The sequence below is a fragment of the Paenibacillus lautus NBRC 15380 genome, from assembly GCF_004000945.1.
Lineage (GTDB): Bacteria > Bacillota > Bacilli > Paenibacillales > Paenibacillaceae > Paenibacillus_AQ > Paenibacillus_AQ lautus.
The window spans coordinates 1-41311 of record NZ_BIMF01000033.1 but is presented as its reverse complement, the minus strand read 5'-3'; the positions used below and the strand labels follow the sequence as shown (position 1 = coordinate 41311).

Below are 41311 nucleotides of genomic sequence, written 5' to 3'. Positions count from 1 at the left end.
GAAAAACCACTGTCGATGTAATCGATGGTGGTTTTTATTTGTTTTTATTGAAGTTTTGATGAAATGCAGATTTAGAGATTGTCCGACTAATGATATTTGCTGCAGCGTGTTGTCAGTAGCTTCTCTGTTATATAACATGATCATAAAATTGACGTAAACAGATGAAGATTTTGTTACCGATACGATGCCAAAAATCAGTATAATAGAATTAGGCATAATCGGGTAAGTGATTACCGATTTGCGCAGGCTGTAGGAAATAAGGCCTGATTGGAAGGTTCTCCATTAACCAACCAACTATGAATACTCATCTGGAGACCGGTTATTGTGGGGGAAGGAGGACAATTACATGTTGTGTAAAAGTGGTCTGCATGTGGCAGGGATGATCTGTGCGGTTTCGATACTGTTGATCGGATCCGGATGTGGGGCATCCACAGAACCAAGCTGGAAAACCTTTGACGGCGCGGCGAATGTGAAGTCATTCCCGGTTCCGAAGGAAGCGAATAAAACGGAGCAAACCACAGGCAATAGTGACTTGGATTATGTACGGTATGCGCTTCCTGGCTTGAAGGAAGACGACAGCATTCCTGAAGCTTACCTGGAAGAGATTGAGTCCTGGGGATGGAAGCAGAAGGAAGTTGAAGATAACGGTGCTTCGTTAGTATTTGAAAAAGGCAAAAGTATCGTCCACCTATCGGTGCATGACGATTTCCTTATAATCACGGTTCCGACTCAGCTTAAAAAACAAGTCATACAAGGATTGGAAAGCAATAAAGCAAATGAATAAAGACCTCTTTCCGACTTCGGAATGAGGTCTTTATTCATTTATGAAACGGAAAAAGAATTTATAACGCTATGTAGTGATGGACGCAGAGTTCTAATATTATTGCAGGTAGTAGGAGATGTCCTGTTCATTCATTTTCAACATGCCATCTTTACGCTGGCCGCTCAAACGCAGCATCGTATAGCCGCGAGGGAGAAGGAACCACAGATGCCAGAACAGAAGTGCGATCGCAAAAGGCAGCGGTGACCAGAAGGCCATGATAGCGCTTAAGACAATCCCTACCCAACAGGTATAGAACTGCACCAAATTAAATACGCGACGGCTGACGTGTTGATCCGGTATATAACCAAGCCAAGGCAACCTCAGACGGAAGCGCCAACGTTTCCGGTAGCTTGTTCCCAATAGGATGAGCACGGTATGCCCAACGACATACTGGATCCATAACATAAGCGGAAAGGCGATTAGCAGATAAAGCAGGAAATACGGTGATACCCAAAATGTCCCTGCAGCCGCAGCAAGCCAAGGCAGGCTTAAGTAGAGGATGAGCAAGCTTTTGGAAATTTGGATTTTCTTAATTAATCGATAGTGATAAAAGGTGGCTTGACCATGTGGATCTGCCATTGGGCTATGCCGTCCCCCTTTAAGTAGAAGTAAATTTCGATAGACGAGAAGTTTAAGTCTTTTATGTTTTTATCGGACAAAATCATATTTTTATTAAGCTGAAAAAAAAGGTACAGACACAAGGCCACCAAGGGGTACATATAAATAAAGCGTAGACCGATATCCTATGAAAAGGTTTAAAATAATAGAAACTGTGTCATACTAATAGGAAAAGGATCAAGGTGGGATGGTTATGGAAGAATTGACCGAACACGTGTGTATCATATGCAATCAGACGAAGACAGAGGGGATTACCATTGTATCGCAATTCGTATGCGAGGAATGTGAATCCGAAATCGTTCATACCAGCGCGGAAGATGCCAAATATCATTTTTTCATCCGTCAATTAAAACAGATTGCCATGCCAAAAAATGCATAGATGCCGGTACACGCGTCAAATGGGCCTGAATGAGAGGCCTTTTTTTGTTTAGAGGGGATTTTCCGTTCATGGAGACGTAGGCGTAGGTTTCAAATTGCGTTAAAATAGGTTAGAGAATGTAATCCGAAGGGATATGTCGATGACTACACATAGAGAGCGTGCCCCACTTGCAGAGGCTTTAATGGGGTATCGGGAACGTGGGGCTTCATCTTTTCACGTACCTGGTCATAAAAATGGCAGGGCATATGTGGGAGAAGGTAATGCTACGGAGATGCTGCGAGAGGCCATGCGCATTGATGTGACGGAAATTACCGGGACCGATGATTTATTTCATCCTGAAGGCGTTATTCAGGAAGCACAGGAGCTGGCGGCCGATTGTTTTGGCGCAGAGGAAAGCTTCTTCCTGGTGGGCGGGAGTACGGCTGGCAATCTGGCGCTGATCCTGACAGTATGCCGCGAACCGGGGGATATCCTGCTCGTTCAGCGGAACGTACATAAGTCCGTCTTGAGCGGATTGATGCTGGCCGGTGCACAGGCGGTATTTCTTCAGCCGGAGATGGACAAGCAGAGCGGTTTAGCCGTTGCTCCATCCGCAGCTACACTAGCAGCGGCTCTTGAGGCCTTCCCTGAGGCCCGGGGCGCAATCATCACGATGCCGAACTACTACGGGATGGGGAGCGACTTAAGACCGCTCGCGGATGCTTGCCATGAGCGAGGCATTCCACTGCTCGTGGATGAAGCGCATGGAGCTCATTACGGACAGCATCCCCAGCTGCCGATGAATGCTTTGTCATGCGGCGCGGATGGTGTGGTTCAATCCACACACAAGATGTTAGCCGCTATGACGATGGGAGCCATGCTGCATGTACAGGGCGGGCTGCTCGACCGCAGCCTGCTGCGCCAGCGGCTGGCCATGGTGCAGAGCTCCAGCCCCTCGTACCCGCTCATGGCTTCGCTGGATCTGGCACGGCGCCTGCTGCACACGCAGGGCGCAGGCGCCTTCACGGCTGGCCTGGCCGCCGTGGAGGCCTTCCGGCGCGGCCTCGCGAAGCTACCGCGCTTCGGGCTGCTGCAGCCGCCGCAGCCCGGGGGCCACGCCGCGGGCACAGCCGCTGCGGCATATACCCGCCAGGACCCGTTCAAGGCGGTCATCTATGACCGCACCGGGTCCCTGAGCGGGTATGCACTCCAGCGCGCACTAGAGGCGCGCGGCTGTGTGCCGGAGATGAGCGACGAGCTGCGCGTCGTCTTATTGTTTACGCTGGGATCGACTCGGGAAGATGCGAATCACGTCTTATGGGCTCTTGTGCATATTGTAGAGCAGGGGGAGAAGACAGAAGGGAGCGTAACCAAACCAGGCACTACGGCAGAGAGCACGGAATTCCTGATCCGGACATTGCGGGATCAGGGGGATTTCACGAGTTATGAGCCGCCAATGGCCCACGGGAATATGGATTCCAATGATTCGGATGTCGGTGCTAACTTGTTAACTGAAACAAAACGGATTTTCGATGTTTCCACGTGGAACAATTTGTCCTCGGAGATTCCTTATTCGGCCCCAATTCCTTTCTCACTTAGGCCGATTGAGAGGGAGAGGTTGGAATCGGTGCCCTTAGAGAAGAGTGCTGGTCGAAAGGCAGCAGAGATGGTTATTCCCTATCCACCAGGTATACCGATCTTATACCCTGGTGAAGACATCTCAGCGGGAATGGAACAGAGGCTTATGGGATTAAGGAATGCGGGGGCAAAATGCCAGGGGATATCCGATCCGACGCTGCAAACCATTGTCGTTTATAAGGAAACGTGAAGGAAGTGACTCCACTATACGTTGGTATATCTACCGGAGCGTATAACTTCGAGCTCCATGATCAACAAATGATGAAAGCAGGATACGCTATGAATAATCGCAGACCACTATTTATTACCATCGAAGGAGGAGACGGATCCGGTAAAACGACCATGATGGGCAGACTCGCTGCCTTTATGCAGAATCATTCGATCCCGTATCTGATTACACGCGAACCCGGCGGTATTGAGATTGCGGAGAAAATCCGCTCCATTATTCTCGATCCGGAGCATACCGCGATGGATGCACGGACAGAAGCATTGTTGTATGCGGCAGCCCGCCGCCAGCATCTTGTGGAGAAGGTGGAGCCGGCTTTGAGTCAGGGCTTGACTGTTCTGTGTGACCGATTCGTGGACAGTAGTCTGGTTTACCAGGGATATGCACGCGGACTGGGCATGGAGGAGGTATGGGACATCAATCAATTTGCGATCGATACCCGCATGCCGGATCTAACGCTGTTGTTTGATGTGGAGCCGAAGATTGGCATGTCACGGATCACGGCGAATGCAGACCGGGAAATGAATCGGCTGGATATGGAGACCATGGCATTTCATGAGAAAGTTAGGGAAGGCTATCTATTGGTAGCAGAGCGTAATCCGGATCGAATTCGCATCGTGGATGCTTCCAAGACGCCGGCTCAGGTGGAAAGAGAAATGATTCGTCACTTGGAAGACGCGATATTAAAGGATTTTTGAGGTTGTTTGTCAAATAAGTAGTGTTAAGGACATACGATGTCCAAATAAACAAGGAGGGTTTACCATGAAATTGATTGTTGCGATTGTCCAGGATAAAGATAGCAACCGTCTCTCCGCCGCATTGGTCAAAGCTAATTTTCGGGCAACAAAGCTTGCAAGTACAGGCGGCTTCCTGAAGGCGGGGAACACCACCTTTATGATCGGGGTAGACGATTCACAGGTTGAAAGTGTGCTCAGCGTCATTCGCACAAGCTGTAAGGTTCGTGAACAGCTGGTCACTCCGGTAACCCCTATGAGTGGTACAACCGATTCCTACTTGCCGCTTCCTGTCGAAGTTCAGGTTGGTGGCGCAACGGTGTTTGTTCTCCCTGTAGAACGATTCGAGCATTTCTAAATTCATTTTCTGGATCTGCGATAGATACGTAACGGATGTTTTTATTGGGATATTTGACGGCTGTGTTCTCCTGTAACCAAAGTCTTCTGAACCACTTCTGTATCATAATAAAAATAGTTACCGTAGATCGCCGCACTCGGGAGATGATCTTAATAGATGGATGAATTGGATGGATTCCGGATAATCGCCCCATTTATTGATAATTGTCAGTGAATCGCTTGACAAGTAATCCATTTCAAGGTACGTTCACGTGAGGCACAGGTTTGTTCGATATGAACGTACCGGATGCCTCCGTTTTATTAGATGCAAAGAATAACGCAATAGGCGGTGGATTCAGGTGAAGATCAATCCGGGCTTTCGGCCCATGAAAAGTGAACTCACGGTGCCGGATGGTAACGCCAGACCGATTCAGAAGCGATCGTTCTCGGATATGATGCAGCAGCAGGGAGATCGTGCAACCCATGAAGAGCTGAGTCGTCAAATGCGTGAAATTGCAATGCAAGGGGATCGTTTGGCAAAGGCGATGACCGTTCGCGAGCTAAAAGCGTATAAATTGATGGTTCGCCGATTCCTGGAGGAGACGGTACGCCGTGGTGTGAAAATGAAGGAAACGCGCGGCTGGGACCGCCGGGGACGCGGCAAGCGTTATAATGTAATCGATGAAGTCGATTCTGCGCTGCTCGCGATGGCGGATGAACTGCTGGATACGGAGCAGGGGAGAATTGATCTGCTGAACCGAGTTGGTGAAATTCGCGGCATGCTGATCAATCTTGTATTCTAGCCGCAAAAAGCAAGGAATCGTATCGTGATTCATGATTGCTCCGTAATGGAGGGTCATGAGGGATTGATAGAAAGTGAGGACTTATGTCTTTTAATGATATCGTAGGTCAAGAGACTGCGAAGCAACTGCTGCAAAATGCCTTGCGCCGTAATGCGGTCAGTCATGCCTATCTGTTTAGCGGCCCGAGTGGTGCCGGACAGATGCAGACGGCGCTTACGTTTGCCAAGGCTTTGTTTTGTACGGAACTTGAGGACGATGCCTGCGGTCAGTGTTTGGAATGCCGCAAGGTAGATCATGGCAACCATCCCGACCTTACGTTGATTGAGCCTGATGGAGCCAGCATTAAGATCGATCAGATTCGCGATCTTCAGCGTATATTCTCCTATCGATCGGAGAATCGCAATCCTAAGGTTTATATCATTGACCGGGCGGAGAAGATGACCACCCAGGCAGCCAACAGCCTGCTAAAATTTCTGGAGGAACCGCAAGCACCGGCTGTAGCTATTCTGATTGCCGAGAACGGACAAGCCCTTCTGCCCACCATTCAATCGAGATCCCAGCAGGTTCCATTCCGGGCTTTAGATCCCCAGATGATGGAGAAGGTTCTTGTAGGGGAAGGTTATCCTGCCGCACTTGTACGCTGCGCAGTTCATCTTTCGTCAGGACTTGATGAGTGCAGGAAAATATTGAGTGAGAATTGGTTTGCAGAAATTAGAAACGTAGTGTTACAATTAGGGAAGGAGTCTTTGAACCGCAGTGGCTCTGCGATCATCACAGCGAGTCAAAAAGTGTTCAAAACCGAGCTCTCAGATCATCTGGACCTATTGTTCAGTATGTTTCATTTATGGTTTAAGGACATGATCCATGTCCAGTATGGAAGGAAAGAGTCTCTCGTTTTCATAGATCAGGCAGAGTATATCTCTGGTCATGCATCAGCCCGCAGCACAGCACAGTGGGTGTCATACATGGATTTGGCCGCAGAGTGTCAGAAGAAGTTACGCTATAATGTCAATGGACAGCTCAGTTTAGAGCAGTTATTGATGGGTTTGGGCGGTAACACTCCGGCGTGAGCACACCCCCAGGCCCGCAGAATGGCCATTATGTACAGGCACAAGGGGGTTTATTTTTGTACAGTGTAGTAGGTGTCCGCTTTAAGAAAGCGGGCAAAATATATTACTTTGATCCGCTCGACCTGCCCGTGGAGAAGGAACAATCCGTCATTGTGGAAACCGCGAGAGGCATTGAGTATGGTCAAGTTGTGATAGGAAAGAAGGAGGTCGGTGAATCAGACGTTGTCCTTCCGCTTAAGAAGGTCATTCGGATCGCTGGTGATTCTGATGCCCGTGTGGTTGAAGAGAATAAACAAGCGGCAAAGGATGCATTCACCACCTGTTTAAATAAAATTCGGGATCACGAACTGAAAATGAAGCTGGTTGATGTGGAATTTACCTTTGACCGCAACAAAATCATTTTCTACTTCACGGCGGAAGGCCGTGTGGATTTCCGTGAGCTGGTCAAGGATCTGGCCAGTATATTTCGTACAAGAATCGAACTTCGCCAGATTGGAGTTCGCGATGAAGCGAAAATGCTCGGCGGTCTTGGACCTTGCGGACGCGTACTGTGCTGTTCCTCATGGCTTGGTGATTTTGAGCCGGTATCGATCAAGATGGCAAAGGATCAAAGCCTATCGCTCAATCCGACCAAAATTTCCGGGCTATGCGGAAGATTGATGTGCTGCCTGAAGTTTGAGCATGATAATTATGAAAGCGTGAAAGAAGAGCTTCCATCCGCTGGGAAAATGGTCGTCACTTCGCTTGGAGAAGGCAAAGTAGTCGGACTGAATGCGGATAAGCGGACGGTTCATGTTCAGCTGTTTGAAATTGGAAAGGTGAAAGAACTTCCAATGGATGACGTTGTCATCAAATAGTCCAATAGAATGTTTATTTTCGGGGTGTAGACTTGGAGAAGAAAAACATTTTTGTGCTCATTCAAGAGTTGGAAACACAGATGGGACATATACACAGTGAACTGGGTGGACTTAAGCTGGTCATCAAGGAACTGCTGGAAGAGAACCATCGCCTCAGTCTTGAAAATGAACAGCTCCGGAAAATTTTAAAGCGGGAAGTCAATCCGGCAGAATTGGAAAACCCAGTGGCTTTACAACCTCAGCCTCATGTGAAGGATGAGGAACATGAAGATGTGGTCGGCGAGGGGTATGACAACCTGGCTCGGCTGTATCATGAAGGCTTCCACATCTGCAATGTCTATTATGGACATCTGCGGACGGAAGGGGATTGCCTGTTCTGCTTGTCATTTTTGAATAAATAAGAAGCCGTAGGAGAAACTGCCTACGGTTTTTTTCTAGAATGGAAAGGTTATACTGTAAGGATCGCGATTGAAAAATACCATACGGCTGCTTGTCATGCAATGTGAAGAGCAGCCTTTTGTGTATTCATTTTATCGGGTACTATGTAGAGAGCCGATACACCAAAAGCGCGTGTTTGGAATTATGGAGATAAAGGGTTGAAACTATGAATTTGAAAGAAGTGTTATTGCAACCATCCGAGCGGATTGATGATCTGCTTACCCATGAGCTTGGCATCATCCAGAGTGAGGAGGTATTCAGCTTTTCCATGGACGCCGTCCTGCTTGCCAGGTTTGCCAGCATTCCGCGCAGGGGGCGGATTCTGGATATGTGCACGGGGAACGGGGTTGTTCCGATCCTGCTGTCGACTCGTACAGGCGCGCCGATCGAGGGGATTGAGATTCAGCCCAGACTTGCGGACATGGCCAGGCGGAGCGTCGAGATGAATGATCTCCAGGATCAGATCACGATCCATGAGGGCGATCTGCGGGAACTGTACAAGGAAAAAGGTTATGGAGCGTACGACCTGATTACGGTCAACCCGCCTTATATGCCGATGAATGGCAGCGATTTGAAGCTGAATGAGCACCAGGCGATTGCCAGGCATGAAATTCACTGTACGCTTGAGGAAGTGATTGAATCCTGTGCAAGACTGCTTCGCCAAGGCGGGAAGATGAGCATGGTCCACAAGCCTCTGCGGTTGGCGGAGATCATCAGCCTGATGAGCAAATATCGGATTGAGCCCAAAGTCATCCGATTTGTCCATCCGCGCGTGAATATGGAAGCGAACATGGTGCTTATTGAGGGGATTCGGGACGGGAAGCCTGAGGTTCGGCTGAAGCCCCCGCTAATCGTGTATGATGAGCAAGGAAACTACGGACTGGATTTTATGGAAATTTACTACGGAACACATAAGGATGAGACGAAAGAATGAGAACTCTTGTGCAGCAAAGTTATGCCGATCAGGGAGAGGGAAGCCCGGGTTCCCTGTATTTGGTGGCAACGCCGATCGGTAATTTGGAGGATATGACCTATCGCGCCGTGCGCATCCTACAGGAATGCGATATTATCGCGGCAGAGGATACACGGCAGTCACGAAAGCTGCTGACCCATTTCGAAATTCCGGCTAAACCGCTGTTTAGTTATCACGAGCATAATAAGGCGGCCAGCGGACCCGAAATCATACGTTATATAATAGAAGGAAAAAATGTGGCACTCGTCAGCGACGCCGGTCTGCCGGCGATTTCGGACCCTGGCAGTGATCTGGTTTCACTTGCGATTGAAGCAGGAATTTCGGTTATTCCGATCCCGGGGGCCAATGCCGCCCTTTCCGCCTTAATCGTGTCGGGTTTGCCGACCGAACGGTTTACGTTTATCGGCTTTTTGCCGCGGGAGCGTAAAGATATCGTCCAGCAGCTGCAAGCATTGCAATCGGCGCAGGGAACGTTATTATTTTATGAATCTCCGCATCGCGTGAAAAAGACCCTGGAGATCCTTCAGGAGGTACTGGGAAATCGGAAGGTGACCTTGGCTCGTGAACTGACCAAGCGCTATGAGGAATTCTTGCGTGGAAGCATCTCCGAATGTCTGGACTGGCTCACGGAGCATCCGCCATTGGGAGAATATTGTTTGGTGGTTGAAGCCGGCAGTGCAGAAGAGGAGCTCAGAGAGAAAAATGCCTGGTGGCAGGAGCTTTCGCTGGAGGAGCATGTGGAACATTATGAGCGGGAAGGACTAAGCCGCAAGGATGCCATGAAAAAAACCGCGGGTGATCGCGGTGTATCGAAGCGGGATATATATAACGCGCTCCTGACGGAGTCGTAATAAAATAACTTGGCGCAGGGGGATAACAAAATAGCCCCACAAAGTGGAGCCTATGCCTCGATGCGTATTCCAATTACTTTGCGGGGACCCCAAAACATATAAATGCGATTAAAGAATTGCTTACGCTTCGCTGTAAACTTATACATTCTTTAATCTCAAAAAAAAAGACCCTCCTGCGGCCGGGTTCATAGCCGAGGAAGGCACCAAGGAGATATGAAAAAGGTTAGAATTAACAAAATGTAATAATGCTATTATATACTAAAAATCTTAATTTGTCACAGGTGTAGGGATTTCCGAGATACATTCATGGCAAACAATTTTACCTTTGAAGTAAGTGACATTCTCAGCGTTACCACAGAAGATGCAGGCAGGCTCATATTTCTTAAGCATGATGCGTTCGCCGTCTACATAAATCTCCAATGCATCTTTCTCACCAATTCCGAGCGTACGGCGTAACTCGATCGGAATGACGACCCGTCCAAGCTCATCGACTTTCCTTACAATTCCTGTTGATTTCATCATAACTTATAAATGCCCCTCTCGCCATAATTTAAAAAAGTCATAATTCGACATAGTTCTAGTTTTTATGTTATTTATAGTACCAACGATTCCCAAAACAGTCAACCTATATTTTTGAAAAATCGGAACCTATTTACGAAAGTATAGTGAACAGAACCCTTGTATAGCAACGTAATTACCATAATCGAACCAATTTTTGCTGCGATTTTCGATTTGTCGATTTGGAAAGCGTAAATTTACCTTATTCGACATGGTTCGACATTAGATGTCAAAAGAAGTGTTTATCGGTTAATACCCAAATCGAAACGATAAGGAGTTGAGATGGAATGCATTCACCAATTTCGGAAGAAAAAGTGTTTAAGGATCCCGTCCACAATTATATTCATGTGCAAGACGATATCATATGGCGATTAATTGATACCCCGGAATTCCAGCGGCTCCGCCGGGTGAGGCAGCTTGGGACCTCATTTCTGACCTTTCACGGGGCTGAACACAGCCGATTCTCCCATTCACTGGGAGTCTATGAAATTACGAGAAGAATCATCTCTCAATTTGAACGAAGGGGATACTCCGATTGGCCAGTCGAGGAAAGGCAGGTTGCGCTCTGCGCGGCCCTGCTGCATGATGTGGGGCATGGACCTTTTTCCCATTCTATAGAAGAAGCTTTTCATATGAATCACGAGGATTGGACATGCCGAATTCTGCTTGGGGATACTTGCGTCAATCAGGTACTGCGGGAGCTCGGAGCGGATTTCCCCGAGAAAGTGGCTTCGGTTATTAACAAAACCTACGATAAACCGATCGTGATAAACCTGGTCACTAGTCCGCTGGACGCAGACCGGATGGATTATTTGCTAAGGGATGCGTATTATACGGGGGTTAATTATGGAACGATTGATATTGACCGGATCTTGCGGATGCTGCGGCCATACCGGGATCGGGTTGTTGTAAAGGAATCAGGCATGCACGCCGTGGAGGATTACCTGATGTCACGGTATCAGATGTACTGGCAGGTATATTTTCATCCCGTCACGCGAAGCTCCGAGATCATCCTGCGCCAAATCTTTCGCCGGGCAAAGGAACTGCATGACAGCGGGTATGCTTTCCGGTTCATGGTAGAGCCGCTTCCTGCGTTGTTTGCAGGCCATATTGACGTGAATCAATACCTGCGTCTTGATGAAGCCCTGATTCAAACCTCCTTTCTGCAATGGACGGAGGAAGAAGACAAGCTTCTTAGCGAATTATGCGGCCGTTTCATGCACCGAAAGCTCTACAAATATGTAGAAATCGACAATATCGATCTGGAAACCATCGACGGGATACGCCAAGCGTTCCATACCGTGGGATTACATCCGGAATATGACCTGGAGATTGATTTTCCAACCGATCTTCCTTATGATAAAGTTCATTCCGATATGCCGCTTAACGAAAAACAGATTCTGCTTCTGGATCGGCATGATGAGCTAAAGGAAATCTCGGAGGTATCCGATATTGTACGCTCGATCAGCGGCATTCATAAAGGACGGTACCATCTTTATTATCCGGAGGAGAAGGTGGGTCCGCTGCTGGCTCAAATGCCGGAGAAGATAGCCGGTGTTTTCAAACAACAACATTAACCTAGTGGGAATAAACAACGCTTGGTGCATTTGTAATTTACCCAACTAATGGAAGATATACGACACAGAAACGACAGGAAGGAGAGTGTGAATATTATGCTGTTCGACACGCACACTCATATGGACGCTCCCCAATTCGACGAAGACCGGGAAGCGGCTATCCAGCGAGCGCTTGAAGCCGGCGTCACGCGGATGATCAATATCGGATTTAACCGGGAGACGATCCCGACCACGATGAAGCTGGCAGAGACTTATGATTTTATTTACGCGGCGGTGGGCTGGCATCCTGTAGATGCGATTACCATGGAGGATCAGGATCTCGATTGGATCGCTGCTTTATGCAGTCATGAGAAAGTGGTGGCAATCGGCGAGATCGGTTTGGATTATTATTGGGATACATCCCCGAAAGAAGTCCAGCACCGTGTGCTTCGACGTCAGATCGGACTTGCCCGGGAGTTGAACATGCCCATTGTCATTCATAATCGGGATGCGCATGAAGATATCGTTAACATTTTGCGGGAGGAAAAAGCCTCCGAAGTCGGCGGTGTCATGCATTCCTTCTCCGGAAGCTGGGAAACGGCCAAAATGTGCTTGGATATGGGATTCCATATCTCATTTGGCGGGCCGATTACGTTCAAGAATGCGAAGCAGCCCAAAGAGGTTTTGGCAAAGGTTCCGCTTGATCGATTATTGATCGAAACGGACGCGCCTTACCTGACACCCCATCCCTTCCGCGGAAAACGAAATGAGACCGCATATGTAAAATTGGTGGCGGAGGCGGCAGCCGAAATTCGAGGGTTGTCCTATGAGGAATTGGCCCAAATTACCACCAAAAATGCGCTGGAACGATTTGGTATTTAACGAAAACGAGAGCAAAAGCGATGAAAAAGAGAGCAATCACGATTAATTAAAGTTTTTTAATCAGAAAAGGCGTTGATATTACAATATTTTAACCTTTTACATGAGAAAATGTGGTTGAATGTTGCTTTACAACCTGCATGTAAACAGGATATCATCTTTTCAGTGATAAGAAGCTGTGATGTGCAGATCGCAGCCGAATATTTCATGAACCGTCTCGCTTAATCTCCGAAATTCTGGAGAACGGGGGAACCGATACTGCCGTGCATACTGGTCTGAATGCACGAAGCTGTATTTGATTTCTTTTTCGGGTCTTTGGGGTGAATTTGAAGGATCTCGCCATGAGCGGGCATCCGGATATAGGGCGTCTCTCTCACGTCCGAACCCGACAGCTAACTCCGTAAGCGAAATAAGAGGGGAAATCTCGTGCATACCATTTCCATGATTTCATTCATCAGGAAGCCACGTTAGAGCCTCTAGTACTCTTTCAATGGCTTTCTTTTATTTTTGAATAATGGAGAAGGGATCATCATACTCTTGGTAAACAGGAGGTGATGGCAGATGGACGGAAGACGGGAATTGACGCAGGGTGTAGATAGATAGCAGGATGCCCTGTGAGAAAAATTGCTATAGTCACGTCAAATGCATTCATGCGTTTACCTAGACGGCGGGACTATGAAGGAGGATGGAATAGTGGGCATTTTTCAACCTGAAGAAACCCATGAATCACAATCATCCAGCATGTCTTACGCATTGAGATGGAAGCATGACAATTTGCGTCAACTGATGTTGCTCGGCGCCATGGGTGCCGTTACGGTATCACTTCTCATATCGTTGGTTGTACATGATCAGGCAGGCAAGGAGGTTCAGCTTGTCGTCGACGGCCGGGTCACTACGGTGGAAACACGTGGATCGTTGCTGCAGGAATTGCTGGATGAGCAAGCGATCACGTTGAGTCCCCAGGATCAGATCTCGATGCCTCTGAACGGCGCGATCCAGGACGGAGACCGAATTATCATTGAACGGGCAATTCCAGTCAAAGTTACGGTAGGCAGCACAACCAAAACCATATTTACATCCCAGGATACGGTTGATCATGTACTCAAAGAGGCTGGCGTTACGATCCAGGGTGAGGATATAGTACAACCGTCGCAAGACACGAAGCTGACCAGCAATATGAATATCCATGTCGTTCGCGTCACGAAACAAAAAGTCAAGGAGACGGAAGACCGCGAATTCCGCGTGATCAAGACAGCCGACCCATCGCTTGAAAAGGGCGATAACCGCGTCATTCAGCGGGGCGAGCCTGGCCTCATGGTGAACCATTACGAGAAGGTCTACCACAATGGCAAGCTGGTTTCCAAGACGAAGGTCTCCCAAGAGATTGAGCGCAAAACGAAGGATAAAATCATTGCCGTAGGCACGAAAAAAGTGGAGAAGCCTGTTATCGTTCAGGCGGCAGCCACCGATGTAAAAGCAACACCGGCTAAATTGTCGGGCACGAAAAAAGTAACGACCGCCAAGGCTGTGGAGAACAATGTAGTCTCCCGCGCAGGCGTTGATTTTAAATACAAGAAGGTATTGAACAACGTGTCGATGACGGCGTATTCCGCCGAGCAGCAAGGAATCGGTACGCGCACTGCATCCGGCACACGCGTTACAGAAGGGCGCACCATCGCCGTTGACCCTAACATCATCCCAATCGGATGGTGGGTCTATATCGAAGGCATTGGCTTCCGTCGTGCTGAAGATACGGGCGGTGCCATTAAAGGCAACAAAATCGATGTTTATTACGATTCGTTGAAATCGGCCATGAATTTCGGCCGGAAGAGCGGCCGCACCGTTTACGTGATCGGTCCGGTTAAGCCTGAATTGAACTAGACGCATGAATTCCAATTTACATTGCCATTCTAATGCTATACTATTTAGCTTATAATATATGATGATCAAGAAGAGGGAATATTTCCTCTTCTTTTGTTTTGTTAAGAACGGAGTATTTAAGGCTAAGTTGGTTGAACCTTAAAGTTGTACAGGCCTGCTTTGCTTGGGAAGGAAGAGAACGAACGCATGATTAAAGAAGTGATTGTTGTGGAAGGCAGAGACGATACCGTTGCCATTAAACGGGCCGTAGACGCCGATACGATCGAAACGGGCGGTTCAGCGATCAACAAGCAAATCCTGAAACGCATAGCGCTTGCCCAGGAGCGCAGAGGCGTTATTATATTGACAGATCCTGACCATGCAGGGGAGCGGATCCGCAAAATCGTGGATCAGGGGGTGCCTGGCTGCAAGCATGCCTTTATTCCGGAAGCAGATGCTACCCGCAAAGGGGATATCGGCGTGGAGAATGCTTCGCCAGAGGCGATTCGGCGTGCGCTCGAGCGGGTTCATACCTCCTTTGAGGGTAGAGAGAGCCTGATCAGCTTGGAGGACATGCTGGAGGCTGGATTATCAGCTCACCCGGAGGCGGCGGCAAGACGTATGGCGATGGGGAATCTGCTGGGGATCGGATATTGCAACAGCAAGCAATTCCATAAACGATTGGCCATGTTTCAAATATCGCGTGAAGAATTTCTGGCCGCACTTGCACAACTGGAAGAAGGGGGCGTAAGCCAATGAATCGGATCGAGGATATATCAACACCAAGACGGACGAAGGAGATCATCTCACGGCATGGATTCTCCTTCAAGAAGAGTCTGGGTCAAAACTTTCTCATTGATCAGAATATTCTGTATAAAATTGTGGAAGCTGCAGGACTGGATGAAGATAAGGGAGCGCTGGAGATCGGCCCTGGTATCGGTGCATTAACCGAGAAGCTGGCACAGACGGCAGGAACCGTCACCGCGGTCGAAATTGATCAGCGCCTGATTCCCATCCTGAGGGAGGTCCTGGAGCCCTATGAGAATGTGAAGGTGCATCATGGGGATGTACTGAAGGTCGATCTTCATGGGCTGTTCCGTCAGGATTTTGCTGACGTATCGAAGGTAAGTGTGGTTGCCAATCTGCCGTATTATGTAACGACGCCGATTCTCATGAAGCTGCTGGAGGAAAAGCTGCCGCTGGAGAATATCGTGGTGATGATTCAGAAAGAAGTGGCAGAGCGGATGGCAGCGGCACCGGGAAGCAAGGATTACGGCAGCCTTAGTATTGCCGTTCAATATTACAGTGAACCTAAGCTGGTCTGTATTGTGCCGCATACGGTGTTTATCCCGCAGCCGAATGTCGCTTCCGCGGTTATCCGCCTGGCGGTCCGGGAACAGCCTCCTGTCAGCGTAGAAGACGAAGGGTTCTTCTTCGAGGTGGTCCAGGCTTCTTTCGCACAGCGGAGGAAGACGATTGCCAACAATCTGAAGAGCCGGTTTTTTCCGGGAGAAGGCCGTGAACGGCTGGAGCAATTGCTCCAGGAAGCGGGCATCGAGCCCTCACGGCGCGGTGAGACCCTGAGTATTGAAGAGTATGCCCGGCTTAGCAACATATTGTACAATGCGGATATACGTTAATACAGCCATTAGAGAGCCCATAAGACCCGTGAAGGTCTCAACGCGATAAATTGATCTTTCGTAAGAACCAATAGTCACAGTGGCCCATACCATAGGGTAGGGGTGATGTTGTGATGAACTTGGGAGACTTGGTCGTTCGTAAATCCTACGGCGGCGATGTAACGTTCCGGGTAGAAGGCATGCGGCAAAATAATAATATTGTCATCAAAGGGACGGAATTCCGGTTACTGGCCGATGCTCCCGTTGATGATCTGGTCACGGTCCCGCATCCCACCTTAAGCGAACGAACAAAGCAGGCACAGATCAAAGCCAATGAGTCGCTGGACCGCCTGCAGAAGCACAGACAGGAGCAGGGCGAGCGTCAACTGGCCAGCCTGCGCAATATTGAAGGCGGACAGCTTGCGGATAAAGGATATTTTGACGTGCCGGGCAAGGTGCTGCATTTGGATGGAGATCCCCAATACCTGAAAAAGAGTTTGACCTTGTACAATCAGCTTCGGGTCCCAGCGGAAGGCCATTATATCAATGAGTCGGGGATGGCCGATTCATTATATCGTCTTCTTCCGCGGGTAAGACCTGATATCGTTGTAATTACAGGTCATGATGGAGTTTTGAAGAGACGACAGCCATACGATTTATATAGCCTGGACAGCTATAAGAATTCACACAACTTCGTTACGGCCATTCAGGTAGCGCGTCAATATGAGCGCAATCTGGATTCCCTGGTCATTGTAGCCGGGGCGTGCCAATCGCATTTTGAAGCGCTGTTGCAGGCTGGAGCCAATTTTGCCAGCTCACCAGGGCGAATCCTCATCCATGCGCTGGATCCCGTCTACGTCGCCGCCAAGGCAGCCTATACGTCGGTCAGGGATACCGTGAACATCCATGATGTCGTTCATCATACGATCAGCGGCAGCCAGGGCGTGGGCGGAATCGAGACGAGAGGCAGCTACAGGATCGGTCTGCCCAAGCTTCAGGATTTGTCCACGTTGAAGGTTACGCCTTCGGTTAGTTAAGTCCGTACTGTGTTCTGAAGGTGGCGTATCGGCCATTGGAGAAAGACCCGAGAAGAACCCCACAAGCTGGGGTTTTTTATTTTTTGTTTCAATTCTTTAAGAAAGTTGTCAAAAAAAATACATAAAGCTTGTCAATTTAGCGCATATTAAAGCAAATGCACACGAGAAATACAGGGTCAAAAAAAATACGTTGACAATATATTTTTGATGCTGATATAATTAATGTTTTTGAATTGACAAATGACTGAATCTTTTGTATAATGGACAAGGAAAGAGGTGGTCGTCGACAATGGCTAAAAACGCGCTGTTGGAAATCAAACGCAGTCTCGATGCCCATTTAGGGCAAAAAATTACGCTTCGGGCTAACGGTGGCCGTCGGAAGACCGTCGAGCGTACTGGTGTTTTGGAAGAAACGTACCCTTCTGTTTTCATTGTGAAGCTGGATCAAGACCAGCAAACTTTTAAACGTGTGTCCTACAGTTATGCCGATATTCTGACCGAAACCGTGGAAATCATGGTAACCGGTGATGACAACGAGATGCGAATCACCTATATCAAGTCATAACGATATGTCATGAGAGAGCAGTCTCCACTTACAGGGAGGCTGTTTTTTGTTGCCATCGATCCGGGGGGAATGACAAGAGGGGGTTGAACACATACTAATGCTGCGCGAAGGCTTCTTCATCCGTTCCATATGCGGAGGTTAAGCTTGCAGGGTTCATAAAAAGCCACTGCATCGCGCCGGATGCTGTTCATGCCATACTCAATACATTTTCCAAGGAGGCGGGATTGATGAGCAGGAGAAGACGAAGCATCATGTCCGATCAATTGAAGACCGAATTGGCTAAGGAATTGGGATTCTACGATACCGTGGAAAAAGAAGGCTGGGGAGGCATTAAGGCCAAGGATGCCGGCAACATGGTAAAACGGGCGATTGAGCTCGCCGAGCGGGCAGCCCGCAAATCCGATCTGTAACAGAAAGACCATAACGCGGCAGGGGCTTCCGGTTAAGTGGAAGCCCCTGTTTGTTTACCCCCATCAAACGGTCCCATGACTTCAAAGCCTGAGTTTGTTAATATAGAGGCATTAGATGTTTTTCCTCGAATATGTTAAGTTCAAGCATATGGGAAAAGCTAAGGATAGGTGAACGTTCTTGAAAATATACGAAAAAGCACCGGCCAAAATCAATTTGATGCTGGATGTACTTCATAAACGTCCTGACGGCTTCCATGAGGTAGAGATGGTCATGACGATGATCGACCTCGCCGATCGGCTCGAAATGTCCGAACAGAAGCGGGACACCATCATCATCACCTCACAGGCAGGGTACATACCGCTGGATGAGAAGAATTTGGCCTTTCAGGCAGCAAGACTAATCAAAGAGCGCTACGACGTGAAAAAGGGTGTGCATATTCACCTGGACAAAAAAATCCCCGTTGCCGCGGGACTCGCAGGAGGCAGCAGTGATGCAGCGGCAACACTGCGAGGCTTGAACCGCCTCTGGGGACTGGGCATTCCCCAGCAGGAGCTGCTCGCACTCGGCGCAGAGCTTGGCTCGGATGTGCCGTTCTGCGTAACGGGCGGCACCGCACTGGCTACGGGGCGCGGCGAGATACTCACGCCGATCCCGAACCCGCCGCAGTGCTGGGTGATCGTGGCGAAGCCGCCGATCAATGTGTCGACGGCGGAAGTGTACGGCCGTTTGCGAAGCGAGCAAATTCAGCGCCATCCATCGGCAGAGCGCATGGTAGAGGCGCTCACGCAAGGAAGCTTCCAGCAGATGTGCCAATCGCTGGGTAACGTGCTGGAGGAGGTTACCTTGAAGATGCACCCGGAAGTTCAGCAGCTGAAGGAAGGAATGCTGAAATTGGGAGCTGACGGTGCGCTCATGTCCGGAAGCGGCCCTACCGTCTTCGGTCTGGTCTTCAAGGAATCCAAAGTAGCCCGGATTTATAACGGCCTGCGGGGATTCTGCAAGGAAGTATATGCCGTTCGCCTGCTGACTTAGAAACGGTTATGTTTGACAATTCGGGGTCGAATTTCAAACAAAGTTGTATAAATACGTACAAAGGTGTTATATTTAACATATAATATTCGGATTTAGCGAGGAACCCTAGGTGAAAAAATTAAAACGAAGCGAACGATTGGTCGATATGACCCAATATTTACTATCTAAACCGCATAAGCTGATTCCGCTGACAACGTTCGCCGAGCGATATGGAGCAGCCAAGTCATCCATCAGTGAGGATTTGGCGATCATTAAGGACGTGTTCGAGAGCGAGGGACTCGGAGAGCTTCAGACGCTGGCCGGCGCAGCGGGAGGAGTCAGATACATTCCGAAGCTGCGCAAAGATCATGCCTTGCGGTTTGCGGAGGAGCTGTGCCAGCAGCTTCAGCAATCGGATCGGATTCTGCCGGGCGGTTATTTGTATATGTCTGATCTGCTCGGACAACCTTCGCTGATGAACGAGGCGGGCAAGATCATTGCCACGGCATTCTCTGACCGGGATATCGATGTGGTCATGACCGTGGAAACCAAAGGAATTCCGCTGGCCTATGCGACAGCGGCGCAATTGAACCTGCCGGTCGTACTAGTTCGCCGGGACCATCAAGTGACGGAAGGATCGGCCGTAAGCATCAATTATGTATCGGGCTCACACAAGAGCATCCATACCATGTCATTATCCCGCCGGGCGCTCAAGGAGCGCTCCCGCGTGCTGATTGTGGATGATTTCATGAAGGCAGGTGGTACCATTCAAGGAATGGTCGATCTGCTGGGTGAATTTAATGCCGAAGTCGCAGGTGTCGGTGTGCTGGTGGAGTCGGGAGCGGTGGAAACCGAGGAAAGACTTCTGGAGGACTATATTTCACTGGCCATCTTAAGCGATGTGGACTCCAAAACGAAGAGAATTACCGTCAACCCTGGTAATTATTTCGAATAATAGAGTCGCGATATTTGTCGATATAATAGCGTTTTCATTCGAATTAGCCCGAAGTCTGTCGAAAATATCACATTCTAAAAAAAATTCCTGTTTTTAGGACATTTTGTATTAGAAAAAAGAAGGATTTCTGGTTTGCTGTGTGGAATTATACACCAAGTCTCTGATGGAAAAAGGTGGTGAACACATATGCAAATTACGGATGTCAGACTCCGCCGTGTTAACTCTGAGGGGAGAATGAAGGCAATCGCATCCATTACCATCGATAATGAATTTGTCGTTCACGACATTCGCGTCATCGACGGAAACAATGGAATGTTTGTTGCAATGCCGAGCAAACGCACTCCTGATGGAGAATTCCGCGACATTGCCCATCCCATTTCTTCCGGTACTCGCGAGAAAATTCAATCGGCTGTATTGGCCGAGTATGAGCGAGCGGCTACTGAAGAAGAAGTGATTGAAGAAGGCGCTTAAGATTTACAATTGGGGTTCAAGGAAAAGAGAGCCATACCTGTGGCTCTCTTTTCTTTTTTTGTAGAATGATATATATTCAGTAGTGAGTTCAAGAGGAGGAGGCATGGCCCTTGAAAAGATTTGCTATTGTGCTCGCCGCTGGGCAGGGCAAACGTATGAAATCCAAACTATATAAAGTGCTGCATCCTGTTTGTGGCAAGCCGATGGTCGGACATGTATTACAAACCGTACAGCAGGTAAACTGTGAACGGAGTGTTGTGGTCGTAGGCCACGGCGCGGAAGCGGTTCGCACCTATCTGCAAGACGCAGCCGAGTATGTACTGCAGGAGCAGCAGCTCGGAACGGGTCACGCTGTGAAGCAAGCCAAGGAATTACTTGGCGGCGAAGAAGGATCCACGATTGTCATTTGCGGGGATACTCCGCTGGTGACGTCCGAGACACTGGAAAATCTTTTGAAGCTTCATGAAAGCAACAATGCTGCCGCTACGGTGCTTACCGCGCATATGGATAACCCGAAAGGCTACGGCCGGGTCATTCGAGGCGAGGATGGCAGCGCACTTCGGATTGTTGAGCAGAAAGATTGCAGTCCGGAAGAGGACGCAGTCACTGAAATTAATACCGGTACCTATTGTTTTGACAATAAAAAGCTATTCGCTGCACTGGACAATGTAACCAACCAGAATGCGCAGCAGGAATATTACCTGACCGATTGCATCGGTATTCTGAAACAAGCCGGCGAGACCGTGCTTGCTTATCAGACGGATGATTACGCGGAATCGATTGGCGTCAACGACCGCCTGGCGCTGTCCGAAGCCGAAGGCTTCATGAGAGAGCGTATCAACCGCACGCACATGTTGAACGGTGTTACGATCATTGACCCGGCTTCAACCTATATCGGAGCCGATGTTAAGATTGGTTCAGATACGGTGCTCTATCCCGGTACCGTCCTGAAAGGGAACACGGTGATCGGTGAAGATTGCGTGATCGGACCGGATACCGATATCGAGGACTCCGTTATCGCGGATGGTGCCAGCGTCAAACATTCGGTGCTCAGCAGCGCTGAAGTCGGCTCTCGGACCTCGGTAGGACCGTTTGCTTATCTTCGTCCAGGCGCCAAGCTGGGGGATGATGTAAAGGTGGGCGACTTCGTCGAAGTGAAGAACGCCACGATTGATAACGGCTCTAAAGTATCCCATCTCAGTTATGTTGGTGATGCCAAAGTCGGCAAAAACGTTAATATCGGCTGTGGTGCGATTACAGTCAACTATGATGGTTATAATAAGTCCATTACCGAAATTGAAGATGATGCATTTATCGGCAGTAATGTGAATTTGATTGCACCGGTGAAGGTGGGCAAGGGCGCATTCATTGTTGCAGGCTCTACCATTACGCATTCCGTTTCGGACAATGATTTGGCCATCGCCAGACAGCGTCAGGAGAACAAGCCAGGGTATGCAGAGAAGATCCGGGCACGCGCCATCGCCAAGAAGAACAAGAATTCGTAATTATCCCTGCTTCCTTTAACCAAGATATGAAGCGGTGATCGGATACCTAATTCAACGAACCAGCACGGAGGGTTTTTATTCTATGACTTATCTTGATTCTAAATTAAAAATATTCACGTGTAATTCCAATCCTAAACTTGCCCATCAAATTGCCGATTATATCGGCATTCCGATGGGGGAATCGCATACAACCAGCTTTAGCGACGGCGAGATTCAAGTAAAGCTCTCCGAGAGCGTGCGGGGCTGCCATGTTTATATTGTGCAGTCCACTTGTTTGCCGGTGAATGATAACCTGATGGAACTGCTGGTTATGGTGGATGCGCTCAAGCGGGCATCTGCGAAGAGCATCAACGTGGTTATTCCGTATTACGGATATGCTCGTCAAGACCGCAAAGCGCGTTCGCGGGATCCGATCACCGCTAAGCTGGTTGCGAACCTGATCGAAAAAGCAGGAGCTCATCGCGTCATTACGATGGACCTGCATGCGATGCAGATTCAGGGATTTTTCGATATTCCGGTGGATCATCTGCTCGGCGTGCCGATTCTTGCCCAATATTTCCGTTCAAAGCAGATCGAGAACCCAGTCGTTGTATCTCCGGATCACGGCGGTGTGGTTCGCGCGAGAAAGCTTGCTGATTTCCTGAATGCGCCGCTGGCGATTATTGATAAACGCCGCCCGGAGCCGAATGTCAGTGAAGTCATGAACATTATCGGGAATATCGAAGGCAAGACCGCCATTCTGATCGATGACATTATCGATACCGCCGGTACGATTGTGCTGGGTGCCAATGCGTTGATGGAAGGCGGCGTTAAGGAAGTCTACGCATGCTGTACACATCCGGTTCTCTCGGGCCCTGCCCATGAGCGACTGGAAAACTCCCCGCTGAAGGAAGTTGTTGTGACAGACACCATTCCGATCACCAATCCGAACCCTAGCAGCAAGCTGACAGTGTTGTCGGTTGCTCCGTTAATGGGTGAAGCCATCATCCGGGTTCATGAGGAATTGTCGATTAGTAAATTGTTTGAAATAGAATAATAAACCGTGTAAAGGCAGGGTTACATCTCCTCATGAGGAGATGTAACCCTTGTCGGCTATGGCGACTTTGCTGCTTTGGTTTGGCAAGAGCAGGTCCAAGAGCCAGAAAGAAAACGTTTTCATAATTTCAGCCTGTTAATGCGGCACAGGCATGTGTCAATATCCGGGCCTGGAGATGAAAGTGAAGGTATTCCGGTTGTACAGCGTCCCCTCAAGCTCGACAAAATAGGCGTCGACTGCAGTGATCAGACCCACGTCTATGTGACAACCCAGTTCATAGACTTGAACAGGGATGCCATGCTTCATATGGTATTGAAAATGGCTGTGGTGCGTTAACTTCTGTTCGAAAGCTTTCAATGCCGATTCACCTTCTTATGAGGGCATAACGCCGATAGGTTTTGTTCATATTGTACTCAGAAATGCGCAAAGAAGAAAGTATAAATCGTGAAAGGAATCAACCTGTGATGAAATGGATTGTCGGACTGGGCAACCCCGGTTCAAATTATGAGAAGACACGCCATAATGTTGGGTTCATGGCGCTGGATGCTCTGGCAGAGCGACACGGCATGAAGTTCAATCAGAATAAATGCAAATCGGTCATCGCCGAGGGAGTGATTGGCGGCACCAAAACTGTCCTGATCAAACCGATGACGTTCATGAATCTTTCGGGCGAGGCCGTACGTGCTTATATGGATTATTATAAAGTGAGTCTTGAGGACATGATTGTGGTCTATGATGATTTGGATACCGTCGTCGGTAAGATCCGCCTGCGATATCAGGGCAGTGCCGGAGGACATAATGGCATTAAATCCATTATTCAGCATACCGGGACTCAGAGCTTCAACCGCGTCCGTATGGGCATATCGAGGCCAGAGCCGGGTTATGCCATTGTGGATTATGTGCTTGGCACTTTTCCGAAGAAGGAACGCGAACAGCTGCAGAGCATGGTGGAGGAGACCTGTGACGCGCTGGAATTCAGTCTGGATCATACCTTTGAACAGACGATGGCGAAGTTTAACAAATCCTAGAAAATCATCATAGGATGGAAGTATTCGAGAGATGATTCCAAAGGCATAAGAACCGGAAGATCGAAGTCTTAAACGAGGGAAATCCGGGCATACTGAAGGTATATACGACCTTCAGGAGGCATATGATGGCGATAACCTATGTTTGTAGACACTGTCGGGCGTTTCAGGGCCGCATCGATTCCAATCACGTATCCGAAGCCCGCCTTGGATTTGATTCCTTGACCCCTGAGGAACGCAAGGATATAATAGCCTATGATTTTGACGGAGAAGTGATGGTCCGGGTAACCTGCGATCATTGCAGAGAAGCTCTTGAAGCCCATCCGGAACTTAGCCTTTTGGCAAATCCCCTGCAATGAGAGTATAATGGGGTACACGACGTTTTTTGGTAGAAGACATACAGCGGCAGGCTCTGCCGCTGCTCTAGCCTTGGCAGTTTTGCTCAAGGCTTCTTTTCGGTTATAATTTTTTGGCAATCGTCTAAAATTCCATGAGAAATAGAGTCTAGGAAATTCATTTCTTTTGCATAAGAGAGGTGCCCCCTTTTGTTACAAGCACTTATTGATGTATTTTCGAAAGATTCGGACTTCAAATCCATAACGGCTGGCGTCCATGCCGGCATGAGGGAGCAATTGATCTCCGGTCTTTCCGGGTCGTCCAGGCAGATCTTAATGGCTGCATTGCACCAGGACCAGCAGCGCCCGCTGCTCGTTGTCACTCATAATATGTTTTCAGCTCAGAAAATTGCGGATGATTTACAGGAAGCGCTCTCAGCGGATCAAGTATTGTTATACCCGGCGAATGAACTGGTAGCGGCCGAGTCGGCCGTTTCAAGCCCCGAGACTCTGGCGCAGCGGATTGATGTACTCGTCCGTTGTGCAAGAGGCTTCCGGGGTATTGTCGTTGCGCCATTTTCCGGCGTGCGTCGCCTGCTTCCCGCTCCCGAAGTGATGTCCGATGCCCGAATTGTGCTCCATGACGGCGGGACACTCGTGCTGGATTCCTTCCTGAACCAGATGATCGAGATGGGATATGAACGGGTGGAGCGCGTTGAGAGCCGCGGCGAGATGAGTGTCCGCGGCGGTATCATCGATTTTTACCCGATGACAACGACCATGGCGTACCGCGTAGAACTGTTTGATGAGGATATCGACTCCATTCGTACCTTCGATCCGGCGGATCAGCGCTCGATTGACAAGGTTCGGGAAGTCACCATTACACCATGCAAGGAAATTATCGCAGATTCGGAGCGGCTCAGCCGTACGGCAGATACGGTGGTCCGTCTGTTGGAGACCCAGCTAGAACGGATGAGTGATCGTCAGGCCAAGCTCCGTCTGCGGGATGAAATACACCGGGAAGTTGAGATGCTGCGCGAGCGGATATATTTCCCTGAAATCTATAAATATATCTCCCTGTTGTATCCGGAGAAGACCAATCTGTATGATTACATGCCGAAGGATACGATTCTGATTATGGATGAGCCTGCACGTCTGCTGGAAACAGCCAAGCAGCTGGAGCGGGATGAAGCGGAATGGAATTTGCATCTGATGCAGAATGGCAAATCGCTGCCGGATCTGCCGTTGTCGCTGGATACGGAAGAACTGATCTATCAGCATCCATATCAGAGTCTGTTGATCTCCATCTTCCTGCGTCAGGTGCCAAGAATGCAGCCGCAGAATATCGTCAATGTGATTACGCGCGGCATGCAGGACTTCCACGGCCAGATGAACGTGCTCAAGGCAGAGATGGAGCGCTGGAAGAAGTCGGGCGTTCAGGTCATGATGCTGGCAGGCGATGCAGAGCGGATGGATCGCATGCGGCGGGTACTGATGGACTATGGTATCGAAGAACCGGTTATGTTCGAGGGGCATCTGCAGAATGGCTTCGAGATGCCTTCGGTTCATGCTGCCATTATTACAGAGAGCGAGATGTTCTCCTCGAAGCAGCGCAAAACACGCAAAACCACGAAGAATATGGACAACGCCGAGCGCATCAAGAGTTATACAGAGCTCAAGGTCGGCGACTATGTGGTGCATCAAAACCACGGTATCGGGAAATATATGGGGATCGGGACGCTCGAAATCAACGGAATCCATAAGGACTACATGCATATTTTGTATGCCGGGGGCGATAAGCTGTCCGTACCGATTGAGCAGATCGATCTCATCCAGAAATATGTCGGTTCCGAAGATAAGGAGCCGAAGGTTTACAAGCTGGGCGGAAATGAATGGACGAGGGTTAAGAACAAGGTCCGTTCTTCCGTTCAGGATATCGCCGACGATCTGATCAAGCTGTATGCCGAGCGTCAGTCTGCGCCGGGGTACGGGTTTGAGAAAGATACGTCGGAGCAGCAGGAATTCGAGGACATGTTCCCATATGATGAAACACCCGATCAGCTTCGAGCCATTACCGAAATCAAAAAAGACATGGAGCAGAACCGGCCGATGGACCGGCTGCTGTGCGGTGATGTCGGTTACGGGAAAACGGAAGTGGCGGTTCGCGCTGCCTTTAAAGCAGCGATCGAAGGGAAGCAGGTTGCGGTGCTGGTTCCGACAACGATTTTGGCCCAGCAGCATTACGAGACGTTCCGGGAGCGTTTTGCTAATTATCCGATCAACATTCAGGTGCTGAGCCGTTTCCGGAGCCGTAAGGAGCAGAATGAGACGATCAAGAAAGTAAAGCAGGGCTCTGTCGATATTCTGATCGGAACACATCGACTGCTGTCGCAGGATATTGTGTTCAAAGATCTGGGATTGCTGATCGTGGATGAGGAGCAGCGGTTTGGCGTTACGCATAAGGAGAAGTTGAAGAAGCTGAAGACCAATGTCGACGTGCTGACGCTGACGGCAACGCCGATTCCGCGCACGCTGCACATGTCGATGCTCGGCGTTCGGGATTTGTCCGTGATCGAGACACCGCCGGAGAATCGCTTTCCAGTGCAGACCTATGTCGTAGAGCATAGCCAGACCCTGGTGCGGGAGGCGATCGAGCGAGAACTGGCCCGGGGCGGTCAAGTTTACTATCTCTACAATCGGGTTCAGGGCATTCAGGAGATGGCAGCCCAAATATCCATGCTGGTACCGGAGGCCCGAGTGGGTGTTGGACACGGTCAAATGTCGGAAACGGAACTGGAGAAGACCATTCTCGACTTCCTGGACGGCGAATATGACGTATTGGTTAGCACGAGCATTATTGAGACGGGTGTGGATATTCCGAATGTAAATACGCTTATCGTGCATGATGCGGACAAAATGGGTCTCTCCCAGCTGTATCAGCTGCGCGGACGCGTCGGACGTTCCAACCGGATCGCATATGCTTATTTCACGTACCAGCGCGATAAGGTGCTGACGGAAGTGGCCGAGAAGCGGCTGCAGTCCATTAAAGAATTTACGGAGCTGGGCTCCGGATTCAAGATTGCGATGCGAGACCTGTCGATTCGCGGAGCGGGCAACTTGCTCGGAGCGGAGCAGCATGGCTTTATTGCTTCCGTCGGGTTCGACCTGTATTCACAGATGCTGGCCGAGGAGATACAGAAACGCAAAGTCAGCATGCTGGGTGAGCCGCCATTGCCATCGAAGGACTGGAACACCTCCATCGATCTGGGGATTGACGCTTACTTGCCGTCTGATTACATTTATGACAGCATCCAGAAGATCGAAATTTATAAAAAGGTGGCTGTCGTTTCGACTATCGACGAATCGGCTGAGCTTGAGGATGAGCTGCTTGACCGCTTTGGCGAGCTGCCGCTTGCGGTAAGTAACCTGCTTGCCGTCTCCCGCTTGAAGGTATATGGTCGTACGTACGGGATCGACTCCATTATCCAGCGCGGCGATGATGTGCTGCTGCAGTTTTATGAAGGGCAGGATAAGGCGGTGGATACAGCTGGACTTGCGCAAATTGGAAATAAGTTCGAAAGACGTGTACAATTTGAACAAGGGCCGGCTATGGCCATTCGAATCAAAGGCAAGGGACTTTCCGATCAACAACTGTTAGAATTGCTGGAGCAATTCCTGGAGGCCGCAAAAGGGCCATTCAACCTGAAGGGAGAACTACAAAATGCCGTCAAGAAATAACAAGGCATGGAAGACGTTTATTGTATCCATCACAGCTGTTCTATCCATGTCGATGATCGCTGCGTGCGGAAACGACAAGACTAAGGGAACCGAAGATGATAATAGCAAAGTTATCGTCAAATATAAGGGTGGAGAAATTACCGAGAAGGAATTTGACCTGGAACAGCGCATGATTCAGTTCATGTCCCCGGAATACGCCCAATTTTTACAAATGGATGAATTTAAAGAGTATTTGGCGAAACAAGGGGTAGCCTATGAATACCTGTACGCCAAAGCTGATGATAAAGCGAAGGAAGCTGCCGAGAAGCAAGCGGCTGATTTGTTAAAGCAGCAGAAGAGCGGGATGGGCGAGGAGCAGTTTAAGGCTGCTCTTGAATCGCAGAAATTGACGGAGGATGACCTCAAAAATTATATGCTTCGCGTCATGACCGTAATGGAACATGAGAAGAATCAGGTGACTGAAGAGGATATCAAGAAGGAATTCGAGGCGAATAAGAAGGATTACACCAATATCAGTGTTCGTCATGTCCTGATTGGTTTTAAGGATGCGGAAGGCAAGGAAAGAGCGGAAGGCGAGGCACTCAAAATCGCCAAGGAAGTACAGTCCAAGCTGAATAAAGGCGAGGATTTTGCTGCGGTCGCGAAGGAATACTCCGAGGATCCGGGCTCCAAGAACAGTGGAGGCCTGTATGAGAACAAACCGGCAGGCAGTTGGGTACCGCAATTCAAGGAAAAAGCACTGACGCTTGAGCTTAACAAGATCAGCGATCCGGTAGAAACCGATTACGGCTACCATATCATGAAAGTGGAGAAACGCGAGGAAGTGTCTTACGACAAGCTGCCTGCCGATCAGAAGGAAGGCATTCGAAATGAGCTTGCTTCGGCCAAGATCGACAACTTTATGCAGAATGAGCTCAACGACCTGATTGAGAGCATGAATCTTCCGAAAAGCGAGAATGCGGACAAGCCTGCCGAGGGCACGGGAGACCAGAAGACAGACGGTACCACCGACAAACCGGCGGAAGGTGATCAAATACCGGATGCAGGCAAGGACGACACAGGGAAATAAGCCCGCGAACAAGCGATCGGGCGATGATTTTGTGAAGCGCTGCGGCTAATGCCGGATGTATGGCCAGCGCGTTGGAAGAAATGGTGGGATCTTCGAATCCATAACGTGCGAAATAACGCGTTATGGATTTTTTCTCCCCTGACATCAGTCCCTTTCGGATGATATTTATTTTTGGATTTCGCAACCAACAGAGGGTAGATGATGTATAAGGAATTGGGAATGGATGAATACTATGGTCAGACATTAACTCTTATATACCTGGGGACATCCTCTTCCCGAATGGAACAGTAGTTGAAAAATCTTCTTATGAAAGTGGGGCAACAAGTGAAATGAAAGCTACTGGTATCGTCCGCCGTATTGATGACCTCGGGCGCGTGGTCATTCCAAAAGAAATTAGACGCACACTGCGGATTCGCGAAGGCGACCCGCTGGAGATTTTCGTTGACCGGGATGGAGAAGTCATTCTGAAGAAATATTCACCAATCGGTGAATTGGGTGATTTTGCGAAGGAATATGCAGAGTCCCTTTATGAGAGCACAGGTCACATCACGATCATATCGGACCGTGATACATTTATCGCCGTAGCAGGCGGCTCCAAGAAAGAGTATTTGGACAAGCCGATCGGCAACCTTCTGGAAAACTGCATGGAAAATCGCAAGACGGTGCTGGAAAGCAACAGTGGTACGTATGAGATCAGCAAAGACAATCCGGAGGCTTTGTCCGCTTTTGTCGCTGCGCCTATCATTGCTGGAGGAGACCCGATTGGCAGTGTCGTGCTGCTGAACAAGGACGAATCCGTGAACATGGGTGAGATGGAAGTGAAGATGTCTGAAACCGCCGCAGGCTTCCTCGGCAAGCAAATGGAACAGTAAGACGAGGACATCAATCCTTGGATGAAGACTCCCGCTGAACGTTGATCACAGGGTCAATCGGCAGCTGGGAGTTTTTGTTGTCCGGTTCCTTTTTTGTACCACTCTCCCGCCCTTGGTTATAATGGAGGTACACATGGCAGCATCAGCATCAGCATCTGCATGCCTGTGATACGGAACTAGGGGATTGGAAGACGATATGAAACCGGATCAAACAGGGGCGAGGCTGCTGCAGGGAGCTTTTATCCTTAGTGCGGCCGCGCTTCTGTCCAAGCTGATTGGCACACTGCAAAAAATACCGCTGCAAAATATGGGTGGGGATGCCGTCTTTGGCATCTACAATACGGTTTATCCGTTCTATATGATGATCATTACGATAGCGGTGGTTGGCTTTCCCGCGGCGGTCTCCAAATATGTGGCTGAATATGAGGCTGAAGGGCGCACCGAGGACGGTCATCGCCTGCTCCGCCTGTCTTCCGCCTCGTTGGTGCTGTTCGGTCTGATTCTCGGCTTCCTGATGTACGTCTGCGCACCGAGGATCGGGATGTGGATCGGAAGCAGTCAGGTTGTACCGGCCCTCCGCGCAGGTGCGTTGGCGCTGGCATTCGTGCCTTGGATGTCGGTGCTGCGCGGTTATTTTCAAGGGCTGCACAATATGGTGCCGACGGCCATCTCCCAGATTACGGAGCAGATTGTCCGTGTCGGGGTCATGATTGTGCTGCTGCTCTACATGATCCGTGCCGGTTCCGATCCCGACGTGATTGCCGCCGGGGCGCTGCTCGGATCTGCTGCCGGTGGTGCCGCCGGTCTGTTGGTGATGGGACTATACTGGCGCAAGCATATCCGAGCAACTCGGAGTGAAATTCAAGGAGAGGCTTGTCACGGATTCGAAGCAGCGGGTATGAACGAAACGGGGCTGCGTGCCGATGTAACTAGAGAGGGAGCAGGTGTTCTGCTAGGCCGCCTGCTTGCTTATGGAATTCCGGTCTGTCTTAGTCTGCTCGCTGTTCCGCTGATTGGACTGGTGGATACTTTCACGGTGCCCCGTTTATTGACATCCGGCGGACTGGGCGAAGCAATGGCCATGGCGGAGTTTGGGGTCTATAACCGCGGACTGCCGCTCGTCCAGTTGGTTACGATGCTGGCCACCTCGTTGTCGGTTCTGTTCATCCCTGCACTGGCGGAGGCCAAGTTCAAGGGAGAATCCAGCCGGGTTGCAGGCCAAACCCGTATGGCCCTCCGCTGGTTCTGGCTGATCGGAATGACGGCCTCCGTAGGCTTGGCGGTGCTGGCTGAGCCGATTAACATCATGCTGTACGAAGACGCCGCAGGGACGGCGACGATGCAGGTGATTGCTTTTACAGCTGCTGGGGGGACGCTGAGCACGATAACGGCTGCACTGCTTCAAGGGATAGGCATTGTCAAAGCCCCGGCGGTTCATCTGCTGGCTGCGGCTGGGCTCAAGCTGCTGCTCAACCTGCTGCTGGTGCCGCAGTTTGGCATTACCGGCGCAGCCATCGCCGGCGTGGCGGCGCATCTGACAGCCGCCGCGCTCAACCTCGCGCTGCTCTCGCGAAGCGCCGGCGCCCGCCTTGACGCCGGCGGCATGCTTGCGAGGACGCTGCCGGTCCTCGCAGCGGTGGCGCTGGCCGCCTGGGGCGCAGGTGAGGCCTCCGGCGGCATTCTGACGGCGGCCGGCTTCGCCTCAGGCCGTCTCACCCACGCGGCTGCGAGCCTGAGCGGCGTCGCGGCCGGCTGCGGCGCCTTCCTTATCGGCGCAGCGCTCATGAAGCTCCTCACCGAGGAGGAGCTTCGGATGCTGCCGAAGGTCGGAAGACCGCTGGCGGCCTTCTTGCGGGCCCTGCGTGTGCTGCGCTGAACCGGGCCGATTGTGAGATGTTTGATCTTCTGTGATATAGTAGTGTACGATAATGACGTCGACAAGGCGGACGAAGACGAAAGGAAGTAGCGTATGAGTGCATCCATTACGGTGGTCGGCTTGGGTTCTGGCAATCCGGATCGATTGACGATAGGTATCATAAAAACCATGCAGCGGGCATCGAAGGTGTATGTGCGTACATTATCTCATCCCGTCATCACTGCGTTGAATGAGTTCCAGATTCACCCGGAATCGTTTGACCATGTGTATGAGGCGCATGACACCTTTCCCGAGGTGTACGAATCCATTGCATCCGCGCTAATCAACTTGGCCAAAGCTGCCGAGGAGGATCGCGAGCTCGTTTATGCGGTGCCTGGGCATCCGATGGTAGCGGAGGCAACCGTTCGGTTATTACGGGAGCGCTGCCCGGGAGAGAATGTGACGCTTACGGTGCTCGGCGGTGAGAGCTTTCTGGACGAGGCCTTCGTTCGCCTTGGTTTCGATCCCATTGAGGGCTTCCAGCTTCTCGATGCGGCTGAGCTTCGGGCAAGCGCCATCCAGCCGCAGCTGCATACCCTGATCGGCCAGGTGTATGACATGTTTACCGCTTCGGAAGTTAAACTGGCGCTGATGGAACTGTATCCGGACGATTATCCGGTCATCGTCGGCCATGCGCTGGGTGTTGAGGGCGAGGAAATGATCCAGCGCGTGCCGCTCTACGAGCTCGATCGCATTGACGGATATGGGAATCTGTCGCTGGTCTACGTACCTCGAAGTGAAGACAGCATGCTTCGGCAGCGAACGTTTGCCAGACTCCATGAGATCGTTGGCATTCTGCGCAGCCCTGAGGGCTGTCCATGGGACCGTGAGCAGACCCATGAATCCATCCGCAAAAATTTGATCGAAGAAACCTACGAGGTATTAGAGACGATTGATGAGGATGATCCTGAGCATATGCAGGAGGAACTTGGGGATCTGCTGCTGCAGATTATGCTGCATTCTCAGATGGAAGAGGAGCTGGGTACCTTTACGGTGTATGATGTCATTCAAGCGCTGAATGACAAGCTGATCTTCCGTCACCCGCATGTCTTTGGTGAGAGCAGCGCCAAAGACGCAGAATCTGCCCTGCAGAACTGGGAGCAGATGAAAGCGGAAGAGAAGCGCCGCAAGGGGCTCTCACCAGAGAAAGCCTCGGCACTGGATGGCATCCCGCGGGATCTTCCCGCATTGATGAAGGCGTACAAGCTCCAGAAGAAGGCATCCAAGGTTGGTTTCGATTGGGATAACATCGAAGGCGTGTTCCAGAAGATTGAAGAGGAACTCGGTGAACTGAGGCAGGCGGTGACCGAGGGTCAGTCTGATGAGGATACGGCACTCGAGCTCGGTGATCTGCTGTTCGCGGTCTCCAATGCGGCAAGATTTATCGGAGCGGACCCGGAAGAGGCCCTTTCGAGAACGAACCGGAAGTTTGTCAGTCGCTTCAGCTACATAGAGGAGCAGCTTGCCGCCCAGGGGAAAACCTTGCAGGAAAGTACCCTGGACGAGATGGAAGCCCTATGGCAAGCAGCTAAATCGGGATCGGCACAAAACGGCAGTATCGATGGGTGAAAAAGGCATCTTTTCACGTAAAAAATAAAAAAATAGGGATTTGCGGCAGGAATTCCGCAAGGCATCCAGAATAATCATTAATGGTGAAATCTTGCAGATTGCAAGGCGGTTTAACCGAATAACCGTAAAATCTTATATTTTTCTGATAATTGGGAGGATTTAATTCATGAACAAAACAGATCTGATCAACAACATTTCCGGTAAAAGTGGACTGACAAAAAAAGACGTAGAGAACGTCTTGAACGGCTTCCTTGGTGAAATTACTGAAGCTTTGGCTAATGGCGATAAAGTTCAATTGATCGGCTTTGGTACTTTCGAAACTCGTAAGCGCGCTGGACGTACAGGCCGCAACCCGCAAACAGGTAACACGATCGAAATTCCAGAATCCAACGTTCCTGCGTTCAAGGCAGGCAACAAGCTTAAAGAAGCCGTAAAATAATGCGCGTCGATAAATTCCTGAAAGTATCGAGGTTAATCAAGCGGCGTACCGTAGCGAAAGATGTATCGGATCAAGGCCGGGTGCTGATCAATGGCCGCGAGGCCAAGCCGAGCAGCACGGTTAAATTGGGCGATGAGATCACCGTCCAATTTGGCCAGAAGCTGGTGACCGTCCGGGTCGAGCGTCTTACCGAGACAACCCGTAAAGATGAGGCAACCAGCCTCTATACCTTGGTCAAGGAAGAACCGATCGTTAAAGATCGCGGATTGGACTGGTAAGCAGCCCGAGCCGTTCCATCAAACGTCCCTCTCACCCTATGGTGCGGGGGACGTTTTTATGTTTATCTTGATGTATAAACAAGAGGAGTTCCTGCTCTCTTTCATTCACCTGGCAATCCTCGCAGCGTCACGATCATTCCTGAAGCGGTTGTTCTTCTTCCGGTTCTAAAGACAGGTACCTTCCCATAAGCTATTGTTAAAAGGAGGGGTACATGCCATGATCGACCAAGGGAAGGGCAAGTTTCATGACCTGCGGATGCAGAACCGGAAGCTGCTGGACATTACGGGTGTCCAAAATGTGGAGAGCTTTGACAGTGAAGAATTTCTGCTTCAAACCGAGCTTGGGCATCTCACCATTCGGGGACAAAATTTACATATTAAAAATCTCAGCCTGGAAGAGGGGCTTTTGTCGATTGAAGGTCAGGTGCATTCACTGATTTACTTGAATCCCGGTTCGCAGACCAAGAACAAGAGTCTGCTGGGTAAGCTGTTTAAATGAACCCCAGCGTACAATGGATCACGCTGCTCTGGATGCTCTTCTCCGGAGCAGCGATGGGAGTCGCCTTCGACAGCTACCGGGTGCTGGCAGGGCAGCTCCGTTTCCCGCAATGGTCCAAGCATACCCTGGACTTCCTTTACTGGATTGCGGCAGCCTTCTTCATTTTTCGCATGTTGTATGTGACCAATGACGGTCAACTGCGTTTTTATGTGTTTGTGGGCCTGTTTATAGGGGTTTGGATCTATTTTTTATTATGGAGTGTCATAACCCAACGTTTTGTGGTAATGTTAATTCAAGTGACAAAAGGCTTACTGTCCTTTTTGTACAAGCTGTTCCGTATGTTATTGTGGAATCCGATCAAAGGAATCCTGATGCTCATCTTGGGATTGTTAAGGTTTCTATGGAAGTTTCTCCTGTCGCTGTTGCGTTTAGTCCTTAAATGCCTCATGCCTTTTTGGCGACTCTTGAAATGGATGCTGAGACCGATCACATCCAGAGTCAGGCTGCCGGCATGGTGCAAGCAATTCGCGGACAAGGTTATTAAGGCGTGGAAGCGCTGGTTTTAGGAGGTATGGTCATGGGAAGATTTGCTGATCCGTCGAAGCAGGCTCCCCAACAAACCAAGACAAAGAACAAAGGCGCACGCCGGCGTAAAAGAATGTTTGTGGCGATGATGGCGCTGTTTTTGATCTGGGCAGGTTCAACGCTCTGGTCCCAGAATGACCGCATCCGTAATCAAAACGAAGCGCTAGCTCAAAAGCAAGAGGATTATAAGTCCGTTGAACAGTCGCTAATCCAGATTACTCATGAAGTGGAGCGATTGAAGGACCCTGAATATATCGGGCAGATTGCCCGCAAGAAGTTTGGACTGTATCTGCCAAATGAGACGCCGATCATTCAGCCCCAAAATTCGGGCGAAGAGCCGTAATTAGGCAGGACACACGTCTGTTGACCTTGTTTAGGTCATTATCGTATAATCAAATCACCGCAGCGCGATTTCTAAATCGGACTGTATATTTTTAAGGGAGGATCATTTTATTCTATGGCAATTGAAGTGGGCACCAAGTTAGAGGGCAAGGTGACAGGCATAACGCATTTTGGAGCATTTGTGGATCTGTCAGGAGGTGTCACGGGTCTCGTTCACATCTCGGAGATCGCCGACAATTACGTTAAGGATGTCAACGATCATTTGAAGATCAACGATGTCGTTACCGTGAAGGTGATTAATGTCGACAAGGACGGCAAGATCGGTCTTTCGATCAAGCAGGCTGTCGACAAGCCGGCTTCCGAAAGTCGTCCACCCCGCGCACCGAGACCGGAACGCAGTGGAGGCGGCGGCGGAGAACGATTCGGAGGTGGCGGTGGTGGAGGATTCAACCGTGAACGCGGCGGACGCCCGTTTAAGCCTGCGGCCAACAAGCCTTCATTTGAGGATAAAATGTCACGCTTCCTGAAAGACAGTGAAGAACGAATCTCTTCGCTTAAGAAGAATACGGAAGGCAAACGCGGTGGACGCGGAGCCAAACGTATGTAATTCGATAAAATATAAACTGACCGCAGAGGGAAATCGCCTTCTGCGGTTTTTTTGTCGTTGCATCCAAGGGTACGACAGGTTCCTACGCAATTTACGGCGATACCGTGTGGAATGAGCGCGGGATGTCCGCCTCAATTCGGGAAATGATCCGCAAGAATACTATAGGCTTGACTGGTGTAAATACCGCTGGGCGTGGGGGATGAGCGCTCTTTTCCCGAACGTTCGCAAGGCGCGTTGATTTTGTCGGAAATTTCTTTGGGGCTTGTCCGGTGTTCTGACAAACTTTCCTGAACAGGGGTTTTATAATGGGACCAACAAATTCGTGAAGAATGGGGTGCCAGCGTAATGGATAAAAGAAATCTGGTGATGTTTCCGGGTACTGAGGCAGTTAAAGGGGGAGCGGGTTCCATTCGTGCCCGTGTAACAGAACGATTAGGGCAGCTGCCTTTTCTTCAGCGTCCCATCCACTTCCTGGCCGCTAAGAAGTGGATGATCTTGCTAACCTTCATGGGTTTTCTGCTCGGACGAGCTATGATCCTGGGAGAGCTGTCTCCATTTGCCGTAGCTTATTTTGCAGTCATTGCCTTTATGCGTCGCGATTATTTGCTGCCGGTAGGCGCAGCGATCGTTGCAGGAAGTTTATTTGCGTCCTTTCCGGTAGCATGGATGGTACCGGCAGAAATCTTGATCTTTTACTTTATGATGCGGGGATTGGAGACGTATGATCGGGCAGAATTGTCATATGCACCGCTGATGGTATTTGTCTCCACCTTCTTCGTGAATCTGTTCAGTGTTCTCATCGGACCGAGCATTACCTGGTATTCCATGATGATGCTCACCCTGAACGCGGTGCTCAGCTTTGTCCTGACATTGGTCTTTATCCAGGCGATTCCGGTGCTGACGCTTCGTAAAAAAACGCATGTTCTTCGAAATGAAGAAATTCTATGTATCATCATTTTGCTGGCGTCGGTCATGACAGGTGCCGTTGGCTGGACGATCCAATCCCTGTCGGTAGAGCATGTCTTATCCCGTTACTTAATTCTGCTGTTTGCTCTAGTCGGGGGAGCTCCGCTAGGCGCCTCGGTTGGCGTGGTGACAGGTCTCATTCTCAGTCTTGCCAACATTTCGGCCTTCTCCCAGATGAGTCTACTCGCCTTTTCCGGGATGCTCGCCGGTATGCTGAAAGAAGGGAAGAAAGGCGGTGTTTCACTGGGCATGCTGCTGGGGGCAACCATTCTCTCCATCTATTTCAGCAATCCTGGAGAAGTGATGATCTCCACTTGGGAAACCTGTGCGGCTATTGTGCTGTTCCTCATCACACCCAAGAGCGTAATGCAGGCTATAGGCAAATATGTGCCGGGCACGCAGGATCATACCCGTTCACAGCATGAATACGCTAAGCGGGTTCGGGATCTTACAGCGGATCGTGTTACCCAATTCTCCAAGGTATTCCGTCAGCTCTCGCAAAGTTTCGGACAAACGTCAGGGGTCATACAGCCTCCAGGCAAACAGGCGGAGGAGATGAATCATTTTATGAATGCCGTGGCCGAAGGAAGCTGTGCCACATGCTATAAACGGAATCAGTGCTGGGACATGAAGTTTTACCAGACTTATAAATATATGACCGATATGATGACCTCCATCGAGGAGAATCCTGAGATGGAAGCAGACGATCTGCCGCCGGAATGGAGCCGGATCTGTGCCAAGAAGGAGGAGGTGCTCGGCATCCTGAAGCAGCAGTATCATCTCTACCAACATGATATGCAGTGGAAACGCCAAATATACGATAGCCGCCATCTGGTAGCGGAACAATTATCCGGGGTTTCGCAGGTTATGGAAGACTTGGCCCGAGAGATTAAGCGGGAAAGCCAGACGATGCACATTCAAGAAGAACAGATTCGGGAAGCGCTTCAGCAGCTCGGCTTATCGATTCAAGGCATCGATATCATCAGTCTGGACTCCGGGCAGGTCGAGATTGAGATCGTTCATGCGTATACCCGGGGTTATGACGAATGCAGGAAGATTATTGGACCACTGCTGTCCGACATTCTCGGGGAGCATATCGCGGTAATGGAAGAGACCCTGACCCATCCAAGGGATGGATTGGCCACCGTGCGTTTCGGTTCAGCGAAAACATATGAAATTATGACGGGTGTAGCCGCAGCGGCTAAGGGAGGGGATATTTTATCAGGCGACAGCTTCAGTACGGTTGAGCTGGGCAACGGGACGTTTGCGGTAGCGCTTAGTGATGGCATGGGCAATGGGGAAAGGGCTCGGCTTGAGAGCAGCTCGGCTCTGAATATATTAGAACAGCTGCTTCAATCCGGGATGGATGAAAAGCTGGCGATTAAATCGGTCAACTCGATTCTGATGCTGCGCTCGCCAGATGAAATCTATGCCACGGTCGATATGGCCCTAATCGATCAATATACGGCTCAGACCACCTTTATGAAGATCGGTTCGACGCCGAGCTTTATCAAACGGGGCAATGATGTCATACCGGTCTCGGCCAGCAATCTTCCGATTGGGATTATTCAGGATATCGAAGTGGACCTGGTGTCATTACAGCTGCAGGCCGGTGATGTTCTCATCATGATGACGGATGGCATATATGATGCACCGGGTTATGCGGTAAACAAGGAGCTATGGATGAAACGAATGATTCAGGAAGTGAACAGTGAGGATCCGCAGGAAATTGCCGACTGTTTGCTGGAAAAGGTGATTCGCTATCAACAGAATCAAATTCATGATGATATGACGGTGGTGGTCGGGCGTGTGGATCACTTCCATCCGGAATGGTCGAATGTGCATGTACCAGGCTTCGCCCGAATGGAGCGGCCGCGAACGGTTAGCTGATGCGTTAGAAAAACCAAGCGATTACCCGGGAAATGGAGGACCCCGGAAATGGTAAATCTTTTCCGTCTATTCTTCCTATGTATCCGTTTGAACTCTCTTGAATGTGGAAATGATAGAGATAGAAGTCAAATCGATAGGAATGGATGAGACGGAGGCGATCATTTATTATGAAGCAAATTCTACTGATAACGGACGGCTGCTCGAACGTTGGGGCCAGTCCGGTTCTGGCCGCAGCCCATGCGCTCCAGGATGGTATTGTTGTGAATGTGGTGGGGGTCCTTGATTACGGGACGATCGGTGAACTTGGGGGATTGGAAATTCAGGAGATAGCCAAAGCGGGAGGAGGCATACACCGGATCGTAGGTACACCGCAGCTGGCGCAGACGATACAGATGATGACTCGGAAAACGGTGGTTCAGACGATCCAACAAGCGGTAAATAAGGAGATACAGCATATTTTGGGGGGCGGGTCGCTGGAGGAGCTTCCGCCGGACAAGCGTTCGCAGGTCGTTGAAGTTGTGGATGAGCTCGCTGAGACGTCATCCCTGCAGGTCGCGCTGTTAATCGATGCAAGTGCAAGCATGAAACCCAAGCTGGCTGCGGTTGAGGAAGCGATACGCGATTTGATGCTGAGTTTAAAAGCACGCGCTGGCTCAAGCGAACTAGCGGTATTCCATTTTCCTGGCAAACATAGCGGCGAGGACATCGTGATGGACGTGAATTGGACCTCAGATCTTGACGGCGCCCGGGGAATGTTCAGCCGCCTGCAGATGAGAGGGGCAACGCCGACTGGACCTGCCTTGTTAAAGGTGATTGAATTTTACCGATATGGTACACTAGAGGGTAATCAATCATGGCGGGGTCATTCCAGCCAAGAGGAAGGGATGCTCGGTGACTACGTTGTCTAACCCGGGTTACCCGCCAGGAACCGTAATTAAAGGCAAGTGGCGGAACAGCCGGTACATCGTGGAACGTATGCTCGGCAAAGGGGCTAACGGCAAGGTGTATCTGGTCCACCGGGCAGGAGTACGCGAGCGTTATGCTTTAAAAGTTGGGTATGACGCTCTGGATCTTCAATCCGAAATTAATGTGCTGAATGCGTTGAAAGAACAGATGCCGGACCCTTATCTCGTAGAGGCGGACGATCATCATGACGGCAGCGGCGAAGTATCCTTTTATGTTATGCGTTACATTGAAGGGAGTCCGCTGCATCATTTTATTCGCAAACGCGGTGCCGACTGGATCGGATTGCTCGGACTGAAGCTGCTCGAGAAGCTGACCGTTCTGCATGCATCCGGTTATGCATTCGGTGATTTGAAGCCGGATAATGTGATGGTCTCGGCATACGGAAGAGTGGAACTGATCGATTACGGAGGCGTCAGTCCTTTCGGACGCAGCGTAAAGCAGTTTACGGAATGGTATGATCGGGGATACTGGAATGCCGGAAGCCGGACTGGCGACGTATCCTATGATTTGTTCTCGTTTGCCGTGATGTGTATCGGCCTGCTGGATGAGAAATCATTACGGGAGGCGTCTTGTCAGCTTCCCCAGACCCGTAGTGTTGCAGATCTGCAGCTGGTACTGCGAAGAAACCTCATCTTCAAGCCATACGTTGTTTGGCTGAACAAGGCTTTATCGGGAGATTTCGCGGATTCACGGGAAGCGTTGAACGAGTGGAGAAAACGAATATATGAAGGTTCGGGCCGGAACGTGCGTCCTCATCCGGGACGAACTCCGCGGTGGCTGAAGAACGCGTTTGGTTTGTCGTTAGTCATCATGGCCCTTACTGTTTATTTTTTCTTCCGCTCATGAAGTTGTTACCTTGTTACTGGGAGTTCATAAAGGTGCGAGTTCAAAAAGGTCGGTTTTCAGCACCGAGAAGGTTGGATGAAGCTAGGGACTGAGGAGAGGAGCGTACGTTTTTGGTACGTGAGACCGGAAGGCCCGGCTGAATTCAAGATTCGATGCCGAGTGGCTTCCTGATTCACTTCGTG

General features: G+C 50.0%; 43 protein-coding genes and 1 riboswitch. Of the genes, 40 read left to right on the top strand and 3 right to left on the bottom strand.

Annotation, left to right across the window (positions count from 1 at the left end; all coding sequences use genetic code 11):
* Window positions 1-346: 346 nt before the first annotated feature.
* Window positions 347-784, top strand: a complete 438-nt coding sequence (locus tag PLA01S_RS30005; RefSeq protein WP_127595965.1) for a hypothetical protein — start codon at window positions 347-349, stop codon at window positions 782-784.
* Between the two features lie 96 nt (window positions 785-880).
* On the opposite strand, the gene PLA01S_RS30000 is transcribed toward PLA01S_RS30005, so the two are convergent.
* A complete protein-coding gene (locus tag PLA01S_RS30000) occupies window positions 881-1402 on the bottom strand; it encodes a hypothetical protein (protein WP_127595963.1) in 522 nt (173 codons plus the stop codon).
* Between the two features lie 232 nt (window positions 1403-1634).
* Between PLA01S_RS30000 and PLA01S_RS29995 the strand changes: the two genes are divergently transcribed.
* The 10 genes from PLA01S_RS29995 to rsmI all read left to right on the top strand — a co-directional run bounded on the left by PLA01S_RS29995 (window position 1635) and on the right by rsmI (window position 9725).
* On the top strand, window positions 1635-1820 hold the full coding sequence (locus tag PLA01S_RS29995; RefSeq protein WP_071221101.1) for a sigma factor G inhibitor Gin: 186 nt from the start codon (window positions 1635-1637) through the stop codon (window positions 1818-1820).
* A gap of 139 nt (window positions 1821-1959) precedes the next feature.
* The gene (locus PLA01S_RS29990; protein WP_127595960.1) at window positions 1960-3627 is read left to right on the top strand and encodes an aminotransferase class I/II-fold pyridoxal phosphate-dependent enzyme; all 1668 of its coding nucleotides are present in this window, start codon (window positions 1960-1962) and stop codon (window positions 3625-3627) included.
* Window positions 3628-3716: 89 nt separating this feature from the next.
* Window positions 3717-4361, top strand: a complete 645-nt coding sequence (gene tmk / locus PLA01S_RS29985; RefSeq protein ID WP_127595957.1) for a dTMP kinase — start codon at window positions 3717-3719, stop codon at window positions 4359-4361.
* A gap of 64 nt (window positions 4362-4425) precedes the next feature.
* Window positions 4426-4755: a cyclic di-AMP receptor DarA gene (darA, locus tag PLA01S_RS29980; protein WP_006207400.1), complete on the top strand. Its 330-nt coding sequence runs from the start codon at window positions 4426-4428 to the stop codon at window positions 4753-4755.
* Between the two features lie 337 nt (window positions 4756-5092).
* The gene (locus tag PLA01S_RS29975; protein WP_100541663.1) at window positions 5093-5536 is read left to right on the top strand and encodes a YaaR family protein; all 444 of its coding nucleotides are present in this window, start codon (window positions 5093-5095) and stop codon (window positions 5534-5536) included.
* A gap of 83 nt (window positions 5537-5619) precedes the next feature.
* The gene (gene holB / locus PLA01S_RS29970; protein ID WP_127595954.1) at window positions 5620-6606 is read left to right on the top strand and encodes a DNA polymerase III subunit delta'; all 987 of its coding nucleotides are present in this window, start codon (window positions 5620-5622) and stop codon (window positions 6604-6606) included.
* Between the two features lie 56 nt (window positions 6607-6662).
* Window positions 6663-7463, top strand: a complete 801-nt coding sequence (locus tag PLA01S_RS29965) for a PSP1 domain-containing protein (RefSeq protein WP_071221096.1) — start codon at window positions 6663-6665, stop codon at window positions 7461-7463.
* Window positions 7464-7495: 32 nt separating this feature from the next.
* Window positions 7496-7864 carry a DNA replication initiation control protein YabA gene (gene yabA / locus PLA01S_RS29960; protein ID WP_009591928.1) on the top strand — a complete coding sequence of 123 codons (369 nt, stop codon included), beginning with the start codon at window positions 7496-7498 and terminating at the stop codon, window positions 7862-7864.
* A gap of 203 nt (window positions 7865-8067) precedes the next feature.
* A complete protein-coding gene (locus PLA01S_RS29955) occupies window positions 8068-8835 on the top strand; it encodes a tRNA1(Val) (adenine(37)-N6)-methyltransferase (protein WP_127595951.1) in 768 nt (255 codons plus the stop codon).
* Entirely contained in the window at window positions 8832-9725 is an 894-nt protein-coding gene (gene rsmI / locus PLA01S_RS29950) for a 16S rRNA (cytidine(1402)-2'-O)-methyltransferase (RefSeq protein WP_127595948.1), read from the top strand. Before PLA01S_RS29955 ends, rsmI begins: the two co-directional genes overlap by 4 nt.
* A gap of 267 nt (window positions 9726-9992) precedes the next feature.
* On the opposite strand, the gene PLA01S_RS29945 is transcribed toward rsmI, so the two are convergent.
* Window positions 9993-10247, bottom strand: a complete 255-nt coding sequence (locus PLA01S_RS29945; protein ID WP_006207408.1) for an AbrB/MazE/SpoVT family DNA-binding domain-containing protein — start codon at window positions 10245-10247, stop codon at window positions 9993-9995.
* Window positions 10248-10570: 323 nt separating this feature from the next.
* Here PLA01S_RS29945 and PLA01S_RS29940 point away from each other — a divergent pair, with 323 nt between their 5' ends.
* The 13 genes from PLA01S_RS29940 to PLA01S_RS29880 all read left to right on the top strand — a co-directional run bounded on the left by PLA01S_RS29940 (window position 10571) and on the right by PLA01S_RS29880 (window position 23188).
* Window positions 10571-11860, top strand: a complete 1290-nt coding sequence (locus PLA01S_RS29940) for an HD domain-containing protein (protein WP_127595945.1) — start codon at window positions 10571-10573, stop codon at window positions 11858-11860.
* Window positions 11861-11953: 93 nt separating this feature from the next.
* Window positions 11954-12721 (top strand): TatD family hydrolase, encoded by a 768-nt coding sequence (locus tag PLA01S_RS29935; RefSeq protein ID WP_174819277.1) that lies wholly within the window; start codon window positions 11954-11956, stop codon window positions 12719-12721.
* Window positions 12722-12926: 205 nt separating this feature from the next.
* A riboswitch (cyclic di-AMP (ydaO/yuaA leader) is annotated at window positions 12927-13141 on the top strand.
* Window positions 13142-13411: 270 nt separating this feature from the next.
* Window positions 13412-14599: a resuscitation-promoting factor gene (locus PLA01S_RS29930; protein WP_127595942.1), complete on the top strand. Its 1188-nt coding sequence runs from the start codon at window positions 13412-13414 to the stop codon at window positions 14597-14599.
* 186 nt (window positions 14600-14785) lie between these two features.
* On the top strand, window positions 14786-15337 hold the full coding sequence (gene rnmV, locus PLA01S_RS29925; protein WP_127595939.1) for a ribonuclease M5: 552 nt from the start codon (window positions 14786-14788) through the stop codon (window positions 15335-15337).
* Window positions 15334-16218: a 16S rRNA (adenine(1518)-N(6)/adenine(1519)-N(6))-dimethyltransferase RsmA gene (rsmA, locus tag PLA01S_RS29920; protein WP_127595936.1), complete on the top strand. Its 885-nt coding sequence runs from the start codon at window positions 15334-15336 to the stop codon at window positions 16216-16218. The genes rnmV and rsmA overlap by 4 nt, the downstream gene beginning before the upstream one ends.
* 113 nt (window positions 16219-16331) lie before the next feature.
* Window positions 16332-17234, top strand: coding sequence for a sporulation peptidase YabG (yabG, locus tag PLA01S_RS29915; RefSeq protein ID WP_127595933.1), 903 nt, complete (start codon window positions 16332-16334; stop codon window positions 17232-17234).
* A gap of 289 nt (window positions 17235-17523) precedes the next feature.
* Window positions 17524-17799 carry a biofilm formation stimulator Veg gene (gene veg / locus PLA01S_RS29910; RefSeq protein WP_006207415.1) on the top strand — a complete coding sequence of 92 codons (276 nt, stop codon included), beginning with the start codon at window positions 17524-17526 and terminating at the stop codon, window positions 17797-17799.
* A gap of 227 nt (window positions 17800-18026) precedes the next feature.
* The gene (locus PLA01S_RS29905) at window positions 18027-18209 is read left to right on the top strand and encodes a small, acid-soluble spore protein, alpha/beta type (RefSeq protein ID WP_009591920.1); all 183 of its coding nucleotides are present in this window, start codon (window positions 18027-18029) and stop codon (window positions 18207-18209) included.
* A 178-nt stretch (window positions 18210-18387) separates the two neighbouring features.
* Window positions 18388-19242, top strand: a complete 855-nt coding sequence (gene ispE / locus PLA01S_RS29900) for a 4-(cytidine 5'-diphospho)-2-C-methyl-D-erythritol kinase (RefSeq protein ID WP_127595930.1) — start codon at window positions 18388-18390, stop codon at window positions 19240-19242.
* A gap of 109 nt (window positions 19243-19351) precedes the next feature.
* Window positions 19352-20176 carry a pur operon repressor gene (gene purR / locus PLA01S_RS29895; RefSeq protein WP_127595927.1) on the top strand — a complete coding sequence of 275 codons (825 nt, stop codon included), beginning with the start codon at window positions 19352-19354 and terminating at the stop codon, window positions 20174-20176.
* 186 nt (window positions 20177-20362) lie between these two features.
* The gene (gene spoVG / locus PLA01S_RS29890) at window positions 20363-20647 is read left to right on the top strand and encodes a septation regulator SpoVG (protein ID WP_006207419.1); all 285 of its coding nucleotides are present in this window, start codon (window positions 20363-20365) and stop codon (window positions 20645-20647) included.
* A 110-nt stretch (window positions 20648-20757) separates the two neighbouring features.
* On the top strand, window positions 20758-22152 hold the full coding sequence (gene glmU / locus PLA01S_RS29885; protein ID WP_127595924.1) for a bifunctional UDP-N-acetylglucosamine diphosphorylase/glucosamine-1-phosphate N-acetyltransferase GlmU: 1395 nt from the start codon (window positions 20758-20760) through the stop codon (window positions 22150-22152).
* An 82-nt stretch (window positions 22153-22234) separates the two neighbouring features.
* On the top strand, window positions 22235-23188 hold the full coding sequence (locus PLA01S_RS29880) for a ribose-phosphate diphosphokinase (protein WP_006207421.1): 954 nt from the start codon (window positions 22235-22237) through the stop codon (window positions 23186-23188).
* 156 nt (window positions 23189-23344) lie between these two features.
* On the opposite strand, the gene PLA01S_RS29875 is transcribed toward PLA01S_RS29880, so the two are convergent.
* Window positions 23345-23545: a hypothetical protein gene (locus tag PLA01S_RS29875; RefSeq protein WP_071221084.1), complete on the bottom strand. Its 201-nt coding sequence runs from the start codon at window positions 23543-23545 to the stop codon at window positions 23345-23347.
* 107 nt (window positions 23546-23652) lie between these two features.
* Here PLA01S_RS29875 and pth point away from each other — a divergent pair, with 107 nt between their 5' ends.
* From pth to PLA01S_RS29795, 16 genes are all read left to right on the top strand, one after another.
* Window positions 23653-24216 carry an aminoacyl-tRNA hydrolase gene (gene pth, locus PLA01S_RS29870; RefSeq protein ID WP_100541650.1) on the top strand — a complete coding sequence of 188 codons (564 nt, stop codon included), beginning with the start codon at window positions 23653-23655 and terminating at the stop codon, window positions 24214-24216.
* A 125-nt stretch (window positions 24217-24341) separates the two neighbouring features.
* Window positions 24342-24572 carry an anti-sigma-F factor Fin family protein gene (locus PLA01S_RS29865; RefSeq protein WP_100541649.1) on the top strand — a complete coding sequence of 77 codons (231 nt, stop codon included), beginning with the start codon at window positions 24342-24344 and terminating at the stop codon, window positions 24570-24572.
* 186 nt (window positions 24573-24758) lie between these two features.
* Window positions 24759-28286: a transcription-repair coupling factor gene (gene mfd / locus PLA01S_RS29860; protein WP_127595922.1), complete on the top strand. Its 3528-nt coding sequence runs from the start codon at window positions 24759-24761 to the stop codon at window positions 28284-28286.
* Complete coding sequence (locus PLA01S_RS29855) at window positions 28270-29355, top strand: peptidylprolyl isomerase (RefSeq protein WP_127595920.1); 1086 nt, start codon at window positions 28270-28272, stop codon at window positions 29353-29355. The genes mfd and PLA01S_RS29855 overlap by 17 nt, the downstream gene beginning before the upstream one ends.
* A 329-nt stretch (window positions 29356-29684) precedes the next feature.
* Window positions 29685-30227: a stage V sporulation protein T gene (gene spoVT, locus PLA01S_RS29850; RefSeq protein WP_100541646.1), complete on the top strand. Its 543-nt coding sequence runs from the start codon at window positions 29685-29687 to the stop codon at window positions 30225-30227.
* A 196-nt stretch (window positions 30228-30423) separates the two neighbouring features.
* Window positions 30424-32103 (top strand): putative polysaccharide biosynthesis protein, encoded by a 1680-nt coding sequence (locus PLA01S_RS29845; protein ID WP_127595918.1) that lies wholly within the window; start codon window positions 30424-30426, stop codon window positions 32101-32103.
* 93 nt (window positions 32104-32196) lie between these two features.
* Window positions 32197-33711, top strand: coding sequence for a bifunctional methyltransferase/pyrophosphohydrolase YabN (gene yabN, locus PLA01S_RS29840; RefSeq protein WP_127595915.1), 1515 nt, complete (start codon window positions 32197-32199; stop codon window positions 33709-33711).
* Between the two features lie 166 nt (window positions 33712-33877).
* On the top strand, window positions 33878-34150 hold the full coding sequence (locus PLA01S_RS29835; RefSeq protein WP_009591918.1) for an HU family DNA-binding protein: 273 nt from the start codon (window positions 33878-33880) through the stop codon (window positions 34148-34150).
* Window positions 34150-34428, top strand: a complete 279-nt coding sequence (locus tag PLA01S_RS29830; RefSeq protein WP_076326537.1) for an RNA-binding S4 domain-containing protein — start codon at window positions 34150-34152, stop codon at window positions 34426-34428. Before PLA01S_RS29835 ends, PLA01S_RS29830 begins: the two co-directional genes overlap by 1 nt.
* A 217-nt stretch (window positions 34429-34645) precedes the next feature.
* Window positions 34646-34927 (top strand): sporulation protein YabP, encoded by a 282-nt coding sequence (gene yabP / locus PLA01S_RS29825; protein WP_009591926.1) that lies wholly within the window; start codon window positions 34646-34648, stop codon window positions 34925-34927.
* A complete protein-coding gene (gene yabQ, locus PLA01S_RS29820; RefSeq protein ID WP_100541643.1) occupies window positions 34924-35493 on the top strand; it encodes a spore cortex biosynthesis protein YabQ in 570 nt (189 codons plus the stop codon). Before yabP ends, yabQ begins: the two co-directional genes overlap by 4 nt.
* Window positions 35494-35504: 11 nt before the next feature.
* Complete coding sequence (locus PLA01S_RS29815) at window positions 35505-35855, top strand: FtsB family cell division protein (RefSeq protein ID WP_098741227.1); 351 nt, start codon at window positions 35505-35507, stop codon at window positions 35853-35855.
* 114 nt (window positions 35856-35969) lie between these two features.
* Entirely contained in the window at window positions 35970-36461 is a 492-nt protein-coding gene (locus tag PLA01S_RS29810) for a S1 domain-containing RNA-binding protein (protein WP_006207435.1), read from the top strand.
* A 345-nt stretch (window positions 36462-36806) separates the two neighbouring features.
* Window positions 36807-39317, top strand: coding sequence for a stage II sporulation protein E (spoIIE, locus tag PLA01S_RS29805; RefSeq protein ID WP_127595912.1), 2511 nt, complete (start codon window positions 36807-36809; stop codon window positions 39315-39317).
* Between the two features lie 167 nt (window positions 39318-39484).
* Entirely contained in the window at window positions 39485-40225 is a 741-nt protein-coding gene (locus PLA01S_RS29800) for a vWA domain-containing protein (RefSeq protein WP_127595910.1), read from the top strand.
* Window positions 40209-41129: a protein kinase domain-containing protein gene (locus PLA01S_RS29795; protein ID WP_127595907.1), complete on the top strand. Its 921-nt coding sequence runs from the start codon at window positions 40209-40211 to the stop codon at window positions 41127-41129. The genes PLA01S_RS29800 and PLA01S_RS29795 overlap by 17 nt, the downstream gene beginning before the upstream one ends.
* Window positions 41130-41311: the final 182 nt, after the last annotated feature.

Bases quoted from the DNA above. Each gene is read 5' to 3' on its own strand.
- PLA01S_RS30005 (WP_127595965.1), top strand. From the start codon at position 347: ATGTTGTGTAAAAGTGGTCTGCATGTGGCAGGGATGATCTGTGCGGTT.
- PLA01S_RS30000 (WP_127595963.1), bottom strand. From the start codon at position 1,402: ATGGCAGATCCACATGGTCAAGCCACCTTTTATCACTATCGATTAATT.
- PLA01S_RS29995 (WP_071221101.1), top strand. From the start codon at position 1,635: ATGGAAGAATTGACCGAACACGTGTGTATCATATGCAATCAGACGAAG.
- PLA01S_RS29990 (WP_127595960.1), top strand. From the start codon at position 1,960: ATGACTACACATAGAGAGCGTGCCCCACTTGCAGAGGCTTTAATGGGG.
- tmk (WP_127595957.1), top strand. From the start codon at position 3,717: ATGAATAATCGCAGACCACTATTTATTACCATCGAAGGAGGAGACGGA.
- darA (WP_006207400.1), top strand. From the start codon at position 4,426: ATGAAATTGATTGTTGCGATTGTCCAGGATAAAGATAGCAACCGTCTC.
- holB (WP_127595954.1), top strand. From the start codon at position 5,620: ATGTCTTTTAATGATATCGTAGGTCAAGAGACTGCGAAGCAACTGCTG.
- PLA01S_RS29955 (WP_127595951.1), top strand. From the start codon at position 8,068: ATGAATTTGAAAGAAGTGTTATTGCAACCATCCGAGCGGATTGATGAT.
- rsmI (WP_127595948.1), top strand. From the start codon at position 8,832: ATGAGAACTCTTGTGCAGCAAAGTTATGCCGATCAGGGAGAGGGAAGC.
- PLA01S_RS29945 (WP_006207408.1), bottom strand. From the start codon at position 10,247: ATGATGAAATCAACAGGAATTGTAAGGAAAGTCGATGAGCTTGGACGG.
- PLA01S_RS29940 (WP_127595945.1), top strand. From the start codon at position 10,571: ATGCATTCACCAATTTCGGAAGAAAAAGTGTTTAAGGATCCCGTCCAC.
- rnmV (WP_127595939.1), top strand. From the start codon at position 14,786: ATGATTAAAGAAGTGATTGTTGTGGAAGGCAGAGACGATACCGTTGCC.
- rsmA (WP_127595936.1), top strand. From the start codon at position 15,334: ATGAATCGGATCGAGGATATATCAACACCAAGACGGACGAAGGAGATC.
- yabG (WP_127595933.1), top strand. From the start codon at position 16,332: ATGAACTTGGGAGACTTGGTCGTTCGTAAATCCTACGGCGGCGATGTA.
- veg (WP_006207415.1), top strand. From the start codon at position 17,524: ATGGCTAAAAACGCGCTGTTGGAAATCAAACGCAGTCTCGATGCCCAT.
- PLA01S_RS29905 (WP_009591920.1), top strand. From the start codon at position 18,027: ATGAGCAGGAGAAGACGAAGCATCATGTCCGATCAATTGAAGACCGAA.
- spoVG (WP_006207419.1), top strand. From the start codon at position 20,363: ATGCAAATTACGGATGTCAGACTCCGCCGTGTTAACTCTGAGGGGAGA.
- PLA01S_RS29880 (WP_006207421.1), top strand. From the start codon at position 22,235: ATGACTTATCTTGATTCTAAATTAAAAATATTCACGTGTAATTCCAAT.
- pth (WP_100541650.1), top strand. From the start codon at position 23,653: ATGAAATGGATTGTCGGACTGGGCAACCCCGGTTCAAATTATGAGAAG.
- PLA01S_RS29865 (WP_100541649.1), top strand. From the start codon at position 24,342: ATGGCGATAACCTATGTTTGTAGACACTGTCGGGCGTTTCAGGGCCGC.
- PLA01S_RS29855 (WP_127595920.1), top strand. From the start codon at position 28,270: ATGCCGTCAAGAAATAACAAGGCATGGAAGACGTTTATTGTATCCATC.
- spoVT (WP_100541646.1), top strand. From the start codon at position 29,685: ATGAAAGCTACTGGTATCGTCCGCCGTATTGATGACCTCGGGCGCGTG.
- PLA01S_RS29845 (WP_127595918.1), top strand. From the start codon at position 30,424: ATGAAACCGGATCAAACAGGGGCGAGGCTGCTGCAGGGAGCTTTTATC.
- yabN (WP_127595915.1), top strand. From the start codon at position 32,197: ATGAGTGCATCCATTACGGTGGTCGGCTTGGGTTCTGGCAATCCGGAT.
- PLA01S_RS29835 (WP_009591918.1), top strand. From the start codon at position 33,878: ATGAACAAAACAGATCTGATCAACAACATTTCCGGTAAAAGTGGACTG.
- PLA01S_RS29830 (WP_076326537.1), top strand. From the start codon at position 34,150: ATGCGCGTCGATAAATTCCTGAAAGTATCGAGGTTAATCAAGCGGCGT.
- yabP (WP_009591926.1), top strand. From the start codon at position 34,646: ATGATCGACCAAGGGAAGGGCAAGTTTCATGACCTGCGGATGCAGAAC.
- yabQ (WP_100541643.1), top strand. From the start codon at position 34,924: ATGAACCCCAGCGTACAATGGATCACGCTGCTCTGGATGCTCTTCTCC.
- PLA01S_RS29815 (WP_098741227.1), top strand. From the start codon at position 35,505: ATGGGAAGATTTGCTGATCCGTCGAAGCAGGCTCCCCAACAAACCAAG.
- PLA01S_RS29810 (WP_006207435.1), top strand. From the start codon at position 35,970: ATGGCAATTGAAGTGGGCACCAAGTTAGAGGGCAAGGTGACAGGCATA.
- spoIIE (WP_127595912.1), top strand. From the start codon at position 36,807: ATGGATAAAAGAAATCTGGTGATGTTTCCGGGTACTGAGGCAGTTAAA.
- PLA01S_RS29800 (WP_127595910.1), top strand. From the start codon at position 39,485: ATGAAGCAAATTCTACTGATAACGGACGGCTGCTCGAACGTTGGGGCC.